The sequence below is a fragment of the Bacillus sp. ISL-18 genome, from assembly GCF_018613415.1.
Classification (GTDB): Bacteria; Bacillota; Bacilli; order Bacillales; family Cytobacillaceae; genus Neobacillus.
Map to the genome: position 1 here is coordinate 1 of NZ_JAGGQG010000026.1, position 57,671 is coordinate 57,671.

Here is a 57,671-nt window from a genome sequence, read left to right on the forward strand (position 1 = left end):
GTTACGTTGGCTCATGTTCATCTTATATAATAGAAGAAACATGATAAATTATTGTTTGTTGACGTTTTTGTTTGTTTAGTTTTCAAAGAACAATTAATTAAGACAACTTTTAAAGTATAACATCTTTCGAACACTATTGTCAAAGGTTTTTTTAATTAAACTTTAAATCCTCAATGACAACTTTCATATTATAGTATGAATCTCAGCAATCTGTCAACAAGTATTATTGGTTATTTTAATATAATAGGCTGCTAGAGTTTTTAAAGCATTACCAGCTCTGTTTTTTTTACAAATGAAAATCTCCGTTTAATTATTATCTTCAAGCGCTGTATTTTTAAAAGTCCACCCTTCTTGGTTCGAGAAAAATAGACGAATGAGGTTTTTTACGTGAATTTTGGATAAGCCCGGTCCTTTTTTCTTTGTGTGAATACTGTAACAATGTATAAAAAAAATGTATAAAGGAGTGAATTTATTGAACGGTGAATTAAGCCTTTCATTTGGGATGGATAGCCTTGGCCGCTATCTTCGCAGATATATTGGACAAGATGTTACCTTCAGAACTAAGTCGGGAGATATAATTGAAGGCAGACTCAGAAGAGTAACACACGATGGCATTGTAAGCATTCTGGAATCAGCAATGGTTTCCCCATTTATGGATGAGCTAGTAACTGTCATCCGTTGTGAAGATATAGAATCTTTTTCTTTTAATCTACCAGGTTTATAGTAAGGAACCAGGGGGGGGAAATAGATCTCCTTAAGGAATTATATTTCCCCTCTTCTAAGGAGACTTCTTAAATGAAAATATTATTGATTTCGTCAGGCTATTCAGGGATATACCCTTATTTCGAGAAAGCCATAGAAGAGGCCTTTATTTCTTTGGACCATACAGTCACTAAAATACACTCAAAATATACAATAGAAGCTATCGAATTAATTGAGAGTTTTAAACCCGATGTCATTATAACTATGGTGGGGTTTACCGTAGATGAAAAATTAATGGACTTTCTTAAAAAAATCAATTCCCCCCGCTGTATTTGGCTAACGGAAGATCCCTTTTATATCGATATGTCCATTCATTTAGTAAGGGATTATGATTATATATTTACCATTGATATAGGAGCATTTGAGTATTATAAGAAAAAGTTCCCCAAAAAACACATTTACCATCTCCCACTAGGAACAGATCCTTTACTTTATTTTGCCGACCACAAAGAAGAATATTTATATGACGTTTGTCTAGTTGGTTATCCATATCCAGAACGAATAAATCTTGTTTACCAGCTATTGACTTATACTCCATATTCCCTGATTCTAGTTGGCCCATTTTGGAAAAGATTTATCAAAAACCATCAACATACAAGTAGATTAACGATAATCAATAGGTGGATGGAACCTGAAACTGTGAGAAGCCTATTTAACCGTTCTAAAATTATCCTCAATCCCCATCGTACCTATGACTTTCATAAAAATAAAAACACCCTTGGAATTGAAAATAAAAGTATTAACAATCGTACCTTTGATATAGCAGCATGCGGCGGATTTCAACTTCTTTCTAATAAACCAGATTTGCAGATGCATTTTGATATTACTCAAGACATCGTCGTTTACTCTCATTCTGAGGATTGTATTAATTTAATTCAACAGTTCATAAATGATGAAAACTTAAGAAATTTTTACCGAAGAAACGCTCAAAAAAGGGTGGTCGAAAATCACACCTTTACCCATCGAGTTGGATTTATTCTTAAACAATTGGGAGCTAAAGAAGATCTCAATCAATCCTTTTAAAAATTTCACGAGTGAAAGAGGGAAGAAAATGTTTACGTTAAAAGGTAAAACCTTGTTGGTGACAGGCGGCACAGGTTCGTTTGGAAAAAAATTCATCAAGAAGGTTCTTGATTTAGATGTAAAAAAAGTAATTGTCTTTAGTCGGGATGAGTTAAAACAATTTGAAATGGCACAAGAATTTACAGATCCAAGGATTCGTTTTTTTATTGGGGATGTACGTGACAAAGAGAGATTATTTCGTGCTTTTGAAGGTGTAGATGTTGTTATCCACGCTGCCGCCTTAAAACAAGTCGGCATTTGTGAATATAATCCATTTGAAGCTATTAAGACCAATATTCACGGCGCACAAAATATTATTGAAGCCGCTATTGACAGGGGTGTTCAAAAGGTTATTGCCTTAAGTACTGATAAGGCAGCGAATCCAATCAATTTATACGGAGCAACAAAATTAGCATCAGATAAATTATTTGTTGCCGCTAACTCATATACTGGCATTAAGAATACTCGATTCGCTGTTGTTCGTTATGGAAATGTTGTCGGTAGCCGCGGAAGTGTAGTTCCCTTTTTTTTAAAGATCAAAGAAACAGGAACATTACCGATAACGGATGAACGAATGACTCGTTTCTGGATCACATTGGACCAAGGAGTTCAATTTGTTATTGATAATTTAAGCAGAATGAAGGGTGGAGAAATTTTCGTCCCCAAAATTCCAAGTATGAAAGTGACAGATTTAGCCAAGGCAATTGCTCCAAATGCCAAGATTGAAATTATCGGTATTCGCCCCGGTGAGAAATTACATGAAACGATGATCACCGAGGATGATGCACGGCGAACCTTAGAATATGACGCATATTATGTGATTCAACCGGAATTTCCGTGGTGGAGCGCTGAACAGGCAATCGGCGGAGAACCTGTGTCAGAAGGCTTCACATATGTAAGTAATACGAATGGTACATGGCTGTCCGTTGACGACTTAAAAAAACTTGTAATAGATCAATAATCTACAAATTAGCACTAGGAGGAAGGAGGCTTATATGTTTGAATCACAAACCGATCAGAGATAACTATCTTCCGTATGGCAGACAATGGATCGATGATGATGACATCTCTGCAGTAATTAATGTTTTAAAAGGGGATTATCTAACTACTGGGCCCTATGTATCCATTTTTGAACAAGAAGCAGCAAAATACGTCGGCGCATCTTATGCCGTAAGTTTCTCGAACGGAACAGCAGCGTTACATGGCGCTTGTTTTGCCGCAGGAATCACTGAGGGTGATGAAGTGATTACGACCCCTTTAACATTTGCAGCAAGTGCAAACTGTGTACTCTATCAGGGTGGTAAGCCCATCTTCGCGGATATCAATCCAAAAACATATAATATAGATCCAACAGAAATTGAGAAAAAAATTACTGATAAAACTAAAGCGATTATTCCGGTCGATTTTACAGGACAGCCAGCTTCTTTAGATGGAATACAAGAAATCGCAAAAAAACATCACTTGGTTATCATCGAAGATGCTGCACATGCATTAGGAGCAACATATAAAGGGAAAATGGTAGGGTCCATTAGTGATATGACCATGTTTAGCTTCCACCCGGTGAAACATATTACATCAGGTGAAGGCGGCATTATTACAACCAATAATAAAGAGTATTTTGATAAGCTTTTACAATTTCGTTCTCATGGCATCACACGTGATCATAACAGGCTAGTCCAAAATCATGGGCCTTGGTATTATGAAATGCAATTTTTAGGTTATAACTATCGCATGACCGATATTCAAGCCGCCCTTGGAACAAGCCAATTAAAAAAGATTGATAAATTTATAGATTTACGAAAAAAATATGCTTCGATATATAATGAGGCATTTAACCATATAAGCGAACTATCGATTCCTTTCCAAGACGAAAACGGTCAATCGAGCTGGCATTTGTATATCATTCGCCTTCATTTAGAACAATTAACAGCCAGTCGGAAGGATATATTCGAGGCGTTACTAAAAGAAAATATCGGGGTCAATGTGCACTATATCCCTGTTCACCTAATGCCCTACTATCAAGGATTAGGCTACAAATACGGGGATTGTCCAAACGCTGAAAAACTATATGAAGAAATCATCACGCTGCCTCTTTTTCCAGCTATGACCGAGGATGATATACATGACGTTATCAAAGCAGTCACAAATGTGATAGCCCGTTACTCTAAATAAGTAGAAGGTGATTTTTTGAAGGTTGTTGCCATCATCCAGGCTAGAATGGGGTCAACAAGGTTACCAGGGAAAATAATGAAAAAGGTTTTAGGAAAACCATTGCTCCAATATCAGATTGAACGGGTCAAAAGGTCCAGGTTAATTCATCAAATTGTAATTGCCACCACGACGAAGGAGCACGAGCAGCCTATAATTGATTTATGTACACAGCTTTCGGTTGACTATTATCGAGGTTCTGAGGACGATGTATTGTCAAGGTATTTTGAAACTGCTAATCACTATAAAGGTGAGGTAATTGTCCGCCTCACCTCTGATTGTCCGTTACTAGACCCCGAGACGATTGATAAAGTCATTTCTAAGTACCTAGAGAATCCAAACAAGTACGATTATGTTTCTAATACGATTGATCGAACCTATCCTCGTGGATTTGATGTTGAGGTATTTTCCATGGGAGCCTTAGAACAAGCATATAACGAAGCAGCCAATGCAGCAGAGCGTGAACATGTCACTCCATACATCTATCTCCATCCTAACAAATTTAAGGCTGCAAATGTTAAACATAGAAATGACTTAAGCTCCTATCGTTTAACCGTAGATACCGAAGCAGATTTAGATGTAATTACTCTTGTGATGACAGACCTTTACAGTCAGAAAAAAACACAGTTTCAGTTAGAAGATATTATTCAATTGTTACAGAAAAATCAGGAGTGGGCTTTGATCAATGCTCATATTGAACAAAAGAAGTTAACCCCCCCAAAAACTAAGCCGTCGGAATTAGAGGAATAAACGATGAATGTCTATATACGTGTCGATGCCTCAATAGAAATAGGTACTGGTCATGTTATGCGTTGTTTAACACTAGCTGAAAAATTGCAGGAACAAGGAGCGGATGTCCGCTTTATTTGCAGGGAGCATAAAGGGCATTTAATTGACCTGATTACAGCAAAAGGATATGAAGTATTAGTACTTAAGCGGCCTCAAGAAAATGGCATGGCGCCGAATGGCAGTGGACACACTCAATGGCTTGGCGTTCCATTGAGTGTGGATGCACATCAAACAAAGGAATTGTTAATGAATTGTCCCTGTGACCTATTAATTGTCGATCATTATGCCATTAACGAGGATTGGGAAGTTCTCCTAAGAAATCAGGTAAAAAAAATCATGGTGATTGATGATTTAGCTGATCGTAAGCATGATTGTGATTTTTTATTAGATCAAAATTTCGTCCAAGATTACCAAAACCGCTATGATTCACTCGTACCATCCTATTGTAAAACATTTTTAGGACCCAGTTATGTCTTACTCCGACCAGAGTTTTATCATCAATTAAAAAAGCAAAAGCTGCGAACAGGAGCGGTAAAAAGAATATTAATTTTTTATGGCGGTATCGATCATACCAATGAAACAGGAAAGGCTCTTTCATCCTTCTTAGCTTTGGGTCGTAATGACATCGAGGTAGATGTGGTCGTTGGGCAATCTAACCTGTACAAAATGGAGATTGCTTCTATTTGTAACATGTATGAATACCTGCATTTTCATTGTCAAATTGACAACATGGCCGAATTAATGAATTGGGCCGATCTATCCATCGGGGCAGGTGGTACCACTACATGGGAGCGTTGCCTCCTTGGTTTGCCCTCTATCGTTGTCAGTATTGCTGAAAACCAGAAAGAAATTTGTAAAAGTCTTGCAAAAGGAAAGGTCATTACTTATTTAGGAGAAAAAGAAACAATTGAGCAGTCTTGTTTAACCCGCCACCTAAAGATATTAATTGAAAATGAAGCGGAACGAACAGAAATGTCTCGGTTATCGTATCAACTAATGAAGGATACCATAGTAAGTCAGCAAATGATGATCAAAGAATTAATGGGATAAGGTGACGCTTATGGATTATTATTTAAGGGCATTAACGGAAAAAGACAAGGACATAATTTATGAATGGCGAAATTCGGAGTCGATTCGAGTGAATATGTATAACGACCAGCCCATTCCCTATGAAGCACATTGTCAGTGGTTTGATGCTGTACTAAAGAACGAAAGTCGTTTTTATCGACTGTTTCTTTACAAAAACAAGCCGTTAGGTCTTGTTTCCTTTAAGGAAGTGAACCTCCAGAATCAAACCTGTGCATGGGGATTTTATATTGGGGAACCTCATGCACCTAAAGGTTCAGGTACCATTATGGGCGCGTTAGCCTTAGATTATGCCTTTTATCAATTAAACATCCGAAAAATCATTGGGATGGTCCTGTCATTTAATCAGCGGAGTTTAAGGCTTCACCATAGATTAGGATTCTGCCAAGAAGGACTTTTTAAAAAGGAATGGAGCCGAAATGGCCAGTTCATTGACTTAATTAGGTTATCCTTATTTAAAGAAGACTGGGAGAAGCAGAAAGAGAAGCTGAACCTCCAGTTTATTACAGAGGAGTGATCAAATGAACGAAATCAATCTGGGAGGAAAAATGATTGGAATCAATCATCCTCCTTTTATTATTGCTGAAATGTCTGGAAACCATAATCAATCGCTTGAACGGGCATTAGAAATTGTAGAAGCGGCTGCAGAATCGGGGGCACATGCATTGAAAATCCAAACATATACAGCCGATACGATGACGTTGAATATTGACCGTAAGGATTTTGCTATTGATGATCAGGAGAGTTTATGGAAAGGGAATAACCTCTACAAACTCTATCAACAAGCCTATACTCCATGGGAGTGGCATAAGCCAATTTTTGAAAGATGCCGGGAATTAGGACTCATTCCCTTTAGCACCCCCTTTGATGAAACCGCAGTCGACTTTCTCGAACAATTAAATACACCTTTTTATAAAATAGCTTCTTTTGAAAATAATCATATTCCCCTGATCAAAAAGGTTGCTTCCACTGGAAAGCCTATCATTATCTCAACCGGAATGGCTTCACTTGCCGATTTGGATGAAACCGTTCGAGCTGCAAGAAAGGCCGGATGTGAAGATATCGTTTTGCTAAAGTGTACGAGTACGTACCCGGCTACACCTGAAAATACAAATATTATAACCATTCCTCATATGAGGGACCTTTTTAACTGCCAGGTTGGTTTATCGGATCATACAATGGGAATCGGTGTGGCAGTAGCTAGCGTTGCTCTCGGAGCCACTGTTATTGAAAAACATTTTACTATATCCCGTGCTGATGGAGGTGTTGATTCGGCCTTTTCAATGGAACCGCATGAAATGCACTCCTTAGTGGATGAAACAAAAAAAGCGTGGCAAGCTTTGGGTGCTGTTACTTATGGACCAACTGAAAAGGAAAAGAATTCATTAAAATTTAGAAGATCGCTCTATATAACGAAAGACTTAAAGGCTGGAGACGTGTTAACGAAAGAAAACCTAAGAGTTATTAGACCTGGCTATGGCTTAGCCCCGAAATATTACGAACAATTACTGGGAAGAAAAGCTGCTATGGATATAAAGGCAGGTACACCAGCAGATTGGAATATTTTGAACTAATAAATAAGGTAGAAAGAGGACCTGCTGGTAAGGCAGGTCCTCTTTCTATCCCTTTATAACACTAGATCTTTACTGATTAAAATTCTTGATGACATGGGCCAGTTTCTCTCCTGACGATCCATCGTTATAGGACTTTGATAAATACTCTCTCCTTATATGTGCATAGAGTTTCTGATGTTCATCTGAAGAAAAATAGGCACTAATAACTTCGGTTAATCGATTAGGATCTGTTTGAATATACTCTCCTAATGAATCAAAATAATCGTATGCTCGATTACTGTTCATGAAGTTATAAATAAACACAGGTTTATTAAATAAAATACTTTCTAATACCACTGTAGATAAAGTGGAAACAACTCCATCAACCGCAGGAATTAATTCATAAAGAATATTTTCTCTTGAGGTATACACCTTTATGGATGGGTATTTCTTTTCAAGTCCAGTATAGATTTTAAACCTCCCTTTCCCAATCTCCCATGGATGAGGTTTAATGATGATTTGGAAACGCGGATTATCGGAAAGATTCTTCATTAGTTTTTCGAATTTAATAAAATCGATTTGTGGGCCTGTAATAATTAATAATGTCTCTTTATCTGAACTTAGTCCAAGTTTTGTTATAACTTCCTTTGAGTCTGTTCTCGAACTTGTGAAAATTTGATCATATTTGGGATGACCGATTTCAGCAATTCTATCCATTTCAAGTCCTCTTTGTACATACCATCTTTTCTCATATTCACCATAGGCCCCAATCAACGTAGTAAAAACTGGCATAAAGGCCTCTTCCCCCATTAAGATTCCATGCTGTAAACAGATACTTTTAATGCCCCTCATTGATCCAACGATAGCAAGTGTTCTACTAAGCATATCTTCAGTTGTCCCCACAACTATTGTGGAAATAGGCAGATGATCCAATAGGTTATAAACAGCATTAATGGTCTTTACCATTAACGGTATTCGAGTAAGAAAGGTGTTTTGGAAAAACTCATTTCCAAATGCCGGATGGTTTTGATGTTTATTAAATACATATTTGGCACTCTTGATAAGAGTTTCAGAAACTTTATTATTGATAACCTCATATTTAAGAATACTCTCGTTAGGTATTCCATGTAGATGTGCAGTTTTCGAACGAGAGAGAATAATGGTTTGACTAGGATCAAACCATGTCCGAAACGTTATTTCAGGTAGACGTGTATAATCCATATTAATGAGTGTTTTGCCATCAATAGACTCCTTCATGAAAGGTACTCTTATTTTCTCCAGCACCCCTTCGAAATATGGTTGGATCATGGCTTGTTCTATTTCTGGGTTCAATAGGGATGTATGAAAATTTTCATTCTCCATTTTTTGTTTTAGATTTGAATCGATATGCTGATAAAAGTTTGTCAGCAGTGCAATGGGAATATCCCTATATTTAAAATTCTTAAACACTTCCAAAAACTCACGATATAGTGACCAATAATTTGCTAGATAGTGGGTCACCCTCCGTCCCTTCTTCTCAGGGATCTAAGGGATTCTCTTAATTCTTTACATGTTCTTTGTGGAGGCAGTAGTTTTGAGAATTGGTTTGGGGAATCATTAAATAATTGAGCGTGAATGGATTTAGGGGTAATATAATTTTCATCAAGAACCTCATTAATAGGATAAAAAGCCCAAAAGTGGTTGATTCTCCAAAAGAATCTAGCATCTCCGATTCTATAAAATTGGTGATCTTCATCCCAATAAGAACCAAATGCCCTCTTTATTTGAGGAAGGATGGACCTACGGTGCATAACCGAGCAATGGTCAATCATACAAGGAGCAAGCCATGAAATGCTCCGGGCTGGTCTAGTAATAGAATGAGTGACTTCTTTCATTTCATTTAAATACCTTGTTTGTGACGCTGAATATACGACCATGACTTTAGGATGCTGCTCTAAATAGCCCACCATTTTCTCAAGCCTTGTCCTGTTGTATACATTATCATCCGTAGCATAAGTAACATACTCGCCCTCAGCTAGTTCTAGTGCTTGGTTAATTAATACGGCATATCTTGTTTTTTCTACTCTTTCTTCCATCGTGTGAATATCACTCTTAAAAAACTTCACTCTCTTGTCACTTAAAAACGGTTCAATCACTTCTAACGTTTCGGTATTTGAATTATCATCCATAATAAATAATTCAAAATCTTGATAGGTTTGGTCCAAAATAGCCTGAATAGATTTTGCAATATATTCATGTTTATTAAAACTTGTTAAGATTACTGAAACCTTTGGCAAAATACTTAGCTCCTTTCATAGAAATGTTTATTTGCTTTAAACAATGATTCATGTGTCCCAGCATCCAGCCACCAGCTTTTTAAAATATCAAACTTTAATTCTTTTCTTTTAATATAGAGATTATTTATATCAGTAATCTCCTTTTCTCCCCTGCTCGATGGTTTTATTAAGTCAATTAAATCAAATACTTCTTTGTTATAAAAGTAGATTCCTGTTACACAAAAATTGGACTTAGGAATTTTAGGCTTTTCAATGATAGAGATAATAGAATGATTTACTTCATCTAATAAAGCTATTCCATATCTTTCTGGGTCCTTCACTTCTTTTAACAGCACTTTTGCACCTTGCGGCTGGGTTTGAAATTCATCAATGTATGGTCTTAAATCATCGTCAAACAGATTGTCCCCTAACAAAACGATACATTGGTCATCTACGAAATCCTTCGCGGAGGCTAGTGCATCAGCAATACCTCCTCCTTTTTCACTTTGAATCGTGTAGGATAACTTAACACCCAATTCCTCACCCTGGCCTAAAATTTCTTGGAACGAACGGAGATGTTGGTTATTCGTAACAATAAGAATATCAGTAATCCCCGCCTCTTTTAACTTATTTATCGACCAGTAGATCATCGGGTTACCCCCTACAGGGAGCAAGTGCTTGTTTAGTAATTTGGTAAAAGGCTCTAACCGAGTACCTTTTCCTCCGGCTAATATAATACCTTTCATCTTTTCATTCCCTTCTCTCTTAATCTCTCTTTAGGTTATGAAAAATACAGAAAAATGGTACAACTTTAAGGTTTATTAATAAAAAATAGTCCCTTACGACTATTGAGAAGACACCATTTTATACAATGGTACTTTTCATTCAAGAAGAGGCTTCCACCACCACTTGTTTTTCTTATACCAATCAATCGTTTGGGCAATTCCTGTATCAAAGGTATAGTTTGGTTTCCAGCCTAACGTCTCTAATTTAGCAGGGTCGATCGCATAGCGTTTATCATGACCCAAACGGTCTGATACAAATTCAATTAGATCCTCTGATTTCCCTAGAGACTGTATAATGGTTTTAACTACTTGCAAGTTCGTTCTCTCATTCCGTCCGCCCACATTATAAACTTCACCCTTCACACCATTATGCAAAACAAGGTCAATCGCTGCACAGTGATCTAGGACATGTAACCAATCCCGGATATTTTTCCCGTCTCCATATACCGGTACCTTTTCGTCATTTAACACACGTGAAATAGTTAAGGGAATCAATTTCTCCGGAAAATGAAAAGGGCCATAGTTATTTGAACAACGTGTGATATTTATTGGAAGACCAAATGTTTCATAATAGGCCCGAACCAATAGGTCTGAAGATGCCTTACTTGCACTATATGGACTATTGGGCTGTAAGGGAGTTTCTTCCGTGAAGAAGGTGCTTGGATCAAAACTTAATTCACCGTATACTTCATCTGTTGAAACATGAATGAATTTTTTGACCCCTATTTTTTTCGCTGCATCCAAGAGAACCTGTGTCCCTAAAACATTGGTACGAACAAATCGTTCAGGATCTGTGATCGAACGATCCACATGACTTTCTGCAGCAAAATGAATCACATAGTCAAATGTCTCTTTTTCAAATAGCGTCAGAACTGTCTGACGATCGGTAATATCAGCTTTAACAAAATGATAGTTTTCTTTATCGTTAATCTGACGATGCTTTGTTAAATCACCGGCATATGTCAGCAAATCTAAATTATAAATATCATATTGGGGATATTTATTAACCATGTACTGAACAAAGTTTCCACCAATGAACCCTGCTCCACCGGTTACAAGCAATTTATTCGTTTGCATTGTTTCACCTCAAGTTTGATTCTTTAAAAAATGTTTTAATGATTCCTGCCATGGTGGCAATGTTTTAAAACCATTATCTATGATCTTTTTCTTTGATAGACGGGAATTTTTTGGCCGTTTCGCCCTTGTTGGGTATTCTTCGGTTGAAATAGATTTCACTTTAACCTTTTTACCTGTTATATGAAAGATTTCTTTGGCGAATTCTGACCAGCTGCAAAAACCTTCATTGGTCGCATGGTAAATTCCATATTTGTCAGTTTGAATCATATCGATGATTAACCGTGCTGCATCAAAGGTATAGGTAGGTGATCCCACTTGGTCTCCTACGACCTTAATTTCATTCTGGTGTTCGGATAATCGCATCATTGTTTTAACAAAATTATTTCCATTGATTCCAAACACCCATGAAATGCGGACAATGAACCACTCTGTCAGCTGAGCTTGGACCATTTTTTCTCCTTCATATTTTGTAAGTCCGTAATATCCAATTGGATGAGGAAGATCGGTTTCAACAAACGGCTTATCTCCTAATCCATCAAAAATATAATCCGTACTGATATACATAAATTTGGCCTTGATTTCTTGCGCTGCCTGTACTAAATATTTGGTACCCTCAACGTTTACCTTCCAGCAGTTTTCTTTATCATCCTCTGCCTTATCGACCGCTGTATAGGCTCCACAGTGAATAATAGCATCTGGTTTCAATGTTCTTACATATTTTTTAACGGCACATTCATCCGTGATATTTAAATCTTTCGAACCAACTCCAATCATGTCAAAGTCACGACTCAAGCCATTTTGAACAACATCATAACCAAGTTGTCCAGTATACCCTGTTACTAGTATTTTCATTGTTTCATTCTCCATATATAAAATTATTCTCCATTTCCGAAAGGAGTGGTGACTGTTGATCTTTTTTTGATAAGATGTAAACCTCTTATGGTTCCTTTGGAAGATGAAAAGGAATGGTTATCCTGGACAAAGTGAATCACGATTCCTGCTTTCTTCAACCAATCCTCACTGTAAGTTTCCATAAACCAGCCACGATGGTCACCAAAGACCATCGGTTCGATGATTTTGACTCCCGGTAATGGAGTTTCTGTTATTTCCAAATTTCACCACTCCCTTTTACCTTATGCTCTGTGTTCGCATTTTGACCAACCTATTTTTGAACCAATTTTTGTTGAATTTTTTCCGTAGGTGGAGGAATTACAACTATTTAAGAAAAGCGAAAGAAGCACCGTGACTGGGACGACAGGCATATGACTAGCCGGTGAGAAGGCTGCTCTCGGGTTAACCTTTGACCCCCTAGCCACTATGTGCTGGAGATGGACAATTTTGAGTTTGAAAATTTTATTAAAAATTCGAGGTGACAAATGTCATTTTGTTATGGGGGTATAGGTCTAAAGACTTGGAAAAATTTTGGAATGAAAGGGTTTTTCCAACAGGTTATTAACATAATTAGAGTTGCTATCCACAGCTTGGTCTAAGATATTAACAGTTTCCCATAGTTTATTCACACTTTATGTGGATATCTTCTGAATATTTAGAGGTCTTTCACTTGTTTTTTCAGATATTCACAATTCGGTGTGAAGTATCCACAAAATACACAGTTTTATCCACAAATCCCGGTTATCTATCCACATTCCACTCCGTTTTGTCCACAAAAAAACCTAGACTTAGATCTAGGCCTTTTCACTCACTTTGTTGTTGTTCATCTTGGCTTGTTGACTCGTTAGTTTGTTTAACAATTTCCTTTAGTTCACCGGTATCCCCTTTGGCATTAATAATTTCAAAAATCTGGTTCAGCCCTTCACTTGTTTCATCATTATTCTTTTTCATGTAGCTCTCCTTTGTGGTTAATTTCCCGTTTGGAAGGATGTCGAAAACATTCTTGTCCACCTTGACAATTTTCTTCTATTTTCACTATTAGTATTTGCTATTCTTGAAAGAAATAATAGAGAGGGGGACAGAAAATAATGTATTTTGAATTATTGTTAGACGCCATACTAGGAGAACGACAACTATTCCATATTATCGAATGCCCTGTCTGTGGTCTGGAGGAGATTTATTACGAACATAGTGTGACTAAAAGATTGATTGGCCGCGCCTGCCGCAGCTGCAATTTTATTCAAAGATTCGAAAAATAAAAAAACGCCTAGGAGTTGATCCTAGGCTTCTTTTTACCATAATAATGATTGTTTACATTCTTAGACCAAGTTCGACTGCTTTACTGTTGTGGTATAAGGCTTTGACTTTTAGTTTCATTCTTAGCTCTTCGTTCAAGCAATCCTGCTGCAACAATTGGTTATGCCGATGCTGGAACAAATGATAATAGTATTGAACCTTAGTTAGTAGTTTTAACACATGAAAACCTCCTCAATTGTCATTTACATAAATCGCAGGAGTTTGTCGTGTTCGGTAACTGGCGAGCATCGTTTAGAAAAACCTAAGCCCCTGTAGTTTTGCGTCACCATTTTTCAATGGTTTTGCCGTTTCGGACGATTTATGTGCTTATAAAAAACTATAAGGAACGTTTTCAGAAAATAAAAGAGGCTTTAGACCCATCGACCCGTTCTATATTGTATGAGAAAAATCCTGACCTTATTACACTAGTGATTTTAACGTTTTAAAGTCTTTCAATATGTCCATGATAGTAAGGAAGTGACTTTTTATAAAAGAGGACGGTTATTATGACAAAATTACCTTTATTAATGACCATTATGATTGTAATTGCCTCTATGCTGGCTGCCTGTTCAATGAAACAGAATTTTGTTGAAAATCAGTCAACTGCTCCCAGTAAAAATGTGGTCGACACTACGAGCTCAAAAAATGAAAAGAAGAGTGTTTCGGTTGTTGCCAATCCGTCTGCAATACCTGTCTTGGTTAATAAAGTGAATAAACTGCCTGCTAGTTATCAACCGAGTGATTTGGTTGACCCTGACATTCCGTTTATTTTTAAAGCAAAAGTAGAGAAACGGAAGATGCGCAGCCGTGCTGCTCGAGCGATTGAAAAATTGTTTATCGGAGCCAAACATGATGGCGTCAGCCTTCTTGGCGTTTCCGCTTATCGCTCCCACGCCGCTCAAGTGGCCGTGTTTAATCACTATGTAAGTATCGATGGCGTTAAAGCGGCAAAGACATATAGTGCGGTGCCAGGCACCAGTGAACACGAGACCGGTCTTGCTATTGATGTTACGGGCGGTGATGGAAAGTGCTCGGCCGAAGATTGTTTTGCCGGGACCTCTGCAGCAAAGTGGCTGGAGAAGCATGCTGATGAGTATGGCTTTATTATCCGTTACCCAAAAGGAAAGGAAGACATTACCGGCTACCAATACGAACCATGGCACCTGCGCTATGTTGGCAAAGCAGTTGCACAAAAAATCATGAGTAAGAAAATCACTCTCGAAGAATACCTCGAAACCATCCAAGTAAATAAATAGAACTCGCAGTGCCATTGCGGTGCCTGTCACCATTAGTAACACCTAGATAGGAGTAATGGTGACAGGCACCGTATAAACGGCACTATAAAAAAAAAAACGGGGGGCCCCGCTGCGTGTATGACTATTGCAGTGAGGACCCCTGTTTTTTTATTATTTATTTCCCTTTATTTCTAAGAGTTTTAGGCGCAGGTCGTTTTCCATGTTGGCGAGTTCTTGTTCGGCAAGCCGGCGTTTGTGGCGGCCTTCTTCTTGGATTCGCATCGTTTCTTCTAAAGTGGAGATTAAGCTTTCCTGTGTCTTCTTTAATGTTTCGATATCCACAAGACCGCGTTCATTCTCTTTGGCGGTTTCAATCGTATTTGTTTTTAACATTTCTGCGTTCTTTAATAGGAGCTCATTGGTGGTCTTTGATACCTGTTTCTGCGCTTCTACCGCATGACGTTGACGGATTAAGGTTAACGCAATGGCTACTTGGTTCTTCCATAACGGAATGGCCGTCATGATCGACGATTGGATTTTTTCCACCAGCGCCTGGTTTGTATTTTGAATCAAGCGAATCTGCGGTGCACTTTGAATCGTGATTTCCCTGCTTAATTTCAAATCATGAAGACGCTTGTCTAAACGATCCGCGAATTGAATCATATCATTGACCTCTTGAAACTTCATTTGGTCGTTAGTTGTTTCGGCTTCTTTCTTCAACTGCGGGATAATCTTAGCTTCCATTTCTTCGAGCTTGATTTCCCCCGCTGCAATATAAATATTAAGGGCATGAAAATATTCCTTATTAGTTTCATATAGCTGTTCGAGCAGTTTAATATCCGATAGAAGTACATTCTTACTACGGTCAAGCTTCACACTAATTCGGTCAATTTGCGCTCCTGTTTTTTGGTATTTGGACAGAACCTCCTGAATGGATGTTGAAATTTTCCCAAACATTCGTGCAAACAAGGATGGCTTCCCATCCTTTAATTCATCCGGATTGACCTCATGTAACCTTTTCATCAAATCGTTAATGATTTCGCCTATTTCACCCACATCCTGTTTCTGGACATGTTCCAGCATCGTATGCGAGAACGATAACAGCTTTCCTTGTGCTTGGGTGCCGTAAGAAATCATCGCCTGATGGTTGGTCGGGTCGATTTGCTCGGCAAGCTGGTAGGCCTTTGCTCGATTTTCCTCAGGGATTACATCAATTAACTTGACTGGTTTTTGTTCGCCTGTTGGCAGTGTCTGCTTTTTGGAAAGATCTAACGTGTCGGAATCGCCAAACGGATTGGCAAGGATATCATCTAGCAAGTCGCCAGTTTTCGGTATTGGATTTTGTTCACTCATTTTAGCCACCTATTTTCTTCAGGAAATTTCAATTCTTTTTTCTTTTGAATGGTATGTTTTGCGACATCTATTTCGAAATTTAACGTATCGATATCATCGGAGATGACTCGGTATAAATCCTCTTCTACTACTTTAGATAATTCATTTAATGTTCTTCGAGTCTCAATAAGAGATTGACTGATTTCTCTGTTCTGTTTTGGCTGTGAGGAAAGGAAACTGTATTTTTCGGTGAGCTCAACGAGTGAGTCAAGGTGTGAAAAATAAAATTCCTCTGCTTGATAAAATCGTTTCGGTTCTTTCATCGTCATCTTGTGTATTTTTTTGGTAATTCGATTTATGTCGATTCGTTGTTTGACGGAGTAAATATCACGAATTTTAAAGATGCTTTTATTTAAACGCCTGATTTTCTGTTTTGCCTCTTTTAGGTTTTTCTGAATATACCGGTATTCCTTCCTTGTCAGCTGATGCTTTTTCAAATACCCGGTGTTTTGAAATAACGACAGAATCACATGGGTAAGAACCCCACCAAGGATTGCAAATAAGGTAGAGGACCAGAATGTAAAATTGAGCGGAAAGAAGCAGATTAACCATGTAATGACCGTAACGGGAACGGCCACAAACGAGCGAATGAGAAATGCAGCAATTGGGTTCATATTGGATCGACTCCTGACTTAATAATCCTTTATATAGATACGAAATAAGTAAATAAATGTTTCATATCCTTCAAAAACTTTTGGAATTAGAAGAATATGACATTCACTACTTCCACAATACACGAAAAAACTCCTTCCCGCCATAGACCACAAACGGAAATAAATCTACGACTTAAGACGTATTTTTAAGATAGAAGGTTACACCTAGATGGTGGGATTCAACGGTAATCATAGTGTTTGCAGTGCTAGTGGTGACAGGCACCACAGCAGAGAGGATATCCTCTCTGCCGCTTTTTATCTTTTACCGTTCATAAAGTTCAATGGGAAGGCCGTCGGGGTCTGCGAAGAAAGTGTATTTTTTGTTTGTAAACGTATCGACACGGATTGGTTCTACTAAAATATCATGATTCACTAACTCGGCTACTTCTTTCTCGATATCCTCTACCTCAAAAGCTAAGTGTCTTAACCCAACGGCTTCCGGACGATTCGGCCTTGTTGGCGGGTGTGGAAATGAAAACAGCTCGATTTGGTATTGTCCTCCGACTTCTAAATCCAGCTTATAGGACTCCCTTTCCTCTCGGTACACTTCTCTTATTGGTGTAAGACCTAAAATTCTTACATAAAAATCCTTTGATCTTTGGTAATCGGAACAAATGACAGCCACGTGATGAATCTTCTTTAAATTCATATGTTTTAATCCCCCTTATATAGTTATCACATCAAAACTCCTGCCTCCAATTAATAGTATATAAAAAAATGCCCCCATACGTGGAGGCTTTACTCAACTATCATATAAACTATGTTTTGATTTACTTTCTTTTCGGAAAGACCTTATTCCATTTCTCATTATCCAGTTCCCAATAAATCATTTTGTTATCATCCTTAAACACGATTGTATGTTTTCCATTCGGAAGTTTACTTGCCATTAACGGCTCTATATTATCAAGTTGATAGATAGTTGGACCATACCAAGGAAAGCTATCTTTCTTGTTGTCTCGCAGCCAAAATCCAATTCCACCGGTTTTTAGTTTACAGATTACACCAAATTGACCTGAATTATTTTCAAAAAGTATTGGATTTCCGATAACACCTTCAGCAAACTTCTTACTTTTATTCCATTTCCCATTAGGATCCTGATAATAGTGGACCAAGGAGGAACCTGACCGAACCACAATCTCTGAATGCCCAAATTTACTTGTAATTGGAAGAGACACTGAATAATTATTTGAATTATCTTCATACCATGGGTATTCCTTGCTTTTATACTGTTTTGTATTATGTTCATGTTCCATACTAAGGATTAGCTTCCTGACGGGATCAGCTTGATCTCGAATTACAGGATGACATAGACAACTATTCTCCGCTTTATTTAGACAGGAAATCATTTCTTCCACTGTAAAATAAGGCCGATATCGTATCATCTTTTCGTCCATTTTGTTTGGATAACTTTTTACCCTGACTCCAAGTTCCACAGCCATGTTTACGAAAAATACCTCATCCGTACCAAAAGAAGTCGTTTCTATTAAAGCAGTTTTTAACTTTTGTTTTCTTTCTGGATCAAGTAATGCTTTAACTACTGGTCTGGAAATTACCTGGCCCACATTGAAAACTCCGTAGAAGGGTTTGAGATTAAATATTGCTTTCCACCTTTTTTTATCTTTCTTAAGTTCTTTTCCAATATACCAATCTTCTTCAGGAATTCTCAGCTTGACCGCCATATAGTCGGCATCTTTCATTTGAGTTTGAATAAATTCTTCATAACCTTTTTTAACGAAAAGTGCATCAGAATCGATATTAATAAAATAGTCATACTCAATCCCCAACTCTTCTAACCATTCCATTACTTCCATAAAATAAATGGTCGTCCATCCCCGCTCTAACTTATGGCTAGATGGACAAACGGGTACACCTAGCCCCTCACAAAGAGTTGGATCATTCCCTCCGTTATATAAAACCATTGTACTGTCGGGGCAATAGTATCGGACATTTTCAATTAACTGCTTGACTAATTCTCTATCTTTATGAACAAGGATGGCAAAACAAATTTTGCTTTTTGGAGATTCTGGTAATATATTTTCATAATTAACTAGTGTATGAACTTGGTCTTCTTCTTGTGTACTTTTCCGTTCCTCAATAAGTTTCTTCATTTTCTCCTTATTTCCGCTTGCACGTTCATAACGTCCAAGAAGCTTAGCATTTGCTTTACCGTTCGGATTTGATTGATAGCTTGAACTCGGGTGCCATAGGTGATAGACTTTCCCCTTCAAATTTATTAGGTTGCCACACATCGTCCGAGCTGCATGGGAAAAAGCATCATCTTCCCCGCCCCAACCAATAAATCGCTCATCAAAACCTCCGACTGCTTCGAAGTTTTCTCTAGAAATGACAAAGAGTTTTCCAGCAAATCCTTCATAGACCCAATTTGATTTATAATATTCTCCAGATTTTACATCTATTGGCCATTTTGGTTTTGTCTTGAGTAATCTCTCCGTACCTTGCACTTCAATATTATAGACCTCTGTAAAAGGAACAACAAAACCTCCTTTATTGAGTGATTTTATTGCCTCCACAATCAGGTTAGAGTCATAAACCACATCCGCATCCGCTATTACGAAAATATCTCTTGTGGCTTTTTTAGCTGCCAGGTTAACAGCCTTAGATTTATTAATTTCCTTGCCAGACATTAATCCTAAACATACTTCTGCTTCGGGCATGACACGAGCATAATACCGTTTAATCCATTCAAACGCCTTTGCTCTTGGGCCATAATCCGATTGGAAAGGAATAATGATTGAAACTTTATCTAACACAATAACGCTCTCCTTTTCATACGAAATTTAATCGTGTGATAATTTCTCACCCATTATTTTCATAAGTTCTACATATTCCTCAAATTTCCCGATATCATACCGATCCCCAGATATGATTTTTCCATAGATTGGTTCTATCCCTAGCAAAATTTTAATGGCATCTGTCAGTTGAAGTTCCCCGTCAACACCTACATCTAGATTCTCAAGGCATTCAAAAATTGTTGGGGTAAAAATGTATCTTCCGATAACAGCTAAATCCGAAGGAGGATTCTGCTTAGGCTTTTCCACTATATTTTTAATTTCAATGAGGCTGGTATTATTTGCACCTTGTATCACCCCATAATTTTTTAATTGGTCTTGATTTACTTTCTTTAATCCAAGAACACTACTGTTTGTTTCCTTATATACATCTATTAACTGTTTAAGAGCATGGGCTTCATTAGCAATGACAAAATCATCTGGTAATAGGACTCCAAACGGTTCATCTCCTACAAATTCTTTTCCCAGTCGTATCGCATCACCAAGTCCATTTGCATAGTGTTGTTTTATAAAGCAAATGTCTATTTTTGGTGGTTCTAAGCGCTCAAGCATATACTCTTTATTTTTGCTTTTTAAAAAAGCCTCTAACTCCACTGAATGATCAAAATAGTCCAAAATAGCATTTTTCGAATTGGAAACAACGATTAATAATTGTTTAATACCCGCTTCCACTGCCTCCTCAACGATATGATGGATGGCCGGTTTTAAACCTAACGGAAACATTTCTTTGGGTATTGCTTTTGTTATAGGAAGACACCGAGTTCCGTATCCTGCAGCAGGGATAATTGCCTTTTTCACCATAAGTTTTCCTCACCCTATTTGTTTTGTAATTGCGGAAGATATATATCTTTGAAGAAAATTAGATTAATAATAATGCTAGCTTTATATAATTATGTAGCTTGACAGCAAATGGCAACGGCTTGAACACAATCTCACTCAAAAATAAGCAATTACCGTAAGGCAGCACGGGTTAATTTGTCCCTGTCAAATTACCTCCGACTTGCATGTTTTAAAATTACTTTCTGAACTGCAGATTTGTTAAATAATACGATGACCATTGTACTTAACGAATGCCATCAACTTAAAAGTAGTAATGAATGTTATATCCTGATGAATACCCTAATAAAGAATAACATTATGAGAATCCTAACCCACTAGACAAGGGGGAAAATAGTGAATAAATATATTGCTTTTGATATTGGCGGGACACAAGTGAAGCATGGTTTATTGTTAGAGAATGGTTCCATTCTTTCCAAGGGAAGCTATGATACCCCCTCCACAAGCCTCGAAATGTTTATTGAAAAAATGGTAAATACCGTTAAGTATTATCCAGAAATTACCAGTGTGAATGGTGTTGCCATTAGTTTGCCAGGTTATATTAACCCACATACAGGTTACTCAGAACGAGCAGGAGCTATATCCGTATTAGATGGTCAGAATCTTAAAATATTGTTAGAAACCGCAATTTCACTGCCTGTTGAAATTGAAAATGATGGAAACTGTGCTGCTATAGCAGAAAAAATAAGTGGGAACGCAAAAAATTGTACCGATTTTATCTGTGTAACAGTTGGTACTGGAATCGGTGGAGGGATTTTTATAGACGGGAAACTTGTGCATGGGCACAGTTTTAGAGGCGGTGAATTTGGTTTTATGATTACCGAGTCAACAGAGAATGTATTGAATAATAATGCTTCTACAACTGCCTTAATAAAGTCCTATAAAAAGCTAAAGGGTATTAATGAAACCAAAAAGGTGGATGGCGAGACCATTTTCCTTAAAGCCGCTAAAGATTCTTCAGTGAGAAGATTAGTGGAGCGTTGGGTAAAAATCCTTTGTTATGGAATTTATAACCTGGCTGCAACATTAAATCCACAAAAAATTTTAATCGGCGGCGGGGTGCTCGGCCAAGAAGGTTTAATAAAAATGATTAATAATCAACTTGACCGCCTTTATTGGTGGAAAGATATTAAGATTCCCGTCGAAAGTTGTAAACATCAAAATGATGCTGGAATGATTGGAGCTTTGTATCATTTTCAACAAAAGCAACAAAGGGAATCTAACACCCGTGAACAGGACATTTGAATAAAGAGTTAAGATGTTAAAAGATGACTTCTTTATTGAATGAGGCCACTGAAAAACTTACGTTTTTTATTTCTGTAATCTAAAATGAATACAAAAAGGCAATTTTCCGTCTGACATTTAGGCGGAAAATTGCCTTTTTCCTTCTCTTTTTTTATGTGCTTTGTGTTGCATCCACGATAATCTTGATTTTAGATCACTTGGATACCGCCTAAACGCTTGATAATCATATTATCTAGTAAAAAAGCAGTTGATCGTTCATTTGATAGCTTCAACTGCCTTTTTAAATTTGGGCTATTTCAGTGGTCTTTTATTGAATAGGGGTCCTCTTTTTTTATATTCCCATTGATAATTAGCCTTTTACCGACTCTCAAATTAGTTCTTTAGACCCAAAGAATTTTCATCAAATTTTAATAATTTAACATGAGACAATTTCCCAATCCCTTAACATCGAATATATTGCAGAGTAAATTTTAAAATCAACCAAGAGGTGATATTTTGAAAAAAAGGGCCTTTTTTACGATACCGATTAGTATCCTGCTTATTGCCGTAATTATTGCCTCCTTTTTCCTACTTAATATTCAACCAGCAGAAGGAAAAATTGCAAGGGCGCAAAAGCTGGCTGAATTCACGAAGCCGGCGGTCGTCCGGGTTGTCGATTACGCTGTAGTCAGTTGGCAGTTTACTAATCCTAATGATCCTGAAGTGATTGCCATACTTGAACAACTGAACAACCAATCGATCGTGGGCGGATCAGGTTCTGGTGCCATCATTAGCTCTGATGGTTATATTGTCACAAATGCCCATGTCGTAGAAGCAACGCAAAAGAAAGATGAAGACATCGCTAATGAAGCATTCGAACAGGTCGTCACCACGGTTGCAGATTATTTTAAAGTAGATTATGAAACTGCCTATAATTATATGGTGAAGTACACCCAATATACGGATATTAAAAGAGTATTAAAGGTGGTTTTACCGGGTGGAGATGTCCTCGATGGAGAAGTTAAGAGCTACGGCGCCCCTATTAATGAAGGGAAGGACGTCGCTGTTCTAAAAATTGAAGGAAAAAACCTTCCGACTGTACCACTAGGAAATTCAGATGATATCCAAAACCAAGATAATATTTGGGTCATCGGTTACCCAGCGGCAGCCGATTCTGACATTCTATCACCCGATTCATCCTTAGTCTCCTCGATGAATGCCGGTCAAATTTCTGCTACTTCGAAAAAGACAGAACAAGGAAGTCCGGTTATTCAACTTAATGCAGCCGCGACCCACGGAAACAGCGGCGGACCTGTCATTAATGAAAAAGGGCAGATCATTGGACTATTAACCTTTAGAGGAGATACGGTCAATGGTCAAGAGGTTCAAGGATTTAATTTTGCTGTACCGGTAAATACGGTAAAGGAATTTGTGAACCAAGCCGGGGTAAGAAATACGAAGAGCGAAACGGATAAGCTTTATCAGGAAGGCTTGGAATTATACTGGGGCGGCTATTATAAACATGCTTTAGAAAAATTCGAAGCGGTTCAGCGGATTTATCCAAATCATTCTGAGATCAAACAATATATTGCCAATGCTGAGAAGAAGGTCGACAGCAGTAAAACGCTATGGTCTGATTACGCAACCATATTCTATATCATCGATGGTGTAGCAGGATTGCTCGTCCTTATTCTCTTAGTGTTTACGTTCACCGGGGGCAAATCCAAAAATGATGCTGCCGCGACTGCAGCATTAACACCTTCCGCAGATCCCGCACCACCATCACCTTCAACAGCGCCGCCGACTGCACTGGAAAATACATTACAAGACCTAAATAAAGATGGCAAACTCGACGTCCAAGACATCCTCCTCGCCCTCCAAGAACACCAGAAAAGGCAAGAGAAAAAAGACGAAGAATAAGATGGTGCCGAATAAGATGGTGCCTGTCACCATTTCTAACAAGGGTGTAGTGTTATCGCTACACCCTTCTATTTTGTTGGTTTTGGCCTTCCTTTCTATGGTGCCTGTCACCATTTACACTCTATTGAGATGGATTGCTTCTTGGATGCTTTGGTCAGTGATGGCAGGGCTCCATTGGAGATCTGCGATGGTACGGGCGGGGCGGATGATTTTAATTTGGGTGCGGTTGCTCCAGTTTTTCTTGATGGACAGCTCCTGCAGCATTGTTTGCTGCGTCCGTGAAAGTGGACTGGCATACAATAGGTCGCCATAGCTGACTCTGCTATTGTATATTTCGGTCCCATATCGATGATACTGTCTTTCCCTTGCCTGCTTTACCCGTTCACGAACCATCTTAGACGGCTCCCCCTCTCCTAACTTGGCCGCAGCCTCAAAATTTACAGGCCGCAAGGACAAATGGATGTCGAAGCGATCCCGTAACGGACCTGAAAGACGGTTTTGATAGGATACGATTTGCTTAGCAGAGCACGTGCAATAATGGGTATTGGATCCGGCATAGCCACAGGGACATGGGTTCATTGCTGCTAGCAGCAAAAAGGAAGCGGGATAAGTAATAGAAGCGTGGGTACGGCTAATCGTGATGATTCCACTTTCTAACGGCTGGCGCAGCATATCTAACGTTTTCTTCGAGAATTCTCCAATCTCATCTAAAAATAAGACACCATGGTGGGCCAAGGAGATTTCTCCAGGCCGAGGGAATTGCCCGCCGCCAATAATGGCGATAGCAGAAGCAAAGTGGTGCGGGTTTCGAAATGGCGGCTGGTGATTCAGTGTGTAGGAGCTCCGGCTTAATTGATACAGACTAAGTACTTCTAACTGGATTTCTTTTGATAATGGCGGAAGAATGGATGGAAACCCCTCAGCTAACAAACTTTTCCCACATCCAGGAGGACCTGTCATCAAGACATGGTGTCCTCCCGCAGCAGCCACTTCTAAAGCATGTTTCGCTTCAGTATGACCAATAATTTGTTGGAAATCTAAATAACCGTTAACCGGACTGCCTGGCTCCACTCTTGTTTTTTTAAAAGAGGGTGGTGGTGACCATTGACCGCCCAGATGACTGATGACGTCCTTTAAGGATGTCACATAGACGATATCCAAATCAGTAAAATCTAACTCAGGGAGTAGCTCATCAAATGGAAGATATAATCTCCGAATTCCTAGCTTTCAAGCAGCTAACACCGCTGGAAGCATTCCTTCCACCGACTGAACCGCTCCACTCAATGATAAAGCTCCCAAAAAGCCTGTATCTTCAGGGATCACCGCCTCTAACTCATGTAAACTCAGCAGCACCCCCATTGCCATGGGAAAATCAAACATGGCCCCCATTTTCTTTTGGTCTGCCGGCGAGAGATTTATGATAATTTTGTTGCCGTGCAGCACATATCCAAGCGAGCCAAGAGCAGCAATAATCCGCTCCTTTAACTCTTTTACAGCAGTATCTGGCAATCCAACAATTTTAAACGAGTCATTCCCTACATAGGTGCCCACTTCTACACTCACACGATAACTGTCCATTCCTTTTAAGCCGATACTCGTTACTCGAGCCCACATCGGAACCATTCCCCTTCCTGCTTTAGAAGTTTGCCGTCTTCCCAGAAAAATTTATCAGTGGCTGAAGCATTCATGTATTGTTGGTAATTTTGCGCTGGGGGATTGGAAAAGTAAGAAAGAATATGTTTGGGGTCAATGAGTGGATCGACTTCGCCATAAACATAGCTTCGATAGCTGCTCCAGGGATAATCTTCGGGGGATGAAACCATCCCGGCCTCTACCGGATTAAGATGAATATATTTACTGACGTCAATCTCATACTCCCGAGAGTTGAGAAGTTCTGCACCATAACGCTTTTCATACACATGGCCAGTGAATTGATACTTCTTGTTAAAATATTTCGCGTACTTGGTATTGAGGTTTTTCATAATAATGCTTAGTGGGGTTTCAAGGGTTTCCAACTGGAGGTGGGTATGGTTGGTCATCAAGCAGTAGGTATGGAGATGAAAGGGGTAACGCAATTGGGTTTCCACGACAAGTTCCAGATATCGCTCATAATCTTCCTCCTCAAAAAACAGCGAACTCTTCCGGTTCCCTCTGCTTGTCACATGATACTTCGCACCCGCAAACCACAAACGCACACTTCGAACCAATACAATCACTCCCTATCCTTAATAAATATAAAGCCAAGATGAAAATAGTGCTTTCGGTGACAGGCACCTTTTCTCTCTTTTCCATTATACAAATATTTTCCATCCAAGCCTTCTGTTTGTTAGGATGGTAACAAAATGTTCATAGTTGGGGTAGGTTATCCCTATAGATAGCATGGGTTCAAACTTAACGGTACGTTTGTCCGTAAAAGACGGTCAAGCTCGATTTTCACGATAAATGTATAAAAGGTCCTACGTCATAATATTTATTTATAAGGTAGAGGAAGTTACTCACACTCTTTTCAACAAAGGAGGCATGTCTCTGAAAATTGTCAGAATGCTTCAGCGAATAATCGGTGTCCTCCTCCTTGTGTACGGAGTTTACCTTATATTCGGTACACAGGAGTTCTTTGGTACCATCTTAATTATCCTAGCCTTCCTGATTTTTCCCAGCCTAAATAAAAAAGACCAAAGTGGTCCTCATGACGATTATAACCACAATCCCGAATCGACCTCCACACATGACCATTCCTACGAAAGCCACAATTCCACCGGGGAAAGCGGAGACTAGAACAAGTCTATCCTGTTAAGCAAGGCACAAAAATGCCCCCAATAAAAGTTCATTGGGGGCATTACCTCTATGATTTCCCTTTTGAAAAAAAATACAAAAACCAAACAGCATGATTTTGCTCATCGAGCGCCGCTCTTCTGAACGCCCCTTGAACCAATGGATCAGTGGCTTTATCGGCTATTTCCATATAAAAATCCACCGTTTTCTGCTCATCCTCAATCGCAAATTTTAAGCCTTTTACATAACTAGTAGGACATTCTTCCAAAATTTTCGCTTGAGGCGGCCTTCCTGTTAATCGTTGATAGATGTAAACAAACTGCTGATAATGTCTGACTTCATCCTCACGAATCTCCAAGATCCGCTCCCGCTCTTTCTTACTCGATGCCAAATTGGCTAATCTTGCATAACATTCAATCGCACTATACTCACCATTAATTGCTTGTTCAATTTCTTGAATCAATTCATTCGTCTGTCGATAGACGGCATCGTAATAATTGGTAAAAGGATACATAGGGAACCCTCCTAATTGTTCATTATACATTCTATGATTCATGAACCATTAGGTGTCTCCCCAGACAAACCCGCCGGACTCGTCAAACATCAAAAAGCCGCGGCTGCAAGGGAATGCCCCTTACTAAGCCACGGCCTCTTTATGATCCTTGTCCACCAGACACGGACAGATGTACACGAATGGTGCCTGACACCATTAATGACACCTTTTACACTTCTTGGATGTTGATTTTCTGTTGGTTTTCATTTTCTTCGATGAGTTCTTTTAGGAATGCGATGAGTTCATCATGGATTTCTTCTTTTTGTAATGCGACCTCGATGGTGGTTTTGACGAAGCCGATCTTCTCGCCGACATCAAATCGTTTTCCCTCAAAATCATAAGCAAATACGCGTTGGATCTGGTTGAGTTTATGGATGGCATCTGTTAACTGAATTTCCCCGCCAGCCCCTGTCTCTTGAGAATCAAGGAACATAAAGATTTCAGGCGTTAAAATATATCTTCCCATAATCGCTAGATTAGATGGGGCTGTTCCTGGCGCTGGCTTTTCAACAAAATGTTTAACCTGGTAGCGTCTGCCCTCTGGTTCCATTGGATCGACGATCCCATAACGATGTGTCTCATTCTCAGGAACATGCTGAACTCCAATGATCGAGGAGAAAGTGGCTTCATACTGATCAATCAGCTGTTTTAAACATGGTGTTTCACTTTGGACAATATCATCACCTAACAAAACTGCAAAGGGTTCATCGCCAATAAAGTTTCTTGCACACCAGACAGCATGACCTAACCCTTTTGGCTCTTTCTGACGAATATAATGAATATCCGCAAGGTTGGAGGTATAGTTTACTTTGCTTAATAAATCCCATTTTTCTTTTTCCATTAAGTTTTTCTCAAGCTCAGGGGCGAAATCAAAATGGTCCTCAATCGCACGTTTCCCCTTACCGGTAACAATAATAATATCCTCAATCCCTGAAGCAATCGCCTCTTCAACAATATATTGAATGGTCGGCTTATCCACAATCGGCAGCATTTCTTTTGGCATCGCTTTAGTTGCTGGTAAAAATCGAGTCCCCAGCCCAGCCGCTGGGATAATAGCTTTACGAACTTTTTTCACAGACGATCTCTCCTTCAAGTTTTATTCATATGTAAATTAATGACAATATTTTTATCTTTCCCCAATGAATGACAATAACTATTAACATTATACCATGTTCGATTCAACAGCACCCATTAGATTGGCATAAACAGTCCGAAGACATTTACCTCAAACCACACCGTCCTATTCTTCATTGTACGCCATCCCCGCTCGGATCGTGTCCTTGGAATCCGATTCAGCCTGCCACGGACCTTTTAACAATAGCCATCCTCAATCCTGCGCTCAATCTCAACAATGGAATGAGTTAATTCCTCAAATGGAATCGGCCTGCTGATAAAAAAACCTTGAATCAAATCACAGCCCAACCCTGCCCATTCAAAAAACTGAGCTTCCACCTCAATTCCTTCAATAATAACCTGCAGCCCCAGATTGTGAGCCATCGTAATAATCGGAGAAATCACGCCGATATGCTTTTTATTTTTCAATAAACTTGAGACAAAGTTACGATCAAGCTTTATATAGTCAATCGGAAGCTTCAGGAAATCCGAAAATGAAAAATAGCCATTTCCAAAATCATCCAAAGCAATCGTAAAACCCATTTCTTTCAAAGCAAACAAGGTTTCATTCACACTTTTCACCGTGTAAATTTCAATATTCTCGGTGATTTCCAATGTAATCTGCGACGCCGGGACCGAATATCTGCTAAGAATAGTAGAGGTTTCCAACAAAAAGTTATCTAGTAACAGTTGATTGACTGACAGGTTAATCGAGTATCTCACTTGTTGATCTGTCCCACTCGCAATATTTTTGCAGCATTCCTCAAAAACCCAATAAAACAGACCATTGACCAAACCAGCTAGTTCCGTATGGTCAATAAATTCTCCCGGGGTGATCATCCCTAAACTGGGGTGGTTCCAACGTATTAAAGCCTCGACGCCGGTTATTTTCTTATCCACTAAACTATATTGAGGCTGGTATTGAACAGAAAGCTGCCCTTTCTTTAGGGCATAGGGGAGATCATTTTCAATTAACATTTGCCGATAGGCCGTTGGGTCAAGCTCGCCATTGTAAAAAGAAAAGGTATTTTCTCCTCCCCTTTCAGCCTCATACATTTGTACCTTTGCAAACGACATTAACTCATCAGCTTCTTCAGATCCATATGGATACATACAGATTCCCATATTACTGCCAACCGAAATCTGATGAACGTCCACTGTATATTTTTCGGAAACAACGCGAATAATCCGTTCGCAGATGACCTTGCAGTCATGCACTGTGATATCGACTAGGAAGATGGCAAAATCAGAACCATTTACTTTTATGACGGTATCAAGCTCGCGAATCGAATTTTTTAGCCTCGCGACCATTTTTCTCAACAGGACTGACTCTACTTCATGATTTTTAGATGTTAACAATTCCGGTGGAATATGGATTCGAAGATAGCAAACGGCCGCTGACATATTATATCGTTGGCAGAAAGCGAGGCTCATCTTAAGGCGTTCCTTCAACCGGTCCATTTTAGAAAATGGCTCTTCCACTATTTCATCCATACTGACCCACCTTTTCCAGCCTGCAGCCGTTTTCCTTAAGTGTAACCTAAACCACTATGCCCAGCAATAACCAGATATCTTCCATTATAAAGAGATGGTTTCAAGGAAGGATTATAAAAATAAAAGCAATGCGCCTCGAAAGCTGCATTGCTTTTCATTAAAAGTTAATATAGTTGATTTTGATGCCAATTCCAAGCATCGGCAATAATTTTTTCAAGACTGCGCTCTGCTTTCCAGCCTAGCTCCTGATATATTTTCTGCGACGAAGCTACTAATCTAGCAGGGTCTCCCGCACGACGTTCGGCCATTTCCACGTTTGCTTTGATTCCCGTTACCCGTTCACATGTCTCAATGACTTCATTTACAGAATAGCCAAGTCCATTACCTAAATTATACGTCTCAGTAGACTTCTCACCTGATAATAAGGCTTCTAGGGCAAGAATATGCGCCTGTGCCAAATCGGTTACATGAATATAATCGCGGATGCATGTTCCATCGGCCGTATCATAATCTGATCCAAACACAGAAATTTTTTCCCGAGTTCCTAATAGCTGCTGTAGAATAATTGGAATTAAATGAGTTTCCGGGTCATGACTTTCACCAATAGACGCTGATTGGTGGGCACCCGCCGCGTTAAAGTAACGAAGCACCACATAGTTTAGCCTATAGGATTTTGAAAAATCAGCCAGCATCTGCTCAACCATCAGCTTGGAATGTCCATATGGATTAATTGGAGCAGTCTTACTCTCTTCATCAATCAGCTCCACATCAGGAATTCCATATGTAGCAGCTGTAGAAGAGAAAATAAAGTTTTTCACTTTAAATTTAATCATGACTTTAAGCAATGTTAAGGTCGACGCCACATTATTTTCATAGTATTTTAATGGATCAATAACGGACTCTCCGACCAAACTATAAGCTGCAAAGTGCATAACGGCTTTAATTGGATAACTTCTAAACACCATTTGCAGGTCGTCTTCATTGCCGAGGTCTCCTTTAACAAAGATGGCTCGCTTATCAACCGCTTCACGATGGCCTGTTGAAAGGTTATCCAACACGACAACATCCTCTTTTTCTACTAACTCCTTAACGAGATGGCTACCAATATAACCAGCTCCGCCAACGACGAGAATCATATTCATTTCCCCTTAGCTAGAATTAAAAACCTTCATTATTATACCATTATTCTTAATAAACAGCTTCTAAAGGCAGTTTACCAATTATTTCTATAGATAAAAAGGCCGGATTCCATATGAATCCAGCCTTTACTCAAAATGAATTGCCTGTTTTTACTTTATTGCTAGAGGGCGGGGCCACCGTAATTCCTGTCGTTTCTTCAAAATTATACAAACTTGTCGGGAGGTCCGTAAACCGCTCCAATTCGTTATAAGCCGGAATACCATGGTAGGACATATCCAAACCCTCTTCTTCCTCGCGTTCAGTGGCGCGGAAGCCGACGGTCTTTTCGCAAACCTTGGCCATAAACGTCCCGCCCAGCAGTCCCCATGCCATCACAACAACAGCGCCTAACAACTGGACAAGGATGAGTGAAACGTGACCAGTCGTTAATAAACCTTCCGTCTTATCAAACAAACCTACCGCAAGTGTTCCAAAAATCCCACCGAAGCCATGAACCGCTACAGCACCAACTGGATCATCCACCTTTAAGTAGTCAACTAATAGGGTGGCATAAATCACCAAGAGACCGCTAACCGTTCCAATGATGATGGCAGACCACTCCGAAACATTCGCACAACCCGCAGTAATGGCTACTAAACCGGACAACACTCCATTAATGGTCATACTCGGGTCAGCTGTACCAAACTTTTTCATCGTTAAAAATAAGGCAGCCGCCCCGCCGCTCGCCCCAGCAAGCATTGTATTAATTGCAATCGGCGCCAATGCCGGGCTTGATGCATCCAATGTACTTCCGGCATTAAAGGCAAACCAGCCAAACCACAGGATGAACGCTCCTGCTGATGCTAATGGAATATTACTTGGCGCATATACGTTTACACTGCCATCGGAATTAAACCTGCCCTTCCTTGGCCCGAGCCATTTTGCCATCGCCAAAGCAGAAAAGCCGCCTACCGCATGAATCGCTGCCGAGCCTGAAAAATCTATAAAACCGAGTTTCGCTAACCAGCCATCACGATTCCAAATCCAGTGGCCCGACAGTGGATAGACCACCATACAAATGATTGCGGCTGTCACTACATAAGCTTTAAAATTCATTCGTTCTGCAACTGCACCTGAAATAATCGAAATACTCGCAACCGCAAAGCCCATTTGAAAAAGAACAAAGGCAACACTTGGTAAGTGGATCGCGAGCGTAATTTTTTCCGGACTGCCAAACAAGTTTGTTCCAATGATTCCAAAGGCATCCTTACCGAACATAACCGCAAAACCAACCAGCCAAAACGCTAAAGCACCAATCGTTAAATCAACAAAGATTTTCATTGTTACATTAACGGCATTTTTCGTCCGTACAAAACCGGCTTCCAGTAAGCTGAAACCACCCTCCATAAACAATACCATTGCCGCCGCAAGAACCACCCAAACTGTATTGATATACGTGAGTACCATTATTGTCCCTCCCCTTGGTTTACTAAATCGTCAATATCATCGTCAAATGTTCCCGTCCGAATGTTATAGGCTTCAAGAATAGGATAGACATAGATTTTTCCATCGCCTTCCTCGCCGGTCTGCGCTGCTTTTACCACCGTCTGAATCGTGGAATCCACTAAATAATCGGAAAGAATAATTTCTAATTTCACCTTGGGATGCAATGTGACCTGATAATTTTTCCCGCGATACACCCCTTTTGTATCCTTTTGTTTGCCGCGTCCCACGACCTGCGAAACCGTAAAGCCGGTGATTCCGATACTTTTTAATCCTTTAATCGTCTCCGTTAGCCTTTCAGGTCGGATGATTGCCTCTATTTTTTTCATGGAAACACCTCCATGTTATATTTCCTAACATCAATATGATAAAATATATAACATCGTGCCCCCTTGCGTCAATTAATATTTTTAACCAATTTTTATCTTCTGAATTTTCTTGAAAACATTACTCCTCTAATAAAGGCCTTAAATGATTTAACTTGGTTGGTATGGTCTCTCCGGTTCGGTAAAAGAAAAGCCCTTCATTCCCATGATGAAGGGCTTTTCTCTTGCCAATTTTGAATTTTTTATGTCGCTAACCTTGCGTAGCTTGAGGAAAAATAGGGAAAAATAAAGATTGCCTATTGATTGTCGTCTCAAAAACGAATATTATAGTAAAGTTGTTAAAAAATCGTTCGTATTTTGGAGGATCCCTTATGTTTAAACTGAAAGAAAATCATACGAATACAAAAACAGAATTGATGGCTGGAATAACGACCTTTTTCACGATGGTCTACATCGTGGTCGTCAATCCTGTCATACTAGCAGATGCCGGCGTCCCTTTTGAACAGGTCTTTTCGGCCACGATCATCGCTGCTTTAGTCGGAACCCTTTGGATGGGGTTGTTTGCCAATTATCCAATTGCCATCGCACCGGGAATGGGATTGAACGCCTACTTTGCTTATTCTGTCGTTGGCGGCCACCAGGGAATTAGCTACCAGACAGCCTTCGCTGCCGTTTTCGTAGCTGGAATTATTTTTGTCATCTTATCGTTAACACCGTTCCGAGAAAAATTGATTGAGGCCATTCCAGATAATTTAAAACACGGAATTACCGCGGGAATTGGTTTATTTATCGCCTTTATCGGCCTGCGCCAAACCAAAATCATTACAGCCCATCCATCTAATTTAGTGGGGTTGGGTGACCTACATTCTCCTTCAGCCGTTTTAGCGATTGTTGGACTGGCTGTAACGTTGATACTAATGGTCCTTAGAGTCAATGGGGCCTTATTTTTCGGGATGATTGTCACCGGAGTGATTGCTTTCTTTACCGGTCAGCTTTCCTTCGAAAAAGGATTTATGTCGCTTCCGTCCCTTCCGGAAGGACTGATGATTGGTAATCCTTTCACTGCATTTGGCGATGTCATTCACCACAGTCTTTATGCCGTTGTCTTTTCGTTTATCCTTGTGACGATTTTTGATACGACCGGGACAATGATCGGGGTTGCTAATCAAGCAGGGTTAATGAAGGGGGATAAGCTTCCGCGTGCCAGACAAGCCCTGCTTTCTGATTCGATTGCGACGATGGTTGGATCGATTTTTGGAACAAGCCCAACCACCGCTTTTATTGAATCGACTTCCGGTGTGGCGGCGGGCGGCCGTACGGGTTTAACCTCTGTAACGGTTGCGGCCTTATTTGTCCTTTCCGCTTTCTTTGGTCCGCTTGTGAGCGCCGTGTCAGGTATTGCCGCCATTACGGCACCAGCGCTGATTATTGTCGGGAGTTTAATGATGGGCAGTATTGCGAAGATTAACTGGAGTGAATTAGATGAAGCCTTCCCTGCCTTCATTACTGTTTTAGCGATGCCGCTGACCTCCAGTATCTCAACGGGAATTGCTCTTGGCTTTATTAGTTTTCCCATTTTAAAAATGGTGAAAGGGAAATGGCGTGAAATTCATCCATTACTTTATGTTTTTGCCGTCTTGTTCTTTATTCAATTAGCCTTTTTGCAGTAATAAATTTAAACTGAAGCGCCTTGATCAAGGCTGAACGTAAAAAAAAGAGTCCGGATTCGGACTCTTTTTTTATGCTGTAAGTTCACTTGGCTTTTTTGCCTCTTGGCGATCTTCTTTTATAATCGTTCCGCCGATTAACCCGAGAAGTGAGAAAATAACGGGAATCATAAATCCATAATGATACCCGACACTTGCCGACGATGTATGAAAGTGATCTAATACCTTTCCAAAAATACTTGGCAGGAGAACCGCACTTAAAAAGCCCCCTGTATTGGCAAAGCCCGAAACGACACCGACTTCCTTTATATCAAACGACTTTCGAACAACCGCAAACGTTAACGAGCTGGAGCCATTCCCATACCCAATCAGTAAAAAGAGAATGACGAGCATGTAGTAAGGCGGCTTTCCGCTATAAAATAACACCAGCCAGCTGACAAACGCCATCACATGGACCACGATAAACGGAACCTTAATCGAATCAAGTCTGCTTGAGATCCAGCTTGTGAGCGGTGCGCCCACTAAGGCGCCAATTAAACCAATCATAATGAGCTGGCTTGACTCTGAACGGGTCATACCATACACATGCATCCCATAAGGAACCGCCCATGAACCAATAAATCCAACGTAGGTGCCCACTAATCCAAAGTGACAAAAGAAGGCAGCCCATGCCTGACGGCTTGAAAAAATCCGCCGCAGCACGACGATTGTCTTTTCGCGCGGTTTCTTTTGTTTCACTTTTACAGCATCATTTTTAAATAATTGCTTGGACTTTTTTTCGAGGACAACGTATAACAGCACAGCGCTTAATACTAAAACGATTGCTGTTATAAAAAACGGCGTGCGCCAGCCTGACAAAGAGATCCACGCAGAAAATGGAACGGTTGCGAGCAGAAACCCAAAGCTTCCGGCCATTCCGGCAAGGCCGAGTAGGCCGACGAACTCTCTGACTTTAAACCATTGGCTTAAAATCAAGACAAGGTTTACCCAAATCGTCGCATCCCCTAATCCCGCCAATAATCTTCCCAATAGGAGAAAAAACGCATTCGGTGCGAGACTGTAAATTAAGGTACCAATCCCATTCAATAAGGCACCGATGATTAGAAAGAAATTTGGCCCATATCGGTCAGAGAGTATTCCAATCGGAATTTGAAATCCTGCATAAGCTAGAAACTGTATACTTGTCAGCAATCCAATCGTGGCAGCCGTTAAATTAAAATCCTTCATTAACTGGTCAGAAATTAATCCCGGTGCTGTCCGCTGACTGACGATTAAAAAATAGGTAAATAAGACCGAGGCAAAAACGACCCATCTATATTTGCTAGTTTGTTTTTCCACTGTTCACGACTCCTGTTGTGATAACTTCTTTCCTATTATACTCCAATTTTGTCATAAGATTTTACTAATTTTAGGTGATGACGTTTTCATTTAAAAAATGATGAATTAGCCTCAGGAAGTTTCGTGGTTTAAAACGACTCCTCTAGTTTCCACTTTCCATATTCTTTCAGAAAAATACAAAATATTTTTCAACTTCACGTGACAGACTTCGCAAATAGGATTAAAATCATCAATAAGCACGAAAAGCGGAAGCGCCTGGTGAGGGGCTAATGCTGGAAATAACTTGATTTAAAGAAATAGGAGGACATCCACATGCATCTTAGCAGTGAGGAAATTGAAATTTTAAAAATCATTGAAGAAAATCACAAATTACCCATAGAATCCATCGCCTTAATGGCCATGTGCAGTGAAGAAACCGTGAAAGCGGCGATTGAAAAATTAGAAAAATCACAAATCATCATTAGCTACCCAACCTTAATCGATTGGAGCAAAGTTGAAGGCCAAGAAAACGTTATCGCGATGATCGATGTAAAAGTAACTCCAAAACGCGGCGTTGGTTTTGATGAGGTAGCACAGCGAATCGGCCGATTCCCTGAGGTATCATCCCTATACCTCATGTCCGGTGCCTACGACCTTTCCATCACCGTTGAAGGAAAATCCATGCACCAAATTTCCAATTTCGTGTCAGAAAAATTATCAACCATCGAAAACGTCATCTCAACGACCACCCACTTCATGTTAAAAAAATATAAACATGATGGCGTTATTTTTAAAAGTGAAAATGATGATAAAGATCGCAGGATGGTGGTTACACCATGAAGCACGAACACTATCTATCCCAGACAGCCAAAGATCTGCAGCCCTCAGGGATACGAAAGTTTTTCGACCTTGCTGCTAGCATGGAAGGGGTCATTTCATTAGGGGTCGGTGAACCAGACTTCACCACGCCATGGAGCATTCGGGAAGCGACGATTCTTTCACTTGAGCAAGGTTACACGTCTTACACAGCAAACGCTGGTTTGCTCGAATTACGTGAAGAAATTACCAACTATTTAATTACCAGATTCGGCGTACAGTATAATCCGAAAAACCAAGTGATCGTTACGATCGGAGCAAGCCAGGGCATCGACCTCGCCTTCCGGGCTATTTTAAACCAAGGCGATGAAGTTTTAATTGTTGAGCCTGCCTTCGTCTCTTACGGTCCATTAGTGGCGATTGCTGGCGGGAAACCCGTTCCGGTTGCAACTTCACCAGAGAATGGATTTAAAGTCACACCGGAACAAATCGAAGCTTCGATTACGCCAAACACAAAAGCCATTTTACTGTGCTCGCCAAACAATCCGACTGGCAGTATGTTAACCAAAAATGAGCTGATTGAAATCGCCAGCATCATCAAGAAGCACGACTTACTTGTGGTCTCGGATGAAATTTATGCCGAGCTTTCCTATGACGAAGAATTTTGCAGTGTTGCGGCAATCGAAGGCATGTATGAGCGAACGATTTTGATTAATGGTTTTTCCAAAGGGTTTGCGATGACAGGCTGGAGATTAGGTTTCCTTGCTGGACCCGTCGAATTCGTCGAGGTTATGTTAAAAATCCATCAATATACCACGATGTGTGCACCGCATATGCTTCAGCACGGTGCGATTGAAGCGCTTCGCAATACGTACGATGAAGTGATTTCCATGCGCAACAGCTATCGCCGCAGACGGAATTATATGGTACAGACCTTGAACCAGATGGGTCTCGATTGCCACAACCCAGGCGGCGCCTTTTATGTATTCCCATCGATTCGTGCAACCGGCTTAACATCCGAACAATTTGCCGAAGAGCTGTTAGTGCAGGAAAAAGTCGCTGTCGTACCAGGTCATGTTTTCGGTGAAAGCGGCGAAGGCTACATTCGCTGCAGTTACGCCGCTTCCATGGAACAGCTTCAGGAAGCACTCAAACGAATTCAGCGTTTTATTCAGTCGAAGGGCGTATATGCAAAAGAAGAAGCGAAAAAAGTAGAAGTAGAATAAGAAAAGGCTATACAAAAAGAAACTGCACCCCTATGATTAGACACAGTCTCATCATCAAGAGTGCAGTTTTTTTTGTAGTAAAATGCTTATTCCATTGAATAATATCCAATCGTACCCTGATCAATCAATTTTTCTCGAATGATTTTTTTTGCTCGAAAAATGCGTACTTTGATGGTCCCCACACAAACTCTTAGGATTGTACTTATTTTTTGATAGGTTAAATTATAAAAATAGTATAAAATAATCGGTTCTTTATAATGCTTCGGTAAAGCCTGGATGATCTCTTTTAACAAAAACATATCTGAATGAATCAAAACTTCCGTCTCCACCATATTTCGATCGGAAAAAGCTAGTTCATCAAAATGGTCTGTTAATACAGTAGTGTTGACATACTTCATTCGAAGATAATCCCTGCACTGATTGGCAGTAATCGCATACAACCATGATTTTAAGGCAGATTCCTCTTGTAAGGTATTCAGTTTCAAAAATACTTTTATAAGCACCTCTTGGATAATATCATCGACTATTCCCCAGTCACCAATAAACTTAAAAGCAAATAATCTTAATGACTGCCGATGCTCTATATTGATTGATTCCATAATGGAATCTAATTCTTGGCTGGACGTTTGTTCAAGCGGCTCTCTCAATTTACCATTTCTCCTATTTTAATAATCTATATATTAACTATACTCTTAATTGAAAATACTGGAAATAAGGTAAGCGATAATGTTTATCCACAAAAAATCGATGCGTAAGATTCATTATCATCGTTTTTTTGTATACTTGTTTTAATAATGGATTGCCGTGTTGCACGAAGACACTCGATCGTCAAAGAAATTTATTCGACCATCAATCTGTCCAAGGAAACATAACCATCTGTTTTACTCATTTGGCCGCTTGGATTTTTATAGGTAATGACTCCTTTATAAAGTTGGTTTCCGGTTCTAAGATCCATAATCGTGAGGTTAGCAGGCTGTGAATCCTGTCCTACTTTTTCTGGAGAAGTAAGGGCATATGCCTTGCCATTTTTTACGTTAAACATGAATTTCTCCGCCAAATCCGATTGGTCAAATTTTATCTTTAGACTGTTCACTACTTTTTCTGTATTTGGATCAAATGTGGCCACTTTTATACCCTCTTTTGTTTCTAATGCAAAATAAATCATTTTATTGTCATAGTTTGGAATGACATTTAAATTGATATTTCCCTTCAGTTCTGGAGGAATTTCTAGTTTTTTTGCTTGATTTGTTTTCAAATTCACCCGTATCAACTCACTGCCAACTTGTTCATCCTGTTCTTCAGATCGTTTTGCGGTGACCTTGTAATAAAATGCGGAATCATTCGACTGGGTCATGTCAGTTTCTTGCAACATATATATATTTGTATAAAAATCCTTGTCATCACCTGAAGTCAAAACAGTTTGATCATCTACCACCTGTTTACTTTTCATATCGATGGTATAAACATGCAGCTCATTTCTTTCCGAATCAATTGCATAACCTTTAGGATCGGCCGTAATATTCCTTGTCAAGATTTTTAGCTTGTTTCCTACCTTTTGAATATCTTCCACGCTAACGAATAGATACCTGTTATTATTTGAAGGTTGGATTATATAAGAGTTTTCCGCTTTCGTGGCTTTTTCCAACATGGAAATTTCAAATTTAAAAGCCTCTGGACCCTGGCTGGTGTGTTTTATAATAATGGTTGCATATAGTAGAAAATCTTCATCTTGATAGAACGAGTTCATGCCCGTTTTTCCTCTCATAAATGAACGATATTCTTTCTCTAGCTGCTGGTTTTCTCCGTAACCCAATAGATGTTTATCAATTTTTCCAAGGAGCGACATGGAACTATCATAGAGAGATCCCTTGGAAGAAATCATGACGTTATCCATTACTCTTTCATTTTGATAATAGCCTTGAATTGCAACAGAATTTGCGGCCTTTTCGCTGCCACTTTGCCTCTTTAAGATGAACTCGGGGTCGGATGTGGCAGCTGATTTACTATAAAAGGTTCCAAGGCAGAGGAAAATGGCCAATACAAGTAAAATAGATTTGAGGTATCGTTTCATTAGTTTGTTCTCCTCACACAGTAATCTTTCTATTTAGTAAAAATTTACTTATCCAAATGGATGTAAATGTAACAAGTAATCCCAATCCGATCTCAAGGAGCAAAAACTCTAATGGATAAAAGAGGTTGCTGCGTTCGGAAATAACCATAATGATTAACGGGAACAAAAAAACGGCTCCTGCTAGGATGATATAAAGGATTCCAATCACAATCCCTTTCCAACGATAGCTTCTTTCAAATAGAATGGCAGTGAAAACAACAAGGATCGCGATGAAACCCAGTCCATAGTATGCTAGAAATTCGCTAAAGGTATTTGGGATGATCATACTAATAAACGTACTGGCACGCATGATCTCACTTAGATTCATGATAAAAATATAATCCTCTGGAACAATCCACTGAAACAGTCCATTTTGTAAAGGCAATAAGACGATTTGAAACGCAATGAAACCAAGTACCATTAAAAAAATGGCAGTCGCTTTGGCAAAAAATATGTTTAATCTCGAGGTGGGCAGCATCAATAGACGATAAATAAACGTATTTTTACCAAACCAGTCACGATACCAGATGAGGAAAATATAAAAAATCATCGCAGCAGCACAAACAGCGATTGGCCCCAAAAACCATAGGGTCTCCAGGTTGGCTAGAAAGGAGATTTTCCCATTGTGATGAATGTATTCGGCCATTGACCATGATTGTTCGAACATGATACGCTTCACATCATTTTTTTTATTCACTGAACTTATAAGCACTCCAGCGAATTGAGAAATGAACGTAATCAAAAGAAGGGAAAGATACACTTTAACAAAACGATTGATTTCATAATTCACTAGTTTCATATAATGATTCATTTATTGGTACACCTCTCTTAATACATCGATGACCGATTTTCCTTCCGTTAAGCGAAGATCTTCCGTGTAAAATTCCTTTAGAACTTTGCCATTATCCAAAAGAACAGCTTTATCGATTAAATGTTCAATGTCATTAATCTCATGGGTAGTAATAATCACTCCTCTACCTTCCACTAGATGACTGGAGAACACCTCCGCGATCTGTTCCCTGCTGAAAATATCAATACCGGAAAATGGTTCATCCATTAGCACATAATCCACGTCGATTGCTAGTCCTAAAAGCAGGTTTATTTTTGCGGTGTTGCCTTTTGACAATTCGGCAATGCGCATATCCTCAGATAGTTTGAAAAAACGCAGCAGCTCCCGGGCACGTTCCTGGTTCCAATTGACATAAAAGTCATCCATAAAAACACAAGCATCATGAATTGTCATGTGAGTTGGCATCGTGATTGCATCAGGAATAAAGGTAAGTCTTTCATAGGTTCCTTTGTTCAGCCGCTCATTATCGATTAATATTTGTCCGCTGGTAATGGGTGTTAGACCCATAATCGCTTTTAATGTAGTGGTCTTGCCTACGCCGTTGATTCCAATTAAACAGGTTATTTCCCCTTGGTTCGCCGTAAACGAAACACCATCCAATACCTTTTTACGTCCATATTTTTTCGTAATATTCTGTATTTCTATCACTCTGAAGTCTCCCCCTTAATTAACTTTGACTTCCATCATATTTGTCTTTTATCAAGCTTAACAGCTCATCAAGAGATACATTTATGGGCTTGATGGCAGTGACAAACGTATCAACTGCTTCCATAATGAGCTCTTCACGAACTGAATGTAAAATCGTTTGATTGTTGGTGATCCGGCTGGGAAAATTACGTTCAGTATGAATCAAACCCTGCTCCTCCATTTCTTTATATGCCTTTTGGGCAGTATTGGGATTAATTTTTAGCATGGCAGCAAGCTCTCGTCTTGAAGGAATATCATGACCTGCTTCAAGTTTTCCAATCGCAATTTGCTCCTTAAAATACCGAACCACTTGCAAGTACACGGGGTCACGATTATTAAAGGTAACGTTCATGAAAACATCTCCTAAATTTCCTACATTTTTAGATTTTCATATGGTATTTTTTAGTGTGTGTACTAATTGGTTCATACACTTTAAGTGTACTATACCCGTAATACACACTTCCTGTCAATACCAATTCAGGTAATATTTTATTTACAAACCTAAACGCTATTATGTTTTTAATTTGCTTGCCTGTCTGAGAGGTAATACGAACTTGATGATATAGAAGAGATTTCATCCAGTTCACAAAAAAAGACGTGTGAACTAGTCACACGTCTTTTCATTTGCTATTGTAATAAGCCCAAGTCTTCATTCAGTAAGTCCGACTATTGCTAAAATTCCTTCGTCATAAAAACACTATTCCGGTCCTTACGATAATCCGCAAACGGCTCACAGTAATGGAAGCCAAAATCTGCATACAGCTTTCTGGCTGGCCCAAAGGCATCCATCGACCCTGTTTCCAAACTCAAACGCCGGTAGCCGCGCAACTTCGCTTCATCGATAATATGCTGAAGCATTACTCTAGCAACACCTTTTCGTAAATGCTTGGAAGACGTCCGCATTGATTTAACCTCGCCATGCTGGTGATTCAATTCTTTCAGGGCCCCGCATCCCAGCAGCTCCTGATTCTCCCAGACACTCCAAAACGTGATTTCCGGTTTGCGCAGCTTTTCCAGCCCCAGAGCATGAATACTCTCAGGCGGTGAATTCAATGTCATCCCATGTAGATGCTCCCTAATCAATTCCTTAATTTCAGGTCCCGTTAAATCATCTATTTTTATTAACATAAAACATCACCACGCTTGTTAACTCCGCCCCTAAATAGCGTTAGTCCTCGTAACCGTTCGGATTATTTTTCTGCCATCTCCAGGAATCCTCGCACATTTCCGCGATTCCCTTAGAAGCTGTCCAGCCAAGCTTATTTTTTGCTTTTGAGGCGTCAGCGTAACAAACCGCAACATCCCCTGGCCTGCGCTCGACAATTTTATAAGGAATTGTTACATCGGCTGCCTTTTCAAACGCAGCGACTATTTCAAGTACACTATAACCGGTACCTGTACCAAGATTATAAGCCTCCACACCCTTGGCAGGGAGAATCTTTTCAAGCGCTTTTAAATGGCCAATCGCCAAATCAACGACATGAATATAATCGCGTACACCTGTACCATCAACCGTTGGGTAATCATTGCCAAACACTTGTAATTGCGTTAACTTGCCAACCGCCACTTGGGTGATAAATGGCATCAAGTTATTCGGAATACCATTTGGATCCTCGCCAATCCGGCCGCTCTCGTGCGCACCGATTGGATTGAAATAGCGTAATAGCGCAATACTCCACTCCTGGTCAGAAACATATAAATCCCGCAAAATTTCCTCAATCATCAGCTTTGTCCGGCCATATGGGTTCGTGGCACTTAGCGGGAAATCCTCTGAAATCGGCACTCGCTCTGGCATACCGTACACCGTGGCAGAGGAACTAAAGACTAAGTTCTTGACACCGTATCGATTCATGACTTCGCATAGGATCAGTGTTCCAGTGATATTATTATGATAATAATGAAGTGGAATCGATACCGATTCACCCACTGCTTTTAAACCCGCAAAATGAATCACGGCCTCAATCTGATTTTCCGCAAATACTTTCTCAAGGCCGGCCCGATCGAGCAGATCGACCTCATAAAAGGCAAAATCTTTTCCTGTGAGTTCTTTTACTCGTTGTAAGGATTCCGGTTTACTGTTGGAATAGTTATCGACAACGATTATTTCATGTCCGGCATTTAACAGTTCAATACAAGTATGGCTGCCGATATAACCGGCTCCTCCCGTTACTAATACTGCCATATGATCGCTCCTTTAGTTAGGCTCTGGGGAACTTTATTGCAGTTTCTTAAGCCTCTAATTCTATAATTTATAACTCCATATTACCAAATACTTTGTTAAAAAAATAGGGGCATGCCTATGCCCCATTAACTTACTATATACTAGTGGATGATATTCTTTATATCACTTGCAAGCTGATGAATATTGATGTTCTTGTCACGAACATTGAGCAAAATCACGATGATGGTATGATCCTTAAAAAATACATGGAGCGTTTCCCAGCCTCCAACAACTCCCCTGCTATAAACCTTATTGTCGTTAATGTAGACACCCTCTCCATACTTTGATTGGGGTCCAGGTTTCAACATTTCCTGTAAACTCCGTTCGGTAAGGAGCTTCCCACTTAGTAACGCCTCATCAAACAAACAGAGATCAAGAGCCGTTGCATAGATATCCCCACAGCCGAATAGCTCAGCCATATTCAATATATTGACTGGCAGTTCATAATCCCCCGTCTTTAGATAGCCTTTTGAAGTAAAAGGCATCGGCCTGCTTTGCGTCATAAAACCGGAACGCTGCATCGAAGCTTTGTCAAAAATATTTTTTTGAATATAGTTATGTAGTGATTCTCCTGATGCTTTTTCAACGACAAGTCCTAACACGAAATAATTGATATCATTGTAATCCCACTTCTTACCGGCAGGAAATTTAACGCTGATCCCTTTGAACATATCTTTTGATTTTCCATGGAAAAATAGATTCTCTTCAATTCCCGACGTATGGTTTAATAAATAAATTAGTTTAATACGGCGGCCATTTGGGAAGTTAGGAATAAACGTTGATACCGAATCCTCCGTGCTCAGCTTTCCTTTTTCCTGAAGCTGCAAAATACTTGTGGCAACCATCAATTTAGTGATGGAGCCAATGGGAAAAGTGGTGGAAGGCAAGTTCGCTCTCCCAGAAGCTCGATTGGCCAAACCAATTCCCTCGTTAAAAATCACCTTATCTTTCTTCACTACCGCAATGGTCCCATTGACATGTTTGGAAAGTAGATAATCTCGAATTCTTTGCTGTTCAATTTGGGGCTCATGAGTATTCCTTGCACCAATTTTTGGACTCAAGGAACAGCTTTGAGCAAATAAGAAAAGAGCTATAACAAGGTATTTGAATTTCATACAATTTCATCTTCCCTTTAGATTATTTTTAAAATATAATTCCATAAATCGTACGTTAAAGGCAACTCCATTGGAAAATGGCGGCGCAAACAGTAAAGAACCAAGAGGGCAGCTAACCTTAAATGGCGACTGCCCGTTTTTATGTGCAAGAAAATTCTAATTTTGGGGCATATTATTGAACATAACGGATAAAGGGGGACGCTATGTCTTTAACCATTTATTCCACCATCAGCTTAATTGCCGCCATTTATTGTACAGTAAGGCCCAAGATACTGAATACACTGGAACTGACAATGATTTTTCTGCTGGTGATGTATTTGGATAGTAATATTATGGACCTAGTAATGCTTAATTTCAAAGCCATTGAATTAGCAGATAAAACCTCGGCACACGTTACGTTTTATCTGACCTTTATTGTTTTATATCCGTTAATCATTGCCTGCTGTATCGATCATTGCCGCAAGGTCCAAGCGAGTTGGCTAAAAATTTTTCTGATTCTGGCTGCGGTTGCAGCCATTGTGGGCTTAGAAAGTGGGTTAACTTACTTACAGGTGCTTACCTATAAAGACTGGAATTGGACCTATGATTTTGCCCAATGGCTTTGTATTTATATCGTCACCTACTACCTTCATTTTCTCTTTCGAAAATTAGTCTTGAAGGAGTTGAAACACTAATGCTGCTGCCCGATCAGTTTGACCAAAACGAATGGTTTATTATTATATCCCTCATTCTTACTTATTCATTGATGATCAAACTTCCGAAACGGTTTCCGCTTACCATCACGTTACTGATCCTATTTTTCGGAATGGCTTATGTACAAGTGACCGACCATATTTTAGCAGGCTTAAGCTTTAATACGTATGATATCAATGACTTCGGCAAATATGAGTTGTTTGATTGGATTGGCTGGTTTATCTACCCGCCATTTGGTTATTTTTTTGTTTATTTTTTTGATAAATGGCCGATTCACGGCCGCCTGATCTTTTGGTACATTCTCGGTTGGTCATTCATTGCGATGCTGGTGGAGTGGATCAGTGTGAAATTTAACTTTTTCAAGTATTATAAATGGAACTTTGCCTACTCTTACCCCGTCTATTTACTCACCTTATGTATTTACCTTTTGTTTTTCCACTATATAAATTACAGGTTCGAAAAATTAAAAGCATTAAGGAAGCCGGTTACCGAAGAAAAGTAGCTTGTTATATTTTGGAAAGCCGTTGAGACCTATAAAAAACAAGCGTATAATAAAAAGATATTTGACATTAGATACTGTCATAGGAGGAATACGGTGAAACAGGAAGGTTCAAGATCGATTGCCCTGCCGCTGACGATTTCGATTATTGCGATTTCGTTCTCGGCTATTTTTGTGAAATGGTCAGACGCACCCGCCTCTATTTTAAGTATGTACCGGATGTGGTTTGCCAGTATCCTGATGCTGCCAATCGTTTGGAAAAAGCGTCAAGAATTTAAAAAAATCGTGAAACGAGATTGGTATTTTTTATTTTTTTCCGGCCTCTTTTTAGCGTTTCACTTTGTTCTCTGGTTCGGTTCGTTAAAGTTGACGACCGTCGCAAGTTCAACCATTATCCTAGCGCTCCAGCCGATTGTTTCGTTGGCGGGGGGATTCTTTTTGTATAAAGAGCGTACCACCCTTTCTGCCCTCATGACCATGGGCATCGCCATCATAGGGGCAATGATGATTGGCTGGGGCGACTTGGCTTTAAGCAAGGGTGCGATTATGGGGGATATCCTCTCATTTTTGAGTGTGATATCGGTGGTGGGTTACCTGTTAATCGGTCAATCAACGGTTAAAAAGGTCTCTCATTGGCTGTATAGTTTTTGCGTTTTTTTATCGGCAGCGATTGTACTGACCATCTATAATCTTTCGGCAGGTGTGGCCGTAACCGGATATCCTGCAAAAGAGTGGGGGATTTTTCTATTACTTGCCTCCGTGCCGACCGTAAGTCACGTCATCAATAACTGGCTATTAAACTATGTAAATGCCACAACGATTTCCATGAGCATTTTAGGAGAACCAGTCGGTGCGACCATTTTAGCGTTCTTCTTATTGGATGAAAACCTCGCAGGCTGGCAAATTGTCGGCGGACTGCTCGTATTAGTTGGAGTCTTTTTCTTTTTGACTAAAAAACAGGAAAAAATAATCCCAGAAGTCGTCAAGGAAGGTAGTTTTAATTAAAAGATTGAATTCGAAAAAGAGGCTAACCCAAAAGATGGCTGATGACTAATTTTTGCACACTCTGTTGATTGGAGCGGAAGGCACGAAGACTCCTCGAAAATGCTATCGCATTTCCTTCGTGCGTGGGCGGATTCGAGGATGAAAATTCAAAGTCCTGCGGGAGTACGGGGCAGGGGAGACCCGCAGGAGCGAAGCGACGAGGAGGGTCCCCGTACCGCCCGCGGAAAGCGAAGTGCCTGGAGCGGATATCAACAGACTAGTTTAATGTACAAAAAAAGAAGGTGCCCCTAAAAGTTATACTTTTGGGACACCTTCTTTTTTTAAACGACAAGCCGTTCAATCCTTGTCCATACCTTGTTAAATTCCTCAGCAGAAAGGGGTTTACTAAAGAAATAGCCTTGTCCCTCATCACAATCATGCTGCTGTAAAAAGACTAATTGTTCCCTTGTTTCAATCCCCTCAGCCACTACTTTCAATTGGAGATGGTGTGCCATCGATATAATCGTTTTGACAATCGTGACATCATGATTATGACTTAATTCCCTAACAAATGACTGATCAATCTTTAAGGTATCAACAGGAAACTGTTTTAAATAATTTAATGAACTAAAGCCTGTTCCAAAATCATCAATACTAATCAGAACACCCAGCTTCTTTAATTCATGAAGAGTAGAAATCGTATGTTCAATATCAAAGGTCATACTTTCGGTAATCTCAAGCTCTAAATAATGCGGCTCCAAACCCGTTTCGCCCAGAATTTTTTCGACCGTCGCTACAATGCTTGCATGAGAGAACTGGCGGGCAGATAGATTCACAGAGATAACGATTGGCGGTAATCCGTTCTCCTGCCACTTTTTATTCTGACTGCACGCTTGCCTGAGCACCCATTCCCCAATTGGAATGATTAGGCCTGATTCCTCTGCAACCGGGATAAACCTTTCCGGCGAGACCATGCCCCTTTTGGAGTGATTCCATCGAAGTAATGCTTCGGCACCGAACATTTTTCCTGTTTGCAAATTCACTTTGGGCTGATAATGGAGGAACAGCTCATCATGCTTTAAGGCTTTATGAAGTTCCAATTCCATTGTTAATGGATCAAAATCACCCTCATACTTAATACAAGAATAAAAACGATAGGTTTTCTTCCCGGCCTTCTTTGCCTGGTACATCGCAAAATCCGCATGCTTAATCAGTGTAGCAACCGTTTCGCCATCCTCTTGTGCTAAACTGATACCGATACTCGGAGAAATATACACTTCCGTCGTGTTCAATTTAAACGGTGTGGATAAGGCTTCGAGGATTTGATTAGCTGCCGCACCCGCTCGGTCCCGGTCAGAATCATTTAAAATGACGATAAACTCATCTCCACCCTGCCGAAAAATGAGGTCTTTTTCCGCTAGGGAATCTTTTAACCGTTCAGCGACCCTTTTTAAAAGCAAATCACCCATGGAATGACCTAATGTATCGTTAATAATCTTGAAGCGGTCAAGATCAATAAATAAGATGGCTACCTTTTCAACCGTAATCATCTCGTTTGCTAGAAGCGACTCTAACATGTTTCGATTAGGAAGCCCGGTCAAATAATCATGAAAGGCCAAATGTTGAATAATCTCTTGATTCTTGATTTGCTCGGTGATATCTTTCGCAATTCCATACATACCGACAGTTTGTCCACCGACAATAATCGGAATCGTCGTGGTATCCAAATGAATGCTGTCTCCATTTTTTCGTTTCAGCCGGAATCGATTATTCTGCTGGCTTCCTCCATCCTGAATGGTTAAATAAAAGATTCGGATCGTTTCAGCTAAATCCTCTTCATGGATGAGTTCTGAAAAATTCTTATCAAGCAGTTCTTGCGGGTTATAACCTGATAAGGTTTCACACACACCGTTTGCACTCGTAAATTTTCCCGATAAATCCAGAGAATAAACCGCATCAGAATGGTAATCAAACAGTGATTTATAACGCTGTTCACTTATTTTGATTTGCTCTTGGAGGTTCTTCATCTCTATGATTAATTCATGTTCTGTTAGTTTACGCTTGGTTACATCCTTGGCAATCACTATGATAGCTTTTACCACAAAACCTAAAGCCAAGATGATTAGTTTAAAAACAAAGCTGACGGCCAAACTGCTCCCCCCAAAAACTTCTAAATAGTATAAATTTAATATACGACTATTTCACTATTATGAATAGAATAGAAATAGTTTATTGTAATATATTTAAAGCTAATATAGCAATTAATAGGATCATTCACACTGTTAAATTATTTCCATAGCAAGAAACTCGATGAATATTAGTAGAAGAAGAGAGGCTGTTATACGTACATGACAGCCTCTTTTGGTTCCGTTAAGCATCCTGAACAATTGGCTGGTCAATGACGTCAGATACAGCCGAATTGGTGGAACTAATTCCACTAATGGTGATAACTTGTGCTCCTGTATTACTAGCCCCTGCGCCCAGTGCGGTTTTTGCTGAGCTTTTTGGAGAAACAAACACGGCGCCACCAAATTGCACGACCCCGCCGCTGATGGTATTAATACTGACTGGCGGAATGAATGACATAGTTGAACATTCCTTTTCTGTTGAATTTCCTAATTCAATTTATGCCAGGGGGATAAATTGTGTGTGCATTTCCCAAAAACACCCATTGTAAACTATTATTCTAATAAAGTATGATTTTTTATGTGAGTATATTATTTATGAGCGGAGGAGAATAATTGAATAGAATAGTAGTAAGTTTTCTTTCCTTTTTCTTACTATTTAATCTTTTTATTTCAGGTGTTTCGGCTGACACGATTGAACCAAAATTGCAGGTTAAATTGGTCAATTATATAGGCAACCAAACACAATTAACCATTAGGCCTACGGGGGATTATCTTATACAAGGGTCTAATCTACGTTTAAAAAATGGGACTTCTTATGTGGTCAAATATGATTCTAATAGAATCATCGTATTAGAAGGCTCCACCACACTTATTCAAAGTGATTCCGTAAACCTAATCCCGTCATTAGAAACAAACTATCTAACCATTAACAATCGTCCCTATTTAGGTTCATTTCGGTTTATCCCTGAGAATTCAAAATATGTCCGGCCCATTAATGAGGTTTTTATAGAAGATTATTTAAAGGGTGTTGTACCTTTTGAAATGATGGCAGGCTGGAAAAAAGAAGCATTAAAATCCCAGGCAGTCGCAGCTAGAACCTATGCCCTCTCCTATTTAAATAAAGTGATGGACGACACGATTAATTATCAAGTTTACGGCGGGTATGCTTGGCACCCAAACAGTACAGCAGCGGTAGATGAGACGAAGGGTGAAGTATTAAAATCAAATGGCCGAATGATCAGTGCTGTTTTCTCTGCCAGTAATGGCGGGAAAACCGAGTCAAATGCAAATGTATGGGGAACATTGCCTGTAGCTTATTTGACCATCAAAACAGACGAGTTTGATGCTAAAACACCTTGGACATTTTCTGTAAAAAAACAACAAATCAATCCAGCCATAATTGCTTGGGATCAAATGAAAGAAACTGATGCTTCTTTAACATCCTCGATTAAAACCTGGATGCTATCACACGGATACGCAGGGAAAGACATTAAAATTACGGCTATTCCTGTCATGTCCTTGACGACACCGACCTCTGGCGGCCGTGTATCAAAAGGTAATATAACGATTGAATTTTTAACAAAAGATAAAGTAGACCCGAGTGGTTTATTTACACCGCAAAAATTAGAGTACAAAAATGTACCTGCCTCTCAAGTACGGGCTATGGTTGGCATTCGGACCATGTTAAGTTATTTGGTAACCACTACAACCGAAACAACTGAAGCAATCACCGTTTCAGGTCTCGGTGATGGTCATGGTGTTGGCTTAAGCCAATGGGGTGCGAAAAACCGTGCAGATGCGGGTCAAACATATAAGGAAATCCTTGCGTTTTATTATGATGGCACAACTTTATCGAAAGAATACACGGAAAGACCGCAATTGGCCGTTCCATCAAGTGATGCTTCACTCCCACCAGTAGTGGAAACTCCAGCAAGTGGTACTGTGACACCACCGGTAGCGGGAACTCCTGCAAATGGTACTGCGACACCGCCGGCAGTGGAAACTCCTGCAAATGGTGCTGCAACACCGCCGGTTGTGGAAACTCCAAAAGCTGACACGATCGCACCAAAGATCAGCAGTGTGAAAGTTAGTGCTGATAATGCAAAAAATAAAGCAACGATTTCTTTTTATACCGATGAAAAAGCGAAAATTACCATTTATATTAAAGATAGTAATGGGAAGATTTTGACCTATTTAGCTCAAAACGTTTTAACTGAACGTGGCACGACGACAAAAGAATACAGTACTTCTCCTTTAGCAAATGGCAAATATTTTGTTGGGATTATTGCGATTGATGAATCCAATAATCAAGCATCAACACTGCCATCCTTTGACGTGAAGAAGATCGTCCCAGTAAAAGATACCACTGCTCCAAAACTAACGGGCATAAAGGTTAGTGTCAATAACTGCAGTAATACAGGTACACTCATTTTTAATTCAAATGAGACGGCGAAATTAACGGTATATGTAAAAGACAGCAAAGGGAAAATCCTCACTTATTTGAAAAAGGATGCCTTAACAAAAGCTGGCATATTAACTCTGCCATACAGCACGGCTCCCTATGCGAACGGAAAATATACAATTGGAATCAATGCTGTCGACCCAAGTAATAACAAATCTTCTGCTGCAGCTTCATTTGAAGTTAAAAAGCTGAAAACAGGTAAAGTGATCGTCTCCTTATTACATGTCCGAACTTCTGCTTCATCAAAAGCAAAAATTATTGGCGTCATCAAGAAAAACCAAACCGTTACCATTCTTTCAACAAGCGGCGGCTGGTATCGAATCAGTTATGGAAAATTAACCGGTTTTGTACCTAAAACAGCTGTTAAATAAGAAAAGCGCAAGGCGCCTGCCTATCGGCGACAAGCACAAGACAAGCCGGCTGAAAGGTTGTTCTTTAACCTTTTGGACGGATTGGCTTGTGACCTCGAGCCGATTGCGCCTGGAGCTGGACAATTCTCGAAGTCGAAGTTTATACTTTCTTATCTTTTAATAAAAAGGTTGTATCCCTGTGCACAATCCAGGGTATACAACCTTTTTTTATTTGATGATTTTCCGATTTCCTCTATTAATCCTCTTTTTGAATAAATATAGAATTAAAACCTTAAATAACTTCCTTGTCGGTGGAAAAAGCATTAAAAAGCCGATAATGTCGGTAACAAATCCCGGTGTTAATAAAAAAGTTCCGCCGATTAAAATGCAAATCCCATCTAATACCGCATCCCCCGGAAGCTGACCGCGGCTTAACTGCTCTTGGACCTTCCGAATCGTTTGCAGCCCTTCCCTTTTCGCTAAATAAGCACCAAGGACGCCTGTTAAAATAATCAGCAACAAGGTCGGCCAAAAACCGATGGATCTCCCGAATAAAATCAATAATCCAATATCCGCTGCCGGTATCGCAATGATTAATAAAAATAAATAACGCATGGAATACTCCTTCCCAGCCAAATTGGAATCTTGAATTACACTCTTGTAAATAATAGTACCAAAATTACAGGAGGGATAAAACTATGGGGACTTGTGAACTTTGCGGACGACAAGAGGTAGAAACAACCGTTCATCACCTGCTTCCAAAAGAAATGGGCGGCACATTCGGGGCAACCGCGAATCTTTGCATTCCCTGTCACAAACAAATTCATGCCCTCTACACGAATGAGGAAATTGCCGCCCGGCTTACTACCTTACCGGAACTAAGAGCGGATGAAAAGCTGGCAAGTTTTATCAAATGGATTCGTAAGCAGCCCTCCACGAAGATCATGAAAATCAAAAAGTCGAAACAACGCAGACGAAAATAATTGCTAAATCCATTTTAATCGCGTACGATTAAGTTGTACACGATTTACTTTTTATAAAATGGGGAGGAACGAATATGACAACCGTTTATGATTTTAATGTAGCGAAGACCAATGGGGAAATGAAATCATTGAAGGAATACGAAGGAAAACCATTAATTATTGTCAATACAGCAAGTAAATGCGGGTTTACACCGCAGTTTAAGGGTCTTCAAGAATTATATGAAAAGTATAACGATCAGGGTCTTATGGTTTTAGGGTTTCCTTGTGATCAATTCAACAATCAGGAATTTGCCAATATTGACGAAACCACTCAATTCTGCCAAGTAAACTATGGTGTAACCTTCCCGATGTTTGCCAAAATTGATGTGAACGGTGACAAGGCAGATCCTTTATTTACCTTTTTAAAAGATCAGAAAAAAGGACTTCTTTCGAGGAATATTAAGTGGAATTTCACGAAGTTTCTTGTCGATGCTAATGGGAACGTCGTCGAGCGCTATGCCCCAACGGTCGATCCACGCAGAATGGAACAGGATGTCCAAAAATTATTTTCATAAAGGTGATTATTTGAAAGACTTTTTTACGTTAAAAAATCAACTCTGTTTCGCCATCTACGAAACGGCCAGTAAATTTACCAAGCTGTATACGGCTGTCCTTCACCCCTTCGGGTTAACCTACCCACAGTATTTAGTCCTATTAGCCTTGTGGGAAAATGATGGAGTAACGGTTAAAGACTTAGGCGAAAAATTAGCGCTTGGAACCGGAACCTTAACGCCGATGATCGCCAGAATGGAGGGGAACGGCTGGCTTCGGAAGGAACGTTCCACTGAGGATGAAAGAAAAGTATTTATTTTTTTAGAAAAGAAGGCATTGGAGGAAAAGCTGGCCATTACCAAAAAGGTCAGCGAAAAGATCGAGACCTGTAATATTGAGTTTGAAGAATATAAGCAGCTCATGGAGCAATTACATCGATTACATGGCAAGCTTCGGCAACAAAAATAGACACGCGCTGGATCTGGACCATTCTCAAAGCGGATGAACTTTCTTATTTTACCAGCTGGGCTGACGCCCGCCCATTCACTGGACATCTATCCTGCATACATTACAGGTAGTAAGAGTCTATTCTTGCTGCTGATTACAGAAAAAGGGAGATGTATGCGCATGTTTGGAGGATACGGCGGATACCATGGGGGATATCATGGAGGGTTCCATGGCGGCTACCCTGGAGGATATCACCATCATCATGGATATTTTCATGGGGGTTACCCTGGTTATGGATATGGCGGATATGGCGGCTACGGCGGTTTCGGTTCACCATTTGTTGGCGGATTCCTGGGCGGCTTAACGGCAGGTGCCCTAACTGGCGGCTATCCTGGATATGGATACGGATATGGCGGTTACCCATACTATTAAATAAAAGAAAAAAACGTCCGGTTTGCATGTGTGATCGCAATCCGGACGTTTTGATTAGTTGTAACCTTTTTACTTTTGTGGAATTTCTCTGATTTTTTTAGAAATGAGAGCAAAAAAAATAGAGGGCCCTGGCCCTCCGCCATTTTGGTTATATAGCTTTACTAGAAAAATACGATTTCACCTTTTTTATGTCATTCGATGATGTTGGGAAAAAAACTTCATGTATGTCAAAACTTATGCGGTTAGTTCTTCTATTAAACCCATTTGCAGGTTGATTAATCGATCAAGTCTTTCACTAAGTCTTACCGTTTCGGCGGAGGTAAAGCCCTTAGAAAGGCCTACTGTTATCATTTTTAATCGTAGATTTTCAATTTGTAAAAATAGATCCTCATTCGTCATTTGCGATAACCCCTTATATTAAAGCTGCCTGTGATTTAAGTTTACTAGTTGTAAGCGAATACATGGAAATAGTTTTCATCATCAAATATCGACACTTTTTATGCTCATTATGGTGATAATTGTTAGGATACTAATAAAGGGCTCGATATTACGTTTAATCCATAACGAAGTCCCTCGGATTTTGGCGAACTTGGGAAAATTACCAAATCTATTAATTTAAATGCTCAATGCTTTACATCGTGCCTTTCACATGGTGCCTGACACCATTATTCCGTTTTTGACTATGTTTATGGTTAATTGTCAACTTTACCTGCTATTTTCCGAAGGATGTCGTCATACTTTAGCGAATGATGGAATATAGATAGTATCACTCAACTAATAGATAAGGGTGATGGTGAAGTGAAGACAGAACAGGTGCGTTATGAGGGAAAACTTTTTATTGTGATCTATAAGTATAGTTCGGGCTATTGGGAAATTAGAGAGAAGGACAGCAGATTTACTGTACAGCTGGTACATGAATCGGAAGTGCAGCCAGTTGCAGAGACCGTTACCTCTTAAGGGGGCGGTCTTTTCAACTGTCCGAAAACTTTCATCTTTTAAACCCTATTTCCATCTTTATACACTTTATAATCATGTTAGGAGCCGTTTTTCTAATGATGAGGATGGAGGTTTAAGATGATGAAGCAATTCTGGACATTGGCAATACTATCGCTTTTATTGTTAGCAGGCTGTTCATCCAATGCTGCCGACAAAAAGGAAGCATTGGATGGAGAGACGCTTTACGGAAATAAGTGCTCAGCCTGCCATGGAGGCAATTTAAAAGGCGCTGTCGGACCACCTATACTAAATATGAGCAGTAAATACTCGGAAGATGAATTATTTAAGATGATCACAGAAGGATCCGATAAAATGCCAGGACATCTTTTAACCGATGAGGAATCGAGAGTCGTTACCAAGTGGTTGATGGAGAAGAAATAAGTAATTAACTAATTTACGGTACAAATATAACTAAAGGTGACAGGCACCATGTGAATGATTCACATGGTGCCTGTCACCTTTAGACTTTCTACTTTTTCGTGTCTTTTATGACTTTCTGACGGACGTAATCGAGGTGGAGGTACATTTGGTGGAAAGCTTCAAATGGATCTCGGGCGGCGAGTGCTTGATAAATCGCGGTATGATGGCGGACCGTCCGCTCTGGTTCACGCACCTTAATTTCATTATTAATCTTCACCAGCGTCACAATTAACGAATCAATCATGCCTTCAACAATTGGGTTATCCGCACTCAATGCAATAATGCGGTGAAACTCAATATCCGCTTCCCCATAGTCCCCATCTTGACAATTCTCAATAAAATCAATCGTCTCCTTTAATCTTACCAGCTCTTCCTCACTAATCTTCTCGGCAGCTATCGTAATTAGCCCTAATTCCAATGCCATCCGTGCCTCTACGATCGCCTGCAGGTTATCATGCGCTAACGCTAGCATAACAGAAAAGGGATGACTGCTAATCTTATTATTAAAAAAAGTTCCCTCACGAGTTTTCCGGGTAATCACACCTAATGATTCTAGTGAACTAAGCGCCTCACGCAGTACCGGCCGGCTGACATTCAAAATTCCCAATAATTCCATTTCCGTAGGAAGCTTATCCCCAGGTTTTAGCTGGCCGCTAATTAATAGCTGAACAATACTTTCTATTACCTGCTTTGATAACGTATTTCGTTGAACATATTCTATATTTATTTTTTTAGAAGAATCTTTCATCTTCAGTCTCCTCGAGTCACAATCTAATTTGTAATCTCTTCCATTATTACCTTAAATGAAAAAAGGTTCAAGTGTAATAAATAGGCTTAGATCTCCCGAGCTCTAGGCCTATAGCTGCACCATTTTCTAATTTCCACTAAAAATAGCTGCCAAGAAAACTTGGCAGCATACACCTTGGTTATACCCTTAATACACGGCAGATATTTTCTGCGGCAAACTCAATATTTGTTTCTCCAGATTTCAACGCGTCCTCCAAAGAGTTCACTTCTGTTAAAATACCAATAATAGCCGTAAACCCATTCTCATACAAAGGCTCCACACCTTTGCCAATCCGGCCGGCAAATGCAATCACAGGGATGGAATACTTCCGGGCAATCGTCGCTACACCAAACGGCGTTTTACCAAAAAGCGTTTGCCCATCAATGCTGCCTTCCCCTGTAAATACATAATCCGCACCTTGGATGCGCTCCTCAAGGCCGGTATACTCAATCACAAGGTCAACACCCTTTCGCAACCTAGCATTCAAAAAGGCCATCAACCCGGCACCAAGTCCACCTGCTGCACCGGCACCCTCCATATGGGCAATATCTTTATTCAGCTGCGCTTTCATCACTTCCGCGTAATGAGCTAAATTTTCATCGAGCAAGGATACCACTTCAGGAGTCGCTCCCTTTTGCGGTCCAAAAATAGCAGAAGCCCCGTTTTCACCGATTAACGGATTAGTAACATCACAGGCCACATCGATTTTGACATCTTTCATTCTTCCATCCAAGCCGCTTAGATCAATCGTATGCAAGCGGCCCAAGGCACCGCCGCCAAGTGATAGCTCTTCGCCGTTTTCATCTTTAAACGAAATACCAAGTGCTTGAAGCATGCCTGCCCCACCATCATTGGTCGCACTGCCGCCAATTCCAATTAGAAACCGGCTAACACCTTTGTCTAATGCATGCTTAATTAATTGCCCGGTTCCATAAGTGGTGGTCAATAACGGATTGCGCTCTTCAGGTTTTAGTAATTCCAATCCACTGGCACTTGCCATCTCAATAACAGCGGTTTGCCCCTCTCCCAAGAGACCGTATTCCGCGATGACCTTTTTACCGAGAGGTCCGAGCACCTCAGTTTTAATTATTTCCCCATTCGTCATACTGACGAGCGATTCAACTGTGCCTTCCCCGCCATCAGCCATTGGAACAATCACACACTCTGCATCAGGAAAAACGTTCCGGATTCCTCTTTCCATTGCAAGGGCAGCATTTTTCGCCGTCATACTTTCT

62 protein-coding genes and 1 riboswitch (1 of these 63 running past the window's edge) are annotated in these 57,671 nt (G+C 39.9%); of the genes, 25 read left to right on the forward strand and 37 right to left on the reverse strand.

Annotation, left to right across the window (positions count from 1 at the left end; translation table 11 throughout):
• Positions 1-472 precede the first annotated feature (472 nt).
• The 8 genes from J7E81_RS26560 to pseI all read left to right on the forward strand — a co-directional run bounded on the left by J7E81_RS26560 (position 473) and on the right by pseI (position 7,481).
• Positions 473-724: a hypothetical protein gene (locus J7E81_RS26560; protein WP_215047155.1), complete on the forward strand. Its 252-nt coding sequence runs from the start codon at positions 473-475 to the stop codon at positions 722-724.
• A gap of 71 nt (positions 725-795) precedes the next feature.
• Positions 796-1,785 (forward strand): CgeB family protein, encoded by a 990-nt coding sequence (locus J7E81_RS26565; RefSeq protein WP_215047157.1) that lies wholly within the window; start codon positions 796-798, stop codon positions 1,783-1,785.
• Between the two features lie 28 nt (positions 1,786-1,813).
• Entirely contained in the window at positions 1,814-2,785 is a 972-nt protein-coding gene (gene pseB, locus J7E81_RS26570) for a UDP-N-acetylglucosamine 4,6-dehydratase (inverting) (protein ID WP_215047165.1), read from the forward strand.
• Positions 2,786-2,823: 38 nt separating this feature from the next.
• Complete coding sequence (pseC, locus tag J7E81_RS26575) at positions 2,824-3,996, forward strand: UDP-4-amino-4,6-dideoxy-N-acetyl-beta-L-altrosamine transaminase (protein WP_215047172.1); 1,173 nt, start codon at positions 2,824-2,826, stop codon at positions 3,994-3,996.
• A gap of 15 nt (positions 3,997-4,011) precedes the next feature.
• Positions 4,012-4,782, forward strand: a complete 771-nt coding sequence (locus J7E81_RS26580) for a cytidylyltransferase domain-containing protein (RefSeq protein WP_215047174.1) — start codon at positions 4,012-4,014, stop codon at positions 4,780-4,782.
• A 3-nt stretch (positions 4,783-4,785) separates the two neighbouring features.
• Positions 4,786-5,871 (forward strand): UDP-2,4-diacetamido-2,4,6-trideoxy-beta-L-altropyranose hydrolase, encoded by a 1,086-nt coding sequence (gene pseG / locus J7E81_RS26585; RefSeq protein WP_215047176.1) that lies wholly within the window; start codon positions 4,786-4,788, stop codon positions 5,869-5,871.
• Between the two features lie 10 nt (positions 5,872-5,881).
• Positions 5,882-6,424, forward strand: coding sequence for a UDP-4-amino-4,6-dideoxy-N-acetyl-beta-L-altrosamine N-acetyltransferase (pseH, locus tag J7E81_RS26590; RefSeq protein ID WP_215047178.1), 543 nt, complete (start codon positions 5,882-5,884; stop codon positions 6,422-6,424).
• Positions 6,425-6,428: 4 nt separating this feature from the next.
• Positions 6,429-7,481, forward strand: coding sequence for a pseudaminic acid synthase (gene pseI / locus J7E81_RS26595; protein ID WP_215047179.1), 1,053 nt, complete (start codon positions 6,429-6,431; stop codon positions 7,479-7,481).
• A gap of 69 nt (positions 7,482-7,550) precedes the next feature.
• On the opposite strand, the gene J7E81_RS31180 is transcribed toward pseI, so the two are convergent.
• From J7E81_RS31180 to J7E81_RS26635, 8 genes are all read right to left on the reverse strand, one after another.
• Positions 7,551-8,960 carry a CDP-glycerol glycerophosphotransferase family protein gene (locus tag J7E81_RS31180; protein WP_215047182.1) on the reverse strand — a complete coding sequence of 470 codons (1,410 nt, stop codon included), beginning with the start codon at positions 8,958-8,960 and terminating at the stop codon, positions 7,551-7,553.
• Positions 8,957-9,736 (reverse strand): glycosyltransferase family 2 protein, encoded by a 780-nt coding sequence (locus J7E81_RS26605; protein ID WP_215047184.1) that lies wholly within the window; start codon positions 9,734-9,736, stop codon positions 8,957-8,959. The genes J7E81_RS31180 and J7E81_RS26605 overlap by 4 nt, the downstream gene beginning before the upstream one ends.
• Positions 9,737-9,741: 5 nt before the next feature.
• Complete coding sequence (locus J7E81_RS26610; RefSeq protein WP_215047186.1) at positions 9,742-10,461, reverse strand: sugar phosphate nucleotidyltransferase; 720 nt, start codon at positions 10,459-10,461, stop codon at positions 9,742-9,744.
• Positions 10,462-10,596: 135 nt separating this feature from the next.
• Positions 10,597-11,577: a dTDP-glucose 4,6-dehydratase gene (gene rfbB, locus J7E81_RS26615; protein WP_215047188.1), complete on the reverse strand. Its 981-nt coding sequence runs from the start codon at positions 11,575-11,577 to the stop codon at positions 10,597-10,599.
• A gap of 9 nt (positions 11,578-11,586) precedes the next feature.
• Complete coding sequence (gene rfbD / locus J7E81_RS26620) at positions 11,587-12,429, reverse strand: dTDP-4-dehydrorhamnose reductase (RefSeq protein WP_215047190.1); 843 nt, start codon at positions 12,427-12,429, stop codon at positions 11,587-11,589.
• Between the two features lie 23 nt (positions 12,430-12,452).
• Positions 12,453-12,689, reverse strand: a complete 237-nt coding sequence (locus J7E81_RS26625; RefSeq protein WP_215047192.1) for a dTDP-4-dehydrorhamnose 3,5-epimerase family protein — start codon at positions 12,687-12,689, stop codon at positions 12,453-12,455.
• A 583-nt stretch (positions 12,690-13,272) separates the two neighbouring features.
• Complete coding sequence (locus J7E81_RS26630; RefSeq protein ID WP_215047194.1) at positions 13,273-13,419, reverse strand: hypothetical protein; 147 nt, start codon at positions 13,417-13,419, stop codon at positions 13,273-13,275.
• Positions 13,420-13,779: 360 nt separating this feature from the next.
• Positions 13,780-13,944, reverse strand: a complete 165-nt coding sequence (locus J7E81_RS26635) for a hypothetical protein (protein WP_215047196.1) — start codon at positions 13,942-13,944, stop codon at positions 13,780-13,782.
• A 50-nt stretch (positions 13,945-13,994) separates the two neighbouring features.
• A riboswitch (cyclic di-GMP riboswitch) is annotated at positions 13,995-14,081 on the reverse strand.
• A 189-nt stretch (positions 14,082-14,270) separates the two neighbouring features.
• Here J7E81_RS26635 and J7E81_RS26640 point away from each other — a divergent pair.
• Entirely contained in the window at positions 14,271-15,020 is a 750-nt protein-coding gene (locus tag J7E81_RS26640; RefSeq protein WP_215047198.1) for a M15 family metallopeptidase, read from the forward strand.
• A gap of 150 nt (positions 15,021-15,170) precedes the next feature.
• Here the strand turns inward: J7E81_RS26640 and J7E81_RS26645 are convergent, their stop codons facing one another.
• The 5 genes from J7E81_RS26645 to J7E81_RS26665 form a co-directional block, all read right to left on the reverse strand.
• Positions 15,171-16,352 (reverse strand): toxic anion resistance protein, encoded by a 1,182-nt coding sequence (locus tag J7E81_RS26645; RefSeq protein WP_215047200.1) that lies wholly within the window; start codon positions 16,350-16,352, stop codon positions 15,171-15,173.
• The gene (locus tag J7E81_RS26650) at positions 16,349-17,005 is read right to left on the reverse strand and encodes a 5-bromo-4-chloroindolyl phosphate hydrolysis family protein (protein WP_215047201.1); all 657 of its coding nucleotides are present in this window, start codon (positions 17,003-17,005) and stop codon (positions 16,349-16,351) included. The genes J7E81_RS26645 and J7E81_RS26650 overlap by 4 nt, the downstream gene beginning before the upstream one ends.
• 301 nt (positions 17,006-17,306) lie before the next feature.
• Positions 17,307-17,693, reverse strand: a complete 387-nt coding sequence (gene gloA2 / locus J7E81_RS26655) for an SMU1112c/YaeR family gloxylase I-like metalloprotein (RefSeq protein ID WP_215047203.1) — start codon at positions 17,691-17,693, stop codon at positions 17,307-17,309.
• A 121-nt stretch (positions 17,694-17,814) separates the two neighbouring features.
• Positions 17,815-19,815: a glycosyltransferase family 2 protein gene (locus tag J7E81_RS26660; RefSeq protein WP_215047205.1), complete on the reverse strand. Its 2,001-nt coding sequence runs from the start codon at positions 19,813-19,815 to the stop codon at positions 17,815-17,817.
• Positions 19,816-19,842: 27 nt separating this feature from the next.
• Entirely contained in the window at positions 19,843-20,655 is an 813-nt protein-coding gene (locus J7E81_RS26665) for a UTP--glucose-1-phosphate uridylyltransferase (protein ID WP_215047207.1), read from the reverse strand.
• Positions 20,656-21,027: 372 nt separating this feature from the next.
• Between J7E81_RS26665 and J7E81_RS26670 the strand changes: the two genes are divergently transcribed.
• Both J7E81_RS26670 and J7E81_RS26675 read left to right on the forward strand, forming a co-directional pair.
• Positions 21,028-21,936, forward strand: coding sequence for an ROK family protein (locus J7E81_RS26670; RefSeq protein ID WP_215047209.1), 909 nt, complete (start codon positions 21,028-21,030; stop codon positions 21,934-21,936).
• A 495-nt stretch (positions 21,937-22,431) separates the two neighbouring features.
• Positions 22,432-23,835, forward strand: coding sequence for a S1C family serine protease (locus J7E81_RS26675; RefSeq protein ID WP_215047211.1), 1,404 nt, complete (start codon positions 22,432-22,434; stop codon positions 23,833-23,835).
• A 114-nt stretch (positions 23,836-23,949) separates the two neighbouring features.
• Here the strand turns inward: J7E81_RS26675 and J7E81_RS26680 are convergent, their stop codons facing one another.
• The 3 genes from J7E81_RS26680 to J7E81_RS26685 form a co-directional block, all read right to left on the reverse strand.
• The gene (locus tag J7E81_RS26680; RefSeq protein ID WP_308162293.1) at positions 23,950-24,981 is read right to left on the reverse strand and encodes a YifB family Mg chelatase-like AAA ATPase; all 1,032 of its coding nucleotides are present in this window, start codon (positions 24,979-24,981) and stop codon (positions 23,950-23,952) included.
• 81 nt (positions 24,982-25,062) lie between these two features.
• Positions 25,063-25,449, reverse strand: coding sequence for a magnesium chelatase domain-containing protein (locus tag J7E81_RS31185; RefSeq protein ID WP_308162294.1), 387 nt, complete (start codon positions 25,447-25,449; stop codon positions 25,063-25,065).
• Positions 25,434-26,042 carry a transposase gene (locus tag J7E81_RS26685; protein ID WP_215047213.1) on the reverse strand — a complete coding sequence of 203 codons (609 nt, stop codon included), beginning with the start codon at positions 26,040-26,042 and terminating at the stop codon, positions 25,434-25,436. The genes J7E81_RS31185 and J7E81_RS26685 overlap by 16 nt, the downstream gene beginning before the upstream one ends.
• A 313-nt stretch (positions 26,043-26,355) precedes the next feature.
• On the opposite strand from J7E81_RS26685, the gene J7E81_RS26690 reads away from it, so the two are divergent.
• Positions 26,356-26,610 carry a hypothetical protein gene (locus tag J7E81_RS26690; protein WP_215047215.1) on the forward strand — a complete coding sequence of 85 codons (255 nt, stop codon included), beginning with the start codon at positions 26,356-26,358 and terminating at the stop codon, positions 26,608-26,610.
• A 67-nt stretch (positions 26,611-26,677) separates the two neighbouring features.
• On the opposite strand, the gene J7E81_RS26695 is transcribed toward J7E81_RS26690, so the two are convergent.
• The 6 genes from J7E81_RS26695 to J7E81_RS26720 all read right to left on the reverse strand — a co-directional run bounded on the left by J7E81_RS26695 (position 26,678) and on the right by J7E81_RS26720 (position 32,718).
• Positions 26,678-27,121 (reverse strand): ferritin-like domain-containing protein, encoded by a 444-nt coding sequence (locus J7E81_RS26695; protein ID WP_215047217.1) that lies wholly within the window; start codon positions 27,119-27,121, stop codon positions 26,678-26,680.
• Between the two features lie 208 nt (positions 27,122-27,329).
• On the reverse strand, positions 27,330-28,235 hold the full coding sequence (galU, locus tag J7E81_RS26700) for a UTP--glucose-1-phosphate uridylyltransferase GalU (RefSeq protein ID WP_215047219.1): 906 nt from the start codon (positions 28,233-28,235) through the stop codon (positions 27,330-27,332).
• Positions 28,236-28,471: 236 nt separating this feature from the next.
• Positions 28,472-29,767, reverse strand: a complete 1,296-nt coding sequence (locus J7E81_RS26705; protein WP_215047220.1) for a putative bifunctional diguanylate cyclase/phosphodiesterase — start codon at positions 29,765-29,767, stop codon at positions 28,472-28,474.
• A gap of 164 nt (positions 29,768-29,931) precedes the next feature.
• Entirely contained in the window at positions 29,932-30,903 is a 972-nt protein-coding gene (gene galE / locus J7E81_RS26710; protein ID WP_215047221.1) for a UDP-glucose 4-epimerase GalE, read from the reverse strand.
• A gap of 133 nt (positions 30,904-31,036) precedes the next feature.
• A complete protein-coding gene (locus J7E81_RS26715) occupies positions 31,037-32,353 on the reverse strand; it encodes an ammonium transporter (RefSeq protein WP_215047222.1) in 1,317 nt (438 codons plus the stop codon).
• Positions 32,353-32,718 carry a P-II family nitrogen regulator gene (locus J7E81_RS26720; protein WP_215047223.1) on the reverse strand — a complete coding sequence of 122 codons (366 nt, stop codon included), beginning with the start codon at positions 32,716-32,718 and terminating at the stop codon, positions 32,353-32,355. The genes J7E81_RS26715 and J7E81_RS26720 overlap by 1 nt, the downstream gene beginning before the upstream one ends.
• A 368-nt stretch (positions 32,719-33,086) precedes the next feature.
• Here J7E81_RS26720 and J7E81_RS26725 point away from each other — a divergent pair, with 368 nt between their 5' ends.
• Complete coding sequence (locus J7E81_RS26725; RefSeq protein ID WP_215047224.1) at positions 33,087-34,385, forward strand: NCS2 family permease; 1,299 nt, start codon at positions 33,087-33,089, stop codon at positions 34,383-34,385.
• A gap of 69 nt (positions 34,386-34,454) precedes the next feature.
• Here the strand turns inward: J7E81_RS26725 and J7E81_RS26730 are convergent, their stop codons facing one another.
• A complete protein-coding gene (locus J7E81_RS26730) occupies positions 34,455-35,720 on the reverse strand; it encodes an MFS transporter (protein ID WP_215047225.1) in 1,266 nt (421 codons plus the stop codon).
• Between the two features lie 312 nt (positions 35,721-36,032).
• Here J7E81_RS26730 and J7E81_RS26735 point away from each other — a divergent pair, with 312 nt between their 5' ends.
• Entirely contained in the window at positions 36,033-36,539 is a 507-nt protein-coding gene (locus J7E81_RS26735) for an Lrp/AsnC family transcriptional regulator (RefSeq protein WP_215047226.1), read from the forward strand.
• A complete protein-coding gene (locus J7E81_RS26740) occupies positions 36,536-37,741 on the forward strand; it encodes an aminotransferase (RefSeq protein ID WP_215047227.1) in 1,206 nt (401 codons plus the stop codon). Before J7E81_RS26735 ends, J7E81_RS26740 begins: the two co-directional genes overlap by 4 nt.
• A gap of 86 nt (positions 37,742-37,827) precedes the next feature.
• On the opposite strand, the gene J7E81_RS26745 is transcribed toward J7E81_RS26740, so the two are convergent.
• From J7E81_RS26745 to J7E81_RS26780, 8 genes are all read right to left on the reverse strand, one after another.
• The gene (locus J7E81_RS26745) at positions 37,828-38,388 is read right to left on the reverse strand and encodes an RNA polymerase sigma factor (protein ID WP_215047228.1); all 561 of its coding nucleotides are present in this window, start codon (positions 38,386-38,388) and stop codon (positions 37,828-37,830) included.
• Positions 38,389-38,579: 191 nt separating this feature from the next.
• Positions 38,580-39,812, reverse strand: a complete 1,233-nt coding sequence (locus tag J7E81_RS26750; RefSeq protein ID WP_215047229.1) for a hypothetical protein — start codon at positions 39,810-39,812, stop codon at positions 38,580-38,582.
• Between the two features lie 13 nt (positions 39,813-39,825).
• Positions 39,826-40,662 (reverse strand): hypothetical protein, encoded by an 837-nt coding sequence (locus J7E81_RS26755; protein ID WP_215047230.1) that lies wholly within the window; start codon positions 40,660-40,662, stop codon positions 39,826-39,828.
• Entirely contained in the window at positions 40,663-41,349 is a 687-nt protein-coding gene (locus J7E81_RS26760) for an ABC transporter ATP-binding protein (protein ID WP_215047231.1), read from the reverse strand.
• A gap of 19 nt (positions 41,350-41,368) precedes the next feature.
• On the reverse strand, positions 41,369-41,740 hold the full coding sequence (locus J7E81_RS26765; RefSeq protein WP_215047232.1) for a GntR family transcriptional regulator: 372 nt from the start codon (positions 41,738-41,740) through the stop codon (positions 41,369-41,371).
• A gap of 320 nt (positions 41,741-42,060) precedes the next feature.
• A complete protein-coding gene (locus J7E81_RS26770; protein WP_215047233.1) occupies positions 42,061-42,516 on the reverse strand; it encodes a GNAT family N-acetyltransferase in 456 nt (151 codons plus the stop codon).
• A 40-nt stretch (positions 42,517-42,556) separates the two neighbouring features.
• The gene (galE, locus tag J7E81_RS26775) at positions 42,557-43,570 is read right to left on the reverse strand and encodes a UDP-glucose 4-epimerase GalE (RefSeq protein ID WP_215047234.1); all 1,014 of its coding nucleotides are present in this window, start codon (positions 43,568-43,570) and stop codon (positions 42,557-42,559) included.
• A gap of 140 nt (positions 43,571-43,710) precedes the next feature.
• Positions 43,711-44,724 (reverse strand): serine hydrolase domain-containing protein, encoded by a 1,014-nt coding sequence (locus tag J7E81_RS26780; RefSeq protein WP_215047235.1) that lies wholly within the window; start codon positions 44,722-44,724, stop codon positions 43,711-43,713.
• Between the two features lie 203 nt (positions 44,725-44,927).
• Here J7E81_RS26780 and J7E81_RS26785 point away from each other — a divergent pair, with 203 nt between their 5' ends.
• The 3 genes from J7E81_RS26785 to J7E81_RS26795 all read left to right on the forward strand — a co-directional run bounded on the left by J7E81_RS26785 (position 44,928) and on the right by J7E81_RS26795 (position 46,921).
• Positions 44,928-45,398: a hypothetical protein gene (locus tag J7E81_RS26785; RefSeq protein WP_215047236.1), complete on the forward strand. Its 471-nt coding sequence runs from the start codon at positions 44,928-44,930 to the stop codon at positions 45,396-45,398.
• Positions 45,398-45,919: a hypothetical protein gene (locus J7E81_RS26790; protein WP_215047237.1), complete on the forward strand. Its 522-nt coding sequence runs from the start codon at positions 45,398-45,400 to the stop codon at positions 45,917-45,919. The genes J7E81_RS26785 and J7E81_RS26790 overlap by 1 nt, the downstream gene beginning before the upstream one ends.
• 93 nt (positions 45,920-46,012) lie before the next feature.
• Complete coding sequence (locus J7E81_RS26795) at positions 46,013-46,921, forward strand: DMT family transporter (RefSeq protein WP_215047238.1); 909 nt, start codon at positions 46,013-46,015, stop codon at positions 46,919-46,921.
• 320 nt (positions 46,922-47,241) lie between these two features.
• Here J7E81_RS26795 and J7E81_RS26800 read toward each other — a convergent pair whose 3' ends face one another.
• Together J7E81_RS26800 and J7E81_RS26805 are read right to left on the reverse strand one after the other, a co-directional pair.
• Positions 47,242-49,050, reverse strand: coding sequence for a sensor domain-containing protein (locus J7E81_RS26800; protein ID WP_215047239.1), 1,809 nt, complete (start codon positions 49,048-49,050; stop codon positions 47,242-47,244).
• A 220-nt stretch (positions 49,051-49,270) separates the two neighbouring features.
• On the reverse strand, positions 49,271-49,486 hold the full coding sequence (locus tag J7E81_RS26805; RefSeq protein ID WP_215047240.1) for a spore germination protein: 216 nt from the start codon (positions 49,484-49,486) through the stop codon (positions 49,271-49,273).
• A 155-nt stretch (positions 49,487-49,641) separates the two neighbouring features.
• Here J7E81_RS26805 and J7E81_RS26810 point away from each other — a divergent pair, with 155 nt between their 5' ends.
• Positions 49,642-51,861, forward strand: a complete 2,220-nt coding sequence (locus J7E81_RS26810) for a SpoIID/LytB domain-containing protein (protein WP_215047241.1) — start codon at positions 49,642-49,644, stop codon at positions 51,859-51,861.
• A gap of 207 nt (positions 51,862-52,068) precedes the next feature.
• Here the strand turns inward: J7E81_RS26810 and J7E81_RS26815 are convergent, their stop codons facing one another.
• Positions 52,069-52,455, reverse strand: a complete 387-nt coding sequence (locus tag J7E81_RS26815) for an FxsA family protein (RefSeq protein ID WP_215047242.1) — start codon at positions 52,453-52,455, stop codon at positions 52,069-52,071.
• A gap of 83 nt (positions 52,456-52,538) precedes the next feature.
• Here J7E81_RS26815 and J7E81_RS26820 point away from each other — a divergent pair, with 83 nt between their 5' ends.
• The 4 genes from J7E81_RS26820 (at position 52,539) to J7E81_RS26835 (ending at position 54,233) form a co-directional block, all read left to right on the forward strand.
• A complete protein-coding gene (locus tag J7E81_RS26820) occupies positions 52,539-52,823 on the forward strand; it encodes an HNH endonuclease (RefSeq protein ID WP_215047243.1) in 285 nt (94 codons plus the stop codon).
• A 74-nt stretch (positions 52,824-52,897) separates the two neighbouring features.
• Complete coding sequence (locus tag J7E81_RS26825; RefSeq protein WP_215047244.1) at positions 52,898-53,377, forward strand: glutathione peroxidase; 480 nt, start codon at positions 52,898-52,900, stop codon at positions 53,375-53,377.
• Positions 53,355-53,822 (forward strand): MarR family winged helix-turn-helix transcriptional regulator, encoded by a 468-nt coding sequence (locus tag J7E81_RS26830; RefSeq protein WP_251028904.1) that lies wholly within the window; start codon positions 53,355-53,357, stop codon positions 53,820-53,822. Before J7E81_RS26825 ends, J7E81_RS26830 begins: the two co-directional genes overlap by 23 nt.
• 159 nt (positions 53,823-53,981) lie before the next feature.
• Positions 53,982-54,233 (forward strand): spore coat protein, encoded by a 252-nt coding sequence (locus J7E81_RS26835; RefSeq protein WP_251028905.1) that lies wholly within the window; start codon positions 53,982-53,984, stop codon positions 54,231-54,233.
• 234 nt (positions 54,234-54,467) lie between these two features.
• Here the strand turns inward: J7E81_RS26835 and J7E81_RS26840 are convergent, their stop codons facing one another.
• On the reverse strand, positions 54,468-54,632 hold the full coding sequence (locus J7E81_RS26840) for an aspartyl-phosphate phosphatase Spo0E family protein (protein ID WP_098531386.1): 165 nt from the start codon (positions 54,630-54,632) through the stop codon (positions 54,468-54,470).
• Positions 54,633-55,031: 399 nt separating this feature from the next.
• On the opposite strand from J7E81_RS26840, the gene J7E81_RS26845 reads away from it, so the two are divergent.
• Positions 55,032-55,190 carry a hypothetical protein gene (locus tag J7E81_RS26845; protein ID WP_215047245.1) on the forward strand — a complete coding sequence of 53 codons (159 nt, stop codon included), beginning with the start codon at positions 55,032-55,034 and terminating at the stop codon, positions 55,188-55,190.
• Between the two features lie 117 nt (positions 55,191-55,307).
• The gene (locus J7E81_RS26850; protein ID WP_215047246.1) at positions 55,308-55,610 is read left to right on the forward strand and encodes a c-type cytochrome; all 303 of its coding nucleotides are present in this window, start codon (positions 55,308-55,310) and stop codon (positions 55,608-55,610) included.
• 88 nt (positions 55,611-55,698) lie between these two features.
• Here J7E81_RS26850 and J7E81_RS26855 read toward each other — a convergent pair whose 3' ends face one another.
• The gene (locus tag J7E81_RS26855) at positions 55,699-56,397 is read right to left on the reverse strand and encodes a FadR/GntR family transcriptional regulator (RefSeq protein WP_215047247.1); all 699 of its coding nucleotides are present in this window, start codon (positions 56,395-56,397) and stop codon (positions 55,699-55,701) included.
• Positions 56,398-56,575: 178 nt separating this feature from the next.
• On the reverse strand, positions 56,576-57,671 hold the 3' portion of the coding sequence (locus J7E81_RS26860) for a glycerate kinase (RefSeq protein ID WP_215047248.1). 32 nt of this gene lie beyond the right edge of the window; only the last 1,096 of its 1,128 coding nucleotides appear in the window; the start codon falls outside the window, past its right edge — the gene reads right to left on this strand; the stop codon is at positions 56,576-56,578.

What these genes read in the sequence shown, in the direction of transcription:
- J7E81_RS26565 (WP_215047157.1), top strand. Translation starts at nt 796, where the DNA reads ATGAAAATATTATTGATTTCGTCAGGCTATTCAGGGATATACCCTTAT.
- pseB (WP_215047165.1), top strand. Translation starts at nt 1,814, where the DNA reads ATGTTTACGTTAAAAGGTAAAACCTTGTTGGTGACAGGCGGCACAGGT.
- pseG (WP_215047176.1), top strand. Translation starts at nt 4,786, where the DNA reads ATGAATGTCTATATACGTGTCGATGCCTCAATAGAAATAGGTACTGGT.
- pseH (WP_215047178.1), top strand. Translation starts at nt 5,882, where the DNA reads ATGGATTATTATTTAAGGGCATTAACGGAAAAAGACAAGGACATAATT.
- pseI (WP_215047179.1), top strand. Translation starts at nt 6,429, where the DNA reads ATGAACGAAATCAATCTGGGAGGAAAAATGATTGGAATCAATCATCCT.
- J7E81_RS26610 (WP_215047186.1), bottom strand. Translation starts at nt 10,461, where the DNA reads ATGAAAGGTATTATATTAGCCGGAGGAAAAGGTACTCGGTTAGAGCCT.
- rfbB (WP_215047188.1), bottom strand. Translation starts at nt 11,577, where the DNA reads ATGCAAACGAATAAATTGCTTGTAACCGGTGGAGCAGGGTTCATTGGT.
- rfbD (WP_215047190.1), bottom strand. Translation starts at nt 12,429, where the DNA reads ATGAAAATACTAGTAACAGGGTATACTGGACAACTTGGTTATGATGTT.
- J7E81_RS26630 (WP_215047194.1), bottom strand. Translation starts at nt 13,419, where the DNA reads ATGAAAAAGAATAATGATGAAACAAGTGAAGGGCTGAACCAGATTTTT.
- J7E81_RS26640 (WP_215047198.1), top strand. Translation starts at nt 14,271, where the DNA reads ATGACAAAATTACCTTTATTAATGACCATTATGATTGTAATTGCCTCT.
- J7E81_RS26645 (WP_215047200.1), bottom strand. Translation starts at nt 16,352, where the DNA reads ATGAGTGAACAAAATCCAATACCGAAAACTGGCGACTTGCTAGATGAT.
- J7E81_RS26650 (WP_215047201.1), bottom strand. Translation starts at nt 17,005, where the DNA reads ATGAACCCAATTGCTGCATTTCTCATTCGCTCGTTTGTGGCCGTTCCC.
- gloA2 (WP_215047203.1), bottom strand. Translation starts at nt 17,693, where the DNA reads ATGAATTTAAAGAAGATTCATCACGTGGCTGTCATTTGTTCCGATTAC.
- J7E81_RS26665 (WP_215047207.1), bottom strand. Translation starts at nt 20,655, where the DNA reads ATGGTGAAAAAGGCAATTATCCCTGCTGCAGGATACGGAACTCGGTGT.
- J7E81_RS31185 (WP_308162294.1), bottom strand. Translation starts at nt 25,449, where the DNA reads ATGTGGGCTCGAGTAACGAGTATCGGCTTAAAAGGAATGGACAGTTAT.
- J7E81_RS26690 (WP_215047215.1), top strand. Translation starts at nt 26,356, where the DNA reads ATGTCTCTGAAAATTGTCAGAATGCTTCAGCGAATAATCGGTGTCCTC.
- J7E81_RS26695 (WP_215047217.1), bottom strand. Translation starts at nt 27,121, where the DNA reads ATGTATCCTTTTACCAATTATTACGATGCCGTCTATCGACAGACGAAT.
- J7E81_RS26705 (WP_215047220.1), bottom strand. Translation starts at nt 29,767, where the DNA reads ATGGATGAAATAGTGGAAGAGCCATTTTCTAAAATGGACCGGTTGAAG.
- galE (WP_215047221.1), bottom strand. Translation starts at nt 30,903, where the DNA reads ATGATTCTCGTCGTTGGCGGAGCTGGTTATATTGGTAGCCATCTCGTT.
- J7E81_RS26715 (WP_215047222.1), bottom strand. Translation starts at nt 32,353, where the DNA reads ATGGTACTCACGTATATCAATACAGTTTGGGTGGTTCTTGCGGCGGCA.
- J7E81_RS26720 (WP_215047223.1), bottom strand. Translation starts at nt 32,718, where the DNA reads ATGAAAAAAATAGAGGCAATCATCCGACCTGAAAGGCTAACGGAGACG.
- J7E81_RS26725 (WP_215047224.1), top strand. Translation starts at nt 33,087, where the DNA reads ATGTTTAAACTGAAAGAAAATCATACGAATACAAAAACAGAATTGATG.
- J7E81_RS26735 (WP_215047226.1), top strand. Translation starts at nt 36,033, where the DNA reads ATGCATCTTAGCAGTGAGGAAATTGAAATTTTAAAAATCATTGAAGAA.
- J7E81_RS26740 (WP_215047227.1), top strand. Translation starts at nt 36,536, where the DNA reads ATGAAGCACGAACACTATCTATCCCAGACAGCCAAAGATCTGCAGCCC.
- J7E81_RS26750 (WP_215047229.1), bottom strand. Translation starts at nt 39,812, where the DNA reads ATGAAACGATACCTCAAATCTATTTTACTTGTATTGGCCATTTTCCTC.
- J7E81_RS26755 (WP_215047230.1), bottom strand. Translation starts at nt 40,662, where the DNA reads ATGAATCATTATATGAAACTAGTGAATTATGAAATCAATCGTTTTGTT.
- J7E81_RS26765 (WP_215047232.1), bottom strand. Translation starts at nt 41,740, where the DNA reads ATGAACGTTACCTTTAATAATCGTGACCCCGTGTACTTGCAAGTGGTT.
- J7E81_RS26770 (WP_215047233.1), bottom strand. Translation starts at nt 42,516, where the DNA reads ATGTTAATAAAAATAGATGATTTAACGGGACCTGAAATTAAGGAATTG.
- galE (WP_215047234.1), bottom strand. Translation starts at nt 43,570, where the DNA reads ATGGCAGTATTAGTAACGGGAGGAGCCGGTTATATCGGCAGCCATACT.
- J7E81_RS26780 (WP_215047235.1), bottom strand. Translation starts at nt 44,724, where the DNA reads ATGAAATTCAAATACCTTGTTATAGCTCTTTTCTTATTTGCTCAAAGC.
- J7E81_RS26785 (WP_215047236.1), top strand. Translation starts at nt 44,928, where the DNA reads ATGTCTTTAACCATTTATTCCACCATCAGCTTAATTGCCGCCATTTAT.
- J7E81_RS26790 (WP_215047237.1), top strand. Translation starts at nt 45,398, where the DNA reads ATGCTGCTGCCCGATCAGTTTGACCAAAACGAATGGTTTATTATTATA.
- J7E81_RS26805 (WP_215047240.1), bottom strand. Translation starts at nt 49,486, where the DNA reads ATGTCATTCATTCCGCCAGTCAGTATTAATACCATCAGCGGCGGGGTC.
- J7E81_RS26815 (WP_215047242.1), bottom strand. Translation starts at nt 52,455, where the DNA reads ATGCGTTATTTATTTTTATTAATCATTGCGATACCGGCAGCGGATATT.
- J7E81_RS26820 (WP_215047243.1), top strand. Translation starts at nt 52,539, where the DNA reads ATGGGGACTTGTGAACTTTGCGGACGACAAGAGGTAGAAACAACCGTT.
- J7E81_RS26825 (WP_215047244.1), top strand. Translation starts at nt 52,898, where the DNA reads ATGACAACCGTTTATGATTTTAATGTAGCGAAGACCAATGGGGAAATG.
- J7E81_RS26830 (WP_251028904.1), top strand. Translation starts at nt 53,355, where the DNA reads ATGTCCAAAAATTATTTTCATAAAGGTGATTATTTGAAAGACTTTTTT.
- J7E81_RS26835 (WP_251028905.1), top strand. Translation starts at nt 53,982, where the DNA reads ATGTTTGGAGGATACGGCGGATACCATGGGGGATATCATGGAGGGTTC.
- J7E81_RS26840 (WP_098531386.1), bottom strand. Translation starts at nt 54,632, where the DNA reads ATGACGAATGAGGATCTATTTTTACAAATTGAAAATCTACGATTAAAA.
- J7E81_RS26850 (WP_215047246.1), top strand. Translation starts at nt 55,308, where the DNA reads ATGATGAAGCAATTCTGGACATTGGCAATACTATCGCTTTTATTGTTA.
- J7E81_RS26855 (WP_215047247.1), bottom strand. Translation starts at nt 56,397, where the DNA reads ATGAAAGATTCTTCTAAAAAAATAAATATAGAATATGTTCAACGAAAT.